The organism is Pseudomonas sp. 2995-1 (assembly GCF_002742505.1).
Lineage (GTDB): Bacteria > Pseudomonadota > Gammaproteobacteria > Pseudomonadales > Pseudomonadaceae > Aquipseudomonas > Aquipseudomonas sivasensis.
Genome location: NZ_LJSA01000432.1, coordinates 287,154 through 331,509 on the forward strand (window position 1 = coordinate 287,154; position 44,356 = coordinate 331,509).

Below are 44,356 nucleotides of genomic sequence, written 5' to 3' on the forward strand. Positions count from 1 at the left end.
GGCACGGCCAAGAGGTGTGGCTCGAAGCCAGCTATATGCCCGTGCTGGACAGCGACAACCACGTACAGAGTGTGATCAAAGTCGCGTCCGATATTTCCGCGCGGGTCCACCATGAACATGAAAACCAGAGCCTGATCGACGCCATCAGCCGCTCCATGGCGATGATCGAGTTCACCCCTCAAGGCCAGATTCTCAAGGCCAATAACAACTTTCTGAAGACCGTGCAGTACTCACTGGATGAAATCGTCGGCCAGCACCACAGCCTGTTTTGCCATCGCAGCGAAGTGGAGTCGCCGGCGTACAAAGCGTTCTGGGCGTCCCTCAATCGCGGCGAATACCACTCGCACCGCTTCGAGCGCAAAAACAAATACGGCAAAACCCTGTTTTTGGAAGCGTCCTACAACCCGATTTTCGACACCAACGGGCGCCTGTACAAAGTGGTGAAATTCGCCAGCGACATCACCGACCAAGTGACCACCCTGCGCACCGCCGCCGATTCGGCTCACGCCACCTCGGTACAAAACGACGCCTGCGCGCGCAAAGGATCGGAGGTGGTGCAGCAAACCGTGCAGATCATCGAAGAGATTTCTCACAATTTGAACCAGGCGGCACAGAGCATCGACGCGGTGAGCAAGCAGTCGGACATCATTGGCGCCATTGTGCAGACCATCCGCAGCATTGCCGAGCAAACCAATATGCTGGCGCTCAACGCCGCGATTGAAGCGGCACGAGCCGGTGAGCACGGGCGCGGGTTTGCAGTGGTGGCCGACGAAGTGCGCAGCCTCGCCGCACGTACCAGCCACGCCACGGTGGAGATTGTGGAGGTGGTGCGCAAGAATCACGATCTGTCGTTGAGCGCAGTGTCGAGCATGCAGTCGAGCTTGAGCCGTACGGGGTTGGGGGTGGAACTGGCGAACGAGGCGGGGCAGGTGATCCTGGAGATTCAGGAAGGGTCACGGCATGTGGTGGATGCGATCGGGCAATTCAATTCGACCCTTCAACTGCAATAGCCGACCTATCCATTTCCAATTTGGAAAGCCAATCCCTGTGGGAGGGCGCAAGCACTCCCACAGGTTGATCCGAAGTGTGGCTTAGATTGCCGCCAGGGTTTCTTTCACCGAGTGCGCAGGATCAGTGGCTTTCGCCGCTACTTGCTGCTCTTGTTGCTGCTTCAACCGGTCGGCCACTTGCTTGGAAATCGCGTCCTGTTTTTCCAGGGACATGTTCTGTACATCCGCCTCAGTCAAACCCTGCTCCTTGAGCAACTGCTCACGAATGCGTTCGGCCGGAGTTTTGCTCATGTACTCCGTGAATTCCGAGCGCGCGCCAGAGGTGGATGTGGTGGCAGGCGTCTCGGTCGAGGAGGTGGTTGCCGTGGTGGAGGCTTGCAACTGCACGCGGGTCTTGGCGAAGGCTTCGTCGATACGGTCGGTGGCTTTGTCCAGATCCTTCTGCGCGACCGGTACGGTCACACTTTGCTGCGCGGCTTGAACGGCGCCGCTGTACAGCGCACTGGCGGCAGCGTTGGCTGGATCCATATCGGGGCGTTTGAGCTGTTGGACGGTCGATACGGCTTGGGTGTTGTTGTTAACCAGCATGATCGGGCACCTGGAGGAAATGTACGGTGCTACAGCTGGAGCAAATAGCGTGCCGGGCGCAAAAGCCCAGGTTTTGCTGGGGGCGGCTCGGCTGTTGCGGCAAGTGCTGGCCCATCGACGGCCAGCCATTGCCGCCTGCAACTCAGTAGGTGATGGGAATCTCGAATGTCTGAAACGCATCATCCACCGGTTGATAGCCCAGCACACGCGTGGTTTCGCTCAAGTCCAGACGCTTGAAACGGTTATTGGAAATGCCGTGGGCGATCAAGTGCTTTACGTCTTTAGTTTCAACCGAACGTTGCAGCAATTGCACCGCATCCCGTGGGCTGAGCCAAGCGCTGAGGTCGCGGGCGTTGTTCAGATCGTGGCTTTCGGGGAATTCAAAGGCGCCAATGCGCAGTGCGATGGTCGACAGTGGCGTTTTCGCCGCGTAGTAGCCGCACAGCGCCTCGCCATAGCATTTGCTCACGCCATACAGATTGGCGGGCAGCACTGGCATGCCAGGCGTGATCTGCCGATCCACCGGGTAGCCTTCGATGGTCTGGGCGCTGCTGGCGAAAACCAGACGCTTTACCCCGGCGGCCACGGCAGCTTCGAACAGGTAGGTGGTGGCGAGGATGTTGTTTGGCAGCAGTTCGTCGAACGAGGCGCTGGCATGGGGGATGCCCGACAGGTGCACGATCACGTCGATGCCATCGAGCAGCGCGACGAGCGCGGATTTATCGCTCAAGTCGGCGTGTACGAAGCGATGGTCGCCCAGTTCAAAATCCGGCGTGACGCGGTCTGTAAGCGTGAAGCGGTAGCGGTCTTTCGAGGCTTCGAAAAACGTCTTGCCGATTCTGCCGCAGGCGCCGGTGAGCAGTATGTTGAGTCCTTTCACGTGCATGTCCTTAGTTGTGGCCGTCGAGGGCGAAGGTCTGGAAGCCCGGATGCTGGCTGAGGCGTTCGTAATACGCTGCGATGGCGGGGTAGGGCGGATGTTCCATGGGCGTCATGCGCCAGCGGTGCACCGAAAGGCCGATAAGGACGTCGGCGAGGGTGAATTCGTCGCCGGTGACGTAAGCGTTGGTTTTGGTCAGCTGTTGTTCCAGCAGGCCCATCTTGTCATTCCAGCCCTGTACGCCGGCTGCGATTCGTTGCGGGTCCTGATGCTCAGGACTCTGACGCACCAGCGCTTGGAACGCGTAACCCCAGGAAGGGTTGAGCTCGGTGGCTTGCCAGTCCATCCACTGCTCCACCCTGGCCCGTGGCGCGGGTTCGGCGGGCAAGAGGTCGTGGCGTTGGTAGAGGCTGACCAGGTAGCGGCAGATGGTGTTGGATTCCCACAGCACGCCGTGGTCGTCGATGAGCACAGGTATTTGCGCGTTAGGGTTCAGGGCCAGGAATTCGGGGGATTGGGTGGGGGTGTAGCCGATGCCCCAATCTTCGCGTACGTATTCGATGCCCAGTTCGTGGCATGTCCACAGGACTTTGCGTACGTTGATGGAAGAGGTGCGGCCCAAGATTTTCAGTGAGTGTCCCATGGTGCTTCCCTGGCAGTGGAGAAGGGACAATCTAGCAGGGGCCGGGGAGGTTAAGCGAGCGCGGTCAAATTGAGGGAACCGGCAGGCTAGCTCCCTCGATGGATCACGTTCGGCTTGAGGGTCAGGTGCTTTCCCGCACCTGCAACTCAAAGCCCATGTCCACTACCGGCTTGGCGACCTTGTTGCCCGCCATGATCGTGAGCAGATGCTCCGCCGCACGGCGGCCAATGGCTTCGCGTGGCGTGCTGATGCTGCTCAGGCGCGGCACCATAAAGGACGACGCGGGCAAGTCGTTGAAACCCAGCACCGCCACGCGCTCTGGCACCTTTATGCCATGGCGCAGGGCTTCCAGCAGCGCGCCTTGGGCCAGGTCGTCGTTGCCGAAGAAGATCGCATCCACGTCCGGATGGGCGGCCAGCAACTGTAGGAACAACTCACCGCCCAGGCCCACGGAAGAAGGACGCGGTGTCAGCAGCTCCAGCGCCGGGTCGTACATTCCGGCCTGTTGCAGGGCGCGGCGGAAACCCTCGCCACGCAGCAAGGTACGTTGGTCCAATTGCGCGCCGATATAGGCCAGGCGCTTGCGGCCACGGGACAGTAAATGCGCCGCGGCTGTTTCACCGGCGGCCAATTGCGAGAAGCCCACGCAATTCACGCCAGCGTTAGGGTCCAGGTCCATCATGTAAACGCAAGGCACATTGCTGGCCTCGACCATTCGTCGGGCGCTTTCGGTGCGATCGAAGCCCGTCAGCAGCAAGCCCCGTGGCTGATAGGACATGTAGTTGCGCAGCAGGTTTTCTTCTTCATCGCGGGAGTAGTGAGAGTTGCCGATCAGCACTTCAAAGCCTTTAGGCCGTAGCACCTGATGGATGGCTTCGAGGGTTTCGATAAATAGCAGGTTGGACAACGACGGTACCAACACCACCACCGAATGGCTCTGAGCCGAGGCCAGGGCGCGGGCGGCGGGGTTGACCACGTAGTTGAGCTCGGCAGCTGCCTGTTGGACTTTTTCTACCAGTTCGATGGCCACAGTGCTGATGCCGCGCAGGGCGCGTGAAGCGGTGATCGGACTGACGCCAGCCAGGCGGGCAACTTCGTTGAGGGTCGGGCGACCCGTGGTGCGCGTATTTTTATCGTTCTTAGAGGTCATCAGGCGGCTTGCCAAACAAAAATCGAGGCACTAAGGTAGCGCTGTCTCCAAATGGCTGCAAATTATTGAACTTTGGGTTGCCTGATCCGGTTCAAATGATTGGAGCGGATGCACGCGTCACTCCATAAAAATGACAAGACGGCGCGGGAAAAGCCTGTTTTTGCACGTGCCTTACAGCGTGCGAAGGTAGCGCTATCTGCGTCTTGAGGTGTTTCATGAGTCAACCTGTTACCGCCCTGGTCATCATGGGTGTTGCCGGCTGTGGCAAGACCAGTGTCAGCGAGGCCTTGTGCCGGCTGAACGGCGCTACCGCCATTGAAGGCGACAGCTTTCACCCTGCCGCGAATATCGAAAAGATGAGCGCCGGCCACCCCCTCAACGACGACGACCGCGCCGGCTGGCTCGACATCCTGTGCGATGAACTGCGCCGCTCGCTTAAAGCGGGTGAACATCCGGTGCTCACCTGTTCGGCTCTCAAGAAGAAATACCGTGACCACCTGCGCGAAGCCGCGCCAGGTCTGGGTTTCGTATTCCTGGAACTGACCCGTGAAGTCGCCTCGGACCGCGTGTCCCATCGCCCCGGCCATTTCATGCCGGCAAGCCTGATCGACAGCCAGTTCGCCACCCTTGAATCGCCCAAAGGCGAGCCACTGACCCTGGCCCTCAACGCCAGTGAAGACAGTGTCGAGGCGTTGGCCGAGCAGACCAACGCTTGGTGGCTGCAACACGGCTTTGAACGAACTCATTAATTTTTTGCCGGAAAAGATAGCGCTATCCCCGGCAAGAAATTCAACACCCGCTTTAATAACAACAACAAACAGGAGAGACCCCCCATGTTTGGCATGTCCCACGAGTCGTACCTGCTGCTAGACGCAGTCGTCACTATCATCGGGTTGATCGTTCTGATCACCAAGTTCAAGGTCCACCCGTTCATTGCACTGATCATCGCGGCCGGCTTCCTCGGCCTGACCTCGGGCATGCCCGTGGACAAGATCATCAAAGCCTTCCAAGACGGTTTCGGCGGGGTGCTCGGCTTTGTCGGCATCATCCTCGCGCTGGGCACCATGCTCGGCAAGATGATGGCCGAATCCGGCGGTGCCGATCAGATCGCCCAGACCCTGATCCGCGCCTTCGGCAAAGAGAAGGTCCAGTGGGCCATGATGTTCGCCGCGTTCCTGGTGGGCATCCCGCTGTTCTTCGAGATCGGCTTTGTGCTGCTGATCCCGCTGGTGTTTATCGTCGCGCGCCGCACCGGTGTGTCGCTGATCAAGATCGGTATCCCGCTGCTCGCAGGCCTCTCGGCAGTGCACGGCCTGGTGCCACCGCACCCGGGCCCGCTGCTGGCTATCGGCGTGTTTGGCGCGGACATCGGCAAGACCATCCTGTACGGCCTGATCGTCGCACTGCCGACCGCCATCATCGCCGGCCCGATCTTCGGTACGTTCATCGCCAAGTACATCCCCGGTAATCCCTCCCAGGAACTGGTGGATCAACTGGCCCGCGAGACCGATAACAAGTCGCTGCCAAGCTTCGGCATCACATTGGTCACCGTGCTGCTGCCGGTGTTTCTGATGTTGCTCAAAACCTTCGCCGACATCGCCTTTGCCGAAGGCAACGTGGTGCGCAACTGGATGGACATGATCGGTCACCCGATCACCGCCTTGCTGCTGGCGCTCCTGCTGTCCCTGTACACCTTTGGCAGTCGCCAGGGCATTCACTCCAAGCAAATCCTCAAGCTGCTCGACGCCAGCCTTGCGCCGACGGCCGCGATCATCCTGATCATCGGTGCCGGTGGTGGCTTCAAGCAGATGCTGGTGACCAGCGGCGTGGGTGACGTGATTGGCCATATGGCGGTGAATGCGCAGATCAACCCGATCCTGCTGGCCTGGCTGGTGGCGGCGGTGATTCGTATTGCGACCGGTTCGGCAACCGTGGCGACCATTACCGGCGCGGGCATCGTAGTGCCGGTGGTGGGGATGATCCCTGGGGTTAACCGTGAGCTGTTGGTGCTGGCGACGGGGGCGGGTTCGTTGATCCTGTCTCACGTCAACGATGCGGGGTTCTGGCTGGTGAAGCAGTACTTCAACATGACCGTGGCCGAGACCTTCAAGACCTGGACGGCGATGGAAACCATTCTGTCTGTGGTGGCGTTGATCTTCATCATGCTGCTGTCGTTGGTGGTCTAACAGACACACCAGCAGCAAGGGTGAAAACCCAATGCAAATGTGGGAGGGGGCTTGCCCCCGATGGCGGTGGGTCAGTCACCAGATGCAGTGATTGAACCTCTGCTATCGGGGGCAAGCCCCCTCCCACATGTTGACCACATTTGTTCAGGTGGATCGGGTCAGGCTTTAGCGACCAGCCCATCCGCCCGGAACATCCCGCGAATCCCGCGCACCGCCTGGCGAATCCGGTCCTGGTTTTCGATCAGCGCAAAGCGCACATGATCATCCCCATACTCGCCAAATCCAATCCCCGGCGACACGCAGACCTTGGCTTCCAGCAGCAGCTTCTTGGCAAACTCCAGCGAACCCATGGCGGCATACGCCTCCGGGATCTTCGCCCAGACGTACATCGACGCCTTGGGATTCTCCACCATCCAGCCCAACTCATGCAGGCCCTTGACCAGCACATTGCGGCGCTGGCGGTACTGCTCGGCGATGTCCTTCACGCACTGCTGATCGCCTTCCAACGCAGCAATCGCGGCGACTTGCAGCGGGGTGAAGGTACCGTAATCGTGGTAACTCTTGATCCGTGCCAGGGCGTTGACCAGTTCCGGGTTGCCCACCATGAAACCGATGCGCCAGCCAGCCATGTTGTAGCTCTTGGACAGGGTGAAAAACTCCACCGCAATGTCCTTGGCCCCCGGCACTTGCATGATCGATGGGGCTTTCCAGCCGTCGTAGACGATGTCGGCGTAGGCCAGGTCATGCACCACCAGCACGTCGTACTGCTTGGCCAGGGCGATCACCCGTTCGAAGAAATCCAGCTCCACGCACTGCGCAGTCGGGTTGGACGGGAAGCCGAGGATCATCATCTTCGGCTTCGGGATCGACCCACGAATCGCCCGTTCCAGCTCGGCGAAGAAGTCCACGCCCGGAATCAGCGGCACCGAACGCACCTGGGCGCCGGCAATCACGGCACCGTAGATATGAATCGGGTAGCTCGGGTTGGGCACCAGCACCGTGTCGCCCTGGTCCAGGGTGGCCAGCATTAAATGCGCCAGGCCTTCCTTGGAACCGATGGTGACGATGGCTTCCGTCTCGGGGTCGATGTCCACCTCGTAGCGGTCTTTGTACCAGCGCGAAATCGCCCGGCGCAGACGCGGAATGCCTTTGGAGGTGGAGTAGCCGTGGGTGTCTTCACGCTGGGCGACGGTGACCATTTTCTCCACGATATGGGGAGGCGTGGCGCCGTCGGGGTTACCCATGCTCAAGTCGATGATGTCTTCGCCGCGCCGACGCGCAGCCATCTTCAGCTCGGCAGTGATATTGAAAACGTAAGGGGGGAGTCGATCTATGCGCGCAAAGCGGCGCGGCGAACCTTGGTCGGCCATTGTTGCCTCGAAGTACGTAAGCGCCCGGAACCGTCCGAGCGACGTCGGCCACTGCGGTGGCCTGCGGAGCAGACAATACGGTCGATGATGGCCAGTTGTCCATATGCGTAGGAAAATTTTCTGCATGGAGTACGGCACGGATATGCCCCTATACTCGATGCGGGTTTGTTCCCTCATAAGAAGGAGACTGTTCGTATGGATCAGCAGACAAAACAACCGTTAGAGCCACGCATGGAAGCAGGCAAGGCCTTGGTGATTGCTGGGGTACAAGGGCGTTATTCCAAGGCGACGGTGGGCGATATTCCCAAGTTGTGGGAGTTGTTCGACAGCTGTATCAAGGACATCAAGAAGCGCATCGGCGGTGTGACCTATGGCGTTTGCCATAACCCCAATCACGGCGAATTCGATTACATGGCGGGGGTGGAAGTCCCGAGCAAAAGCGACGTCCCGAGCAACTTCGAAGCCATTGAAATTCCACCGCTCAACTATGCGGTGTTCCCGCATTACGGACCGGTGCAGGCATTGGAACAGACGTACGAGCGCATCATGTTCGAGTGGTTGCCACATTCGGGCTACAAAGTGGCAGGGCCGGATTTTGAACGCTATAGCGCTGATTTTGACGTGAGGAAAGGTACGGGGACGGTGGAGATCTGGTTGCCTGTCGTAGCCAATACCTGATGGCGCATGACTGAGCTGCCGGGGCAGCTCAGTCGCGTGTGTCAACGGCTGAGCAGCCGCCCGATGAAGGACGCGTTGCCGCCGAGCGTGCCACTGCTTTGCAGGCGCTCTTCCTCCAAAACGCGCTCGAGTTTGTCGATACAGGAAGGCTGCGGCCTTGATTGCGTGTCGTTCCAGGCTATTGCGACGCCTTGATCGCCAAAGTCGGCGTCCAATTGGCCGGTCACGGTGTGTCTGAGCAGCTTGACCAGATTTCCGCTGTCATTACGCGCCAACGCGACAATCTTCCCATCGTTCTGGACCGTTACACTGGCATAGTTGCCATGGTTGGTTTCGGTTTCCAACGGCTGTCCTGCGTTGAACGACATGTCCAGTTGACCGTTGGCAAGCAGGCTGGCAACGAAGTTCATTTGATGTGGGAGTTTGTGGCTGTCGCCGACCACCGCAATGCCGCCGACAACGGCAATGCGCCCCTCTGGGCCGCTCGCCAGCACAGTAACCTGTTGGTGGTGATTGCCCGAAAGCGGCAAATGGACAAGTCCGTTGTTGCCAAATCCTGTGTTCAGTTCCCCTTTGTTCGTATACCCGCTGAGGTGGGCTTTGCCATTGCTGGTACCCGCCAGTACAAAACCCTGCGCTGTCGTCAAGACCGCACTCAGGAGAACACCATGGACTTCAAGTGGCCCGTTGTTTCCGAAGTTGATAAATCGGCCACTTTCGTCGAGCTGGTAAACGAAACTTTTGGTGCCGTCATTGAATACAACGATGATGTTGCCATCACCCTGCACCGCAAGACCGGCCTTGCTGGTTTCACCGAGATTGATCGCTTGATTCAGCACAACTTGACCGTTAGTGCCAAACGACTTATCTACGTCGCCGTTATCGACCCGGAATCGTGTGACAAACGCCGCTTCACCGTCAGTATTTGCCGCTAGCAGCAGGGGTTTGTTATCCGGCTGAATCAGCATGTCGACAAGGACGTCGCGGTCTTCAGCCGGCGTGAGCCAGAACCCGAAGTTGATATCCTCCTCTCCGGTCGGTGTGTGTTTGGTGAGACCGATGAAGTGATTGTTCTGGTAAGTAAACAGGCCCGCTGTAAGGGTCGAGCCATTACTGAGGGCGCGGGAAATCCCCACCGTATTTCTGTAGATCACAGTGCCGTTCTTGGGGGTTGCGTTACCAAACGAAAGATCCGCGCTTCCTGCGGTGTTTACTGCAGTACTGCTCGATGAAGTCTTCATGGAATGTCTCCGCACTGGACGTAAAACGTTTCCACTCCTGCTCGTCATATTCCGTGAGCGACAACCTTGGCGTTACAGTAAAAGGCATCGAGGTGCGTGCGTATAGCTGTGAGATCTGACAGTAGGCAACGGGGGCTAAAGCCTGCGCCGACTGCCGTATCACTTTCGCTAGGTAAGGTGTGTCAAAGACGCTCCACCCAACATCAGACTCAACCTGCGTTCATACCCCACCCGCGCCTTGTACGCCTCGCCGATATCCAACCAGCCCGCTTGCAGATATAACCCCATCGCCGCCACATTGGCGCTGTCCACCGACAGTTCCAGTGCCTCGATTTGTGGCCATTCCTGGCGCGCTGCCGCTGGCAATGCCTGCAAACACGCCTTGCCGAACCCTCGCCCTTGCTGGCGCCGATCCACCTGGAACGCATGCAGCGTGGCGCTGTGTGCATCGGCCCAATGGGGCAGGCAAGGCGGGCGTTTGAGCAAGAGGAAGGCCACCGGAATGTCATCGGCCAGCAGGGCGAACCCTTTGACGCCTGGGCTCGGTTTGGCCAGCAGCGAATTGAGCGCGCAATACATATCGCCGCAAAACGGCAGTTGTTCGGGATGAACTTCGATGGCGCTGGCTTGCTGTCGTTGCACAGCAGTGAGCGCCTCGTAGGCGACAAGGCGGGTTTGCATCGGAACGTCCGAACGGCTGCAAGGAAGCGCGCAGTCTAGCGGGTTTGAGGGCGACACAGTGCTTAGTGATAAGCAGGCGGGCCCAGAGCGAGGCGCGCCAATTCACCACATACTCTGAGCCTGATCACTCATCCAGCATCTGCGCCAGCATCCAGCTGCCCGCCGGTCCCGGTGGATACTGCCGCGACCACAGCGCATCCACCGCTACCAGTCGCGGCCAACCGCGCACTGGGAGTTCCACCAGCCCAGTGTTGCCAAAGCGTTCCACCAGCCAACGCGGCAGCTCGGCCCAACCGAAACCGAGCTGGGCCATTTCCATCAGCATCAGAAAACTCGGCGCCGACCAAACGCGGCCGCTGGGGCGGGTTTCATTCGGGTTGATGATGCTCGCCAGCCGAAGTTCGCGGTGTTGCTGCAAGCACTGCGCGTCGACGTTCGGCAGCGTGGCCAACGGATGCTCGGGCGCGACGAACAGCGCGATTTCCGTGCGTTCAGCCACGGGCGCGCGGCTGAGGTCGGGTGGGTAATGCGCCTGGGCTTCGACAAACGCGATCTGCGCACGACCGCTCTGCACCAGCGCGATCAAGTCTTCGCACTCGGCGATCAGCCATTCCAGTTCAAGGTCCGGGTAACGCTGCTCGAAGGCCTTGAGCGCGAGTTCGAAGCGCTCAGATTGATAGGTATCGGACATGGCAATCGTGACTTTCGGCTCCAATCCCATGGCCAACTGACTCGCGGCCAGCGACAGGCGACTGCTGGCTTCCAGGACTTGCTCGGCGCGTTGCAGCAACACCAGGCCGGCGGGCGTGAGCGTCGGCTTGCGGCTGCTGCGATCAAACAGCACCACATCCAAATCAATCTCCAGGCTGGCTACCGCCGCGCTGACGGTGGACTGGCTCTTGCCCAGTTTGCGCGCCGCCGCCGAAAACGAGCCTTGGGTGGCCGCCTGCACAAACGCCTGCAGCACTTCATTAGAGGCCATGACTATCGCCTTGATCGATGGTTATTGGTTATGAAGTATCGATTCAAAGGGTAATGATGGCAACCGTCGTCACTCTCGGAGACGGGTCATGAACCCTACCAAATCCATCACTGAACGCGTTTGCCAGGCTGTTGGTTTCGAAGCCCTGGCGTTGTTGATCTGCACCCCTTTGTTGGCGTGGATCATGGACAAGCCGGCCCTGGAAATGGGCATGGTCACCCTGGCGATCAGCCTGATGGCGCTGACCTGGAACGTGATCTTTAACGGCCTGTTCGACCGACTCAAGGCACGCCTGCAACTGGCCAACAATGGCTGGACCCGTGTGTTGCACGCGCTCATGTTTGAAGGTGGCTTGGTTTTGGTGTGCGTACCGCTGATTGCGGCGTGGCTGAATATCAGCCTGATGCAGGCATTTATCCTCGACATAGGTGTATTGCTGTTCTTCCTGCCGTACACCTATGTGTATCACTGGGGCTATGACGTACTGCGCGACAAGCTCCTACAGAAACATGCCGCCCGACGCCTCGATGCGCTGGCCGGTGATCCAGTGGCTGCCGTCGGCCAGCAGGCTGGCAATCGCTCCACCGATATCGTCCGGTAAGCCGGCGCGGCCCAGGGCGGTGTTGCTCGCGACCATGGCATTGAGGTTGGCGTTGTCGCGTACAGCGCCGCCGCCGAAGTCAGTTTCGATCGCGCCAGGGGCCAGGATGTTGACGCTGATCCCGCGCCCACCCAGCTCTTTGGCCTAGTAGCGGGTCAGCACTTCCATGGCGCCTTTCATCGCCGCGTAGGCGGCATAGCCCGGCAGGCTGAAACGCGCCAGGCCGCTGGAGACGTTGAGGATGCGGCCGCCGTCGCGGATCAACGGCAACAGCTTCTGCGTCAGGAAAAACGGACCCTTGAATTGGATCGCCACCAGTTGGTCGAACTGGGCTTCGGTGGTCTCGGCAAAACTGGCGTGAATGCCGATCCCGGCGTTGTTGATCAGAAAGTCGATGTGATCCTGTGCGAAAACATCCTTAAGCACGCCGGCCACGTCGCCGACAAAACCTTCGAATGTTGCGCTTTGGCTCACATCCAATTGCAGCATGGCAGCGCGGCCACCCAATTGTTCGATCTCGGCCACCAATGCCTGCGCCTCGTCGGCCTTGCTGTGATAGGTGCCGATGATGTCTACGCCTTGCGCCGCCAGGTGCAACGCAGCGTTTTTACCCAAACCACGGCTGGCGCCGGTGATCAATGCGATTTTGCGGGTCATGGTGCAGTCCTCTTCAGATGTGAACGTGGGACTGAGTGTATTTGTCCGCTGCTAACGTGATAAACAGGGCTACACCGGAATCACTGGCCGGATAAGGCGAACAATCCTATGAACAAACTTGAGTTGCTGCGCACCTTCGTGCGGGTCACCGAACTGTCGAGTTTTACCCAGGCGGGCGAGAGTCTGGGGCTGCCGCGTTCCACGGTGTCCGAGCATGTGCAGGCGCTGGAAGAACTGCTCGGCGCGCGTCTGTTGCAGCGCACCACACGCAAAGTGCAGGCGACCCAGGACGGGCGCGTGTTGTACGAGCGCAGCAAGGACCTGCTTGCGCATATGGAGGAACTCGAAGGGCTGTTTCGCCAGGACGAAGCGCAACTGAGCGGGCGCATCCGCGTCGACATGCCCAACGTGATGGCGCGGGAACTGATCCTGCCGCGCTTGTCGCAGTTCATGGACGCGCACCCGTTGATCGAGTTGGAGATCAGTTGCACCGACCGCCAGGTCGACCTGCTCGCCGAAGGCTTCGACTGCGTACTGCGCGTCGGCGCCCAGCCGGACCACAGCGTGGTCGCACGCGTGCTGTGCCGCATGCCGATGATCAACTGCGCGAGCGCGGGTTACGTGCAACGTTACGGCGTGCCCGCGACCTTGGCCGATCTGGCGCAGCATCAATTGGTGCATTACGTGCGGCCGTTGGGTTCACGCTCGGCCGGTTTCGAGTATCAGCAAGGCAACAAGGTGCAGCGCATCCCCATGGCCGGGCGAGTGACGGTCAACAGCACGGATGCGTATCGCGTTGCGTGCCTGGGCGGTTTTGGCATTACTCAGGTGCCGGCCTTGGGTATTCGTGACTTGCTCGCCAGTGGCGAGTTGGTTGCCCTGCTCCCGGACTACCCGGCGCCGCCGCTGGATGTGTCCTTGCTCTACGCGGGCCAGCGGCATTTGCCGTTGCGGGTGCGCGTGTTCATGGACTGGCTGGCGGCCACCCTGCAAGCCCATCTTTAACGGCGCGCCGACAGTTGCTGCGGCGCCAGGAACGCGTCGTGAAAGTAATCCCGGAACGCCTGCATCGCCGGGGTAAATGCCCGCTCGCGGTGCCAGGCCAGTCCGACGCTCATGGGCGTGACCGGGTCGGTGACGGTCAGGGTTTCGATGCGCTTGCCTTCCAGTGACCACGGGCGGTGCACCAAGTCCGACAGAATCGCCACGCCGCTGCCATTGGCGACCATGCTGCGTACTGCCTCCACCGAACTGGTGCGCAGTCGCACCTTAGGCGTTTGCCCGGCCTGTTCCCAATAGCGCATGGCGCTGTGTTCGGCTTCATCGACGGTCAGCAGGATGTAGGGCTCCTGCGCGACATCCGCCAGGCTCACGGCGCCGCGCTCGCACAATGGGTGATGGCTGGGCAGCCACAGGCGACGTTCCGAGTTGAACAGAATCTCGGAAACGATCGCCGGGTGAGTCAGGTTGGCGGTGAGCACCACGGCCATGTCGAACTGGCCGTCGAGCAGACCTTGTTCGATCGCCTGGCGCTCCTGCTCGAAGACCTCGATGGTCACGTCCGGATGCCAATGCTCCATGCGCTGCAAGTGATGGGGCAGGAAGTAACCAAGTACGGTGTAACTGGCCGCTACCCGCAGCACGCCGCTGGCGCGGTAGTCGGGCAATGGACTGTTCAGCGCATCGTCCACGCTGCGCACAATCACATAGGCGCGGTTGAGAAAGTGCCGCCCGGCATCGGTCAAGTTCATGCCTTGGGCCGAGCGCACAAACAGTTGCACGCCGAGCATCGCCTCCAACTCCTTGATCGCCGTGGTCACCGCCGACTGCGAGATGTTCAGGTGGATCGCTGCCTGGGAAATCTGGCCGATCTCAGCGGTGGCGACGAAGTAGCGGATTTGGCGCAAGGTCAGCGACATGAGCGATATCTGTTTTTCAGAAGATAGGGCATCTGATAATAGATCTTCCCAAGGGGTCAAGGCGCAGCCTACTTTTCCAACATCATTTCTGGCGGAGCGACCCCGATGCAGGCAGTGGATTTCAATTCGGACATGGGCGAAGGTTTCGGCCCCTGGACCATCGGTGATGGCGTCGACGCGGAGCTGATGGCCTACATCAGCTCGGCCAATATCGCCACCGGCTTCCACGCCGGCGACCCCGGCACCATGCGCCGCACCGTCGAACGCGCCAAGCAACTGGGCGTGGCCATCGGCGCCCATCCCGGCTTTCGTGATCTGGTCGGCTTTGGCCGTCGGCATATCAACGCACCGGCTCAGGAGCTGGTGGACGATATGCTCTACCAACTCGGTGCCCTGCGGGAAATCGCCCGCGCCCAAGGCGTGACGCTGCAACATATCAAGCCTCACGGCGCGCTCTACATGCACCTGGCCCGTGACGAAGAAGCGGCCCGGCTGCTGGTGCAAAACCTGCAACTCATCGAACCGACGCTGTTGCTGTACTGCATGCCCAACTCGGTGATCTGGCGGGTGGCCAAGGAGTTGGGGCAACCGGTGGTCCGGGAATTCTATGCCGATCGTGAGTACGATCTGACGGGCTCCATCGTGTTTACTCGCACTGTTCGCGCGCTTGATCCTGCAACGGTGGCGGCACGTGTCCTGCGGGCTTGTCAGACGGGGTTGGTGCGCACCGTAGAAGGCGAAGATCTGTTTATCGAATTCGATTCCATCTGCCTGCACAGCGACACTCCCGGCGCCCTGGAACTGGTGGAAGCCACCCGCGAGGCCTTGGACCAGGCGGGTATCACGGTCAAAACACCCTAATAAGATCGATCCCTTACTTTTTTGCCTGCCTTTCCATAACCATTCCAAGAGGAAGCGACATGGCTGAAACGACCCCCATCCGCTACAGCTTCGGCGGTGACGAACACCTGTTTGCCGAGGTCAGCGACAGCATGTCGTTGGAGGCCTTTTTCAAGGGCATGGCGGTGACTCGAGCGGTGGAGCGCCTGGCGCTGGAAGGCGTGCTGGATGTGTGCCTGGCCAATGCCTCGTTCCAGATCCGCTTCGACCCCGACCGCATCGCGCCCCATGTGTTGCTCGACGCCGTGCAAAGCGCCGAAGCCCAGGCCGTGGCCGAACGCACCTTGCGCACGCGCATCATCGAAATCCCGGTGCTGTACAACGACCCCTGGACCCATGAAACCCTGATGCGTTTTCGCGATCGCCATCAAGACCCCAGCGGCACCGACCTGGAGTACGCCGCGCGCATCAATGGTCTGGCGGATGTGGACGCGTTTATCGCCGCTCACAGCGGCGCGCCGTGGTTTGTGTCGATTGTCGGGTTTGTCGCGGGTCTGCCGTTCATGTTCCAGATGGTCGAGCGCGAGCGGCAGTTGCAGGTGCCCAAATACCTGCGCCCGCGCACCGACACGCCCAAACTCACCCTCGGCCATGGTGGCTGCTTTGGGTGTATCTACTCGGTGCGCGGCGCTGGCGGTTACCAAATGTTCGGCGTGACCCCGGCACCGATCTACGATCCGGCGCAGCAGTTGGCCTACCTCAAGGAGCACATGGTGTTCTTTCGCCCCGGTGACATCGTGCAGTTCAAACCCATAGAACGTGATGCCTACGACCTGGCCGTCGCCGAGGTGGACGCAGGCCGTTTCGACCTGCGCATCCGCCCGGTGGAATTTTCCCTCGACGCCTTTCTGGCCGACCCGGTGGGCTATCCGAAAACCCTGCAGGAGGCGCTGGCATGATCAAAGTCCTCAAACCCGGCCTCGCCACCTCTGTGCAGGACCTTGGCCGCGAAGGTTATTACCACTTGGGCATTCCGCCGTCGGGGGCGCTGGACCAATACGCGCTGAGCGCGGCCAACCATCTGGTGGGCAATCCGGTCGGTGCGGCGGGCCTGGAATGCACCTTGATCGGGCCTGAATTGGAATTCCAACAGGATGCGTTAGTGGCACTCAGCGGCGCGCTCATGTCGCCGCGCCTTGACGGTGAAGTGGTGCATCAGGACACCGCGTTCCAGGTGCGTGCCGGGCAGGTGCTGCGTTTCGAATTTCCCAAGGCCGGCGCACGGACTTACCTGGCGGTGGCCGGCGGCATTGATGTGCCCGTGGTGCTCGGCAGTCGCTCCACTTACACCCTGGGCGCGCTTGGTGGGTTTAAAGGTCGGCGCTTGCAGGAGGGTGATGAATTGCCCATCGGTGAGCTCTGCGGGCAGGGCCGGGCGGGCAACAGTTTGCCGATGGCCTTGCGCCGGTCGGTAGGGGGCGATATCACCCTGCGTGTGGTGCCTGGCCTGTATTACGAGCGCCTGACCGGTGCCGCCAAAAGCAGTTTTTTCGCCGAACCGTGGACCGTGGGTTCCGAAGCGGACCGTATCGGCTATCGCTTCAAGGGCGGTAGCGCGTTGAGCTTTGAACCACGGGAACAGCCGTTTGGGGCGGGCTCGGATCCGTCGAATATTGTCGACAGTTGCTACCCCATCGGTTCGATCCAGGTACCGGCGGGGCTGGAGCCGATTGTGTTGCATCGAGATGCGGTGTCGGGCGGAGGCTACGCGATGATCGGCACGGTGATCAGTGCCGATCTGGATTTGATCGGGCAGATGCAGCCCAACCAGCGCGCGGGTTTTGTGGCGGTGACGCTGGAGGAGGCCCTTGAGGCGCGGCGGGTGTACAAGAAGCGGCTCAAGGCCATGACGGGACTCTTCAACAACTGACACAACACACATCCAACTGTGGTAGGGAGCAAACCCCCTCCCACAGTTTCAATCTATGTTGTGTCAGAAAAGTTGGGTGAACAGCCAGTAGAGGCTGCCAGACAGAAGAATCGCCGCCGGCAACGTCAGCACCCACGCCATCAGCAAATTGCGGATCGTCCGCATCTGCAACCCAGCACCATTGGCCACCATGGTCCCCGCCACACCGGATGACAGCACATGGGTTGTCGACACCGGCAACCCATACATATCTGCGGCCCCGATGGTCAGCATCGCCACTGTTTCCGCCGCCCCGCCTTGGGCGTAGGTCATGTGGGTCTTGCCGATTTTCTCGCCCACCGTGACCACGATGCGCTTCCAGCCGACCATGGTGCCCAGGCCAAGCGCAATGGCCACCGCGATCTTCACCCAAAGCGGAATAAAGCGCGTGGCGTTGTCGATCTGTTGCTTGAACAGCTGCAGTTTGTCTTGGGTGTCGGCGTCGAAATTGCCGACCTTGCCCTTGTCCATCAGGCGAATGGTTTCGCTGGTCAGGTACATGTCGTTACGCACGTTGCCGACCGCCTCGGCGGGGACTTTGGCCAGGGAACCGTAGCCTTTGACTTCTTCGCCGATATGCCCGGTGAGCGCAGCGAGGGCCGGCACCAGGTCCGGTGTGGCTTGCTTGGTGCGCACGTAGGTCGACAGGACGGGGCGCGGGTCGCCGGGCAATGCCTGCGCCGTGGTTTTCATCAGGGCGGCCTGGGTCACTTCGGCCACCGCCGCGAACTGCAAAGACTGCTCGGCGGGCATGGTGCGGTTCAACGCATAGGCCATGGGCAACGTGCCGACCAGAATCAGCATGATCAGGCCCATGCCTTTCTGCCCATCGTTGGAGCCGTGGGCGAACGACACGCCGGTGCAGGTGGCGATCAACATGCCGCGAATCCACCACGGCGGCGGGGTGTTGCCTTTGGGCGCCTTGTACAGCGATCGGTTCTTCACAAAGGCGCGCATGGCCAGCAGCAACAAGGCTGCAAACGCAAAGCCGATCAAGGGGGACAGTAGCAACGCATAACCAATCTTGGTCGCCTGGGCCCAATCTACCCCGCTGGTACCGTCACGTCCGTGCATCAAGGCATTCGCCACGCCGACGCCGATGATTGAGCCGATCAGCGTATGGGAGGACGATGCCGGTAAACCCAGCCACCAGGTGCCGAGGTTCCACAGGATCGCAGCGATCAGCAGGGCGAAGATCATCGCGAAACCGGCCGATGAGCCCACCTGCAAAATCAGCTCCACCGGCAGCAGGGCGATGATGCCAAACGCCACCGCGCCGCTGGAGAGCAGCACGCCGAGGAAGTTGAAAAAGCCTGACCACACCACCGCGAAATGCGGTGGCAGCGAGTTGGTGTAGATCACCGTCGCGACGGCGTTGGCGGTGTCGTGGAAACCGTTGACGAACTCGAAGCCCAGAGCGATCAACAACGCGACGCCCAGCAGCAGGAACGGAGTCCAGGTGGTGACCACCGTGCCCAGTTCGTGCATGTCATGCATCAGGCTGTAGGCGGTGAACAACAGTCCCATGGCGAGGACGGCGAAGAAAATGATCACGGTCACCAGGCCAGGTTTCTTGTCCAGGCGCGGTTTTGAATCGACGGAAGATGAGTGCGTGGAGGCAGTCAGGGAAGGGGTGGCCATGCCGGAGCATCCAGGTGATGAAGGATGTCGTTCATAGTCATTGCAGAATGTTACAACGGTGCTGCCGCAGGTCAGTGTTTGGTCAATCAGGCACGCCATTAGTCTGTCTTGCAGCGCACACAGCCGCGAAACTCATAGGCACCACCGATCCCTGTGGGAGATGTCGAGCTTCAGCGAGGCTTCGATAGCGGCGGCAGGGCTGGCAGAGGTGTTGGCTGACACACTCTCATCGGGAGCAAGCCCCCTCCCACAGCGGATCTCATTTCAATTTGAAAATCTGCGAAACGCCCAACGCCCGGCAATCAAGGTAAAGGTCGCGACCAGCGCCACCAAAATCCAGAAGCCTTCCGGGTCTTGTGAAAGCGGCACGCCGCCGACGTTCATGCCAAAAAAACCGGCGATAATGTTGATCGGCAGTGCCAGCACCGTCACCACCGTAAGGGTGAACAGTGTGCGGCTGCTTTGCTCGTTGAGGTTGGCGGCGATCTCTTCCTGCAACAGTTTGATGCGTTCGCCCAGAGCCGTCAGGTCGTTGATGATCAGCGCAAACTCTTCGGTGGATTTGCGCAACTCCTTCACGTCTTCCTTTTGCAGCCATTGCGGCGGTCGGTTGAGCAGGCGCAGCAACGAGCCCGGCTCCAACGCCAGCAAGCGTTGCAGGCGCACCAGCACCCGGCGCGCGGCACCCAGTTCGGCGCGGTTGGTGGACAGGCGCGAGGACAGTAATTGGTCTTCGATATGGTCGACGCTGATGCTGGTCTTGCGCACGATCTGCGTCAGCACTTCGCCCTGGTCGCGCAGCAAATGCACCAACAGTTCCAGTGGCGAGCGAAAGTGTTCTCCGGCCTTTACCGACGAGCGCAACTTGTCCACCGAGTGCAACGGTTGCAGCCGCGCGCTGATCAACAGGCGGCTGCGAGCGCATACCCACAGCGTGGAAATATCCGACGAGACCATGCTGCTGAAGTTGAACACCACGTCGTTGACCACCGCCAGCAAGGCCGAGTCGACGTGTTCGATGCGGGTGGAGCGCGAGCCCTCGTGAAGGGCCTCGAAAAACTCTTCAGGCAGCTCCAGGTGCGCCTGCATCCAGCGCTCGCAGGCGGCGTGGGCGAGGTTCAGGTGCAGCCACAAGAACTCCTCCGGGTCCTGCGGTTGCTTCAATGCCGCCAGGGCGGTAGCCGAGTCAATCTGCTCCCCCTTAACACCTGGGCGAAAACGAAAACCGTAAAGCAAGCCAAACAGATCGGAGTCCTGATGGCTGTGATCGATGCTGTGATTCATGGAGGCTCGCAGAGAAAAGGCCTGTAGGACATTTCACAGGTCGCGTGGCGAATAATTACAGGGTTATTTGACATTTTTATGACAGTCGTTGGTTTATTTCGCATTCGTGACATTTTATTGACCATTTGTCCGAATCCCTTCAAGAAGGCTCTATTCCGGCCGATTCAGCTCATTAACAACCGTTAGGGATGTGCGGTGTCTTTGTCGACAGGGAGGTCAAGGCGTGCACACGCCACTTACCTGTATCGAGGCTTTCCCCGATGAATGTTTTGCGAACCTCCTTGAGAGCACAAATCCTGTCGCTGCTCGGTGGCAGCTTGCTGGCGATATTGTTGATCGCCCTGGCCTGTTTCAACTTCCTCTCCAACGGGGTGCAGAGTTATCGCAGTTTGATTGACGGGCCGTTGCTCACTTCGCAATTGATCGACGAAGCCAACCTGCAGTTCAAGGTGCAGGTGCAGGAATGGAAAAACGTGCTGCTGCGCGGCAAGCAGCCTCAGGATATGGAGAAATATTGGGGCCAGTTCCAGGACCGGCAGCGCGATGTGCAAAGTATCCTCGCTCGCCTGGTCACCCAGACCAGCAGCGACGCGCCGTTGAGCCGACGCATCGAAACCCTGCGCCTGGAGCACCAGCAACTGGGCGTTGCCTATCAGAAGGGCCGTGATGCCTATATGGCGGCGGGTGGTGATGCAACCGTCGGCGATACGGCAGTCAAAGGCGTAGACCGCGCCGCCAGTGAGCAGATGAGCGCTCTGGTCAGCGACCTGCGTGCCCAAGGCAGCCAGCAATCTCAGGCCATCAGTGCCTACGCCGAGCGCACCGTGCTGGTGGGGCTGGCGATTATGTTGCTGTCTGGTGTGCTGATCGGCCTGTTCAGCCTGTGGCTGATCAACCGCAACCTGATCCTGCCGATTCGTGGCTTGATCGACTACGTCACGCAACTCAGCCACGGCCGCTTTGCCGAGCGCGTAGCCAGCCGTCGCCAGGATGAACTGGGCCACCTGGCCGCCGCCGCGAATACGCTGCGCGACTTCCTCGCTGAAACCTTCACCCGCTTGCAGCGCAGCGCCACCGACTTGGTCAGCGCCAGCGGCGAGTTGAACTCGATTGCCGGCCTGATGGCTACCGGCACCCAAGAACAATTCAACCGTACCGACCAAGTGGCCACGGCCATGACCGAAATGTCGGCCACCGCCCAGGAAGTCGCACGCCACGCTGCCAGTGCCTCGCGCGCGGCCGACGAGGCAGATCACTCGGCCCGCGAAGGCGGTGAAGTGATGAAGGTCACCATCGCTACCATCGGCCAGATGCGCACGGAAATCCTCAACACCGGCACCATCATCCGACGCCTGGAAGCTGACAGCGTACGTATCGGCAAAGTGTTGGAAGTGATTCGCGGCATCGCCGAGCAAACCAACCTGCTGGCGCTCAACGCCGCTATCGAGGCGGCGCGGGCGGGCGAGGCGGGGCGTGGTTTTGCAGTCGTCGCCGATGAAGTCCGCAGCCTGGCGCAACGCACGGCCGCGTCGATCATCGAGATCAACCAGATTATTCAGGCGGTGCAGACCGGCGCGATCGATGCGGCCGAGGCGATCGTCAGCGGCCAGTCGTGCAGCGATGACAGCGTGGAAAAAGTCAGCCAGGCCGGCGCCATGCTCGACCACATCACTCAGGCGGTGGAAGCGATCCGCGACATGAACCGCCAGATCGCCACGGCGGCCGAGGAGCAGACGTCGGTCGCCGAGGACATCTCGCGCAATATCACCCAGATCACCACGGTGGCCACGGCCAACCTCGACAACGTGCAACGCACCGAAGCCGCGAGCCACAATCTGCGCGGTTTGTCCGGTGAGTTGAATGAGGTGACGGCGCGCCTGGGCGCCTGATCAGCCGGTTGGCAGGCTGAAGCTAAACATCGTGCCGTGCTCCGCGGTGGTGGACACTTTGAGTTCACCGCCATGAGCTTCGGCAATCTGCTTGACGATATACAACCCCAGGCCCAGGCCGGCCTGGGGCGTGTTCGTCGCTGGGCGTGAGTAAGGCTCAAAGAGCCGGGGCAAGGCTTGCGCGCTTATCTGGCCGGCGTTTTTCACTGACAGGTGGAAATGGTCGTCCTCAACCTGCGCGCGCACCTCCACCGGGCCGTCATGGCTGCCATGGTGAATGGCATTGGCCACCAGATTAGACAGCAACTGCGCCAAGCGGTCGCGGTCGCCACTGACCCCTTGCAGATCACCGATATCCGCACGAATCTCGCGCTGCGGGTGCACGCTCTGCACTTCCGATACCACATGCTGCAACGCCGCCTGTAACCCCTGGCAGTCGCCGATGTTGAGTGGGATGCCGCTGCCCATGCGGCCCCTGGCGAAATCCAGCACGTCTTCCACTAACTGCGCGGCGCGTCGGCCGCTGGTGAGAATGTGCCGCACGAGGGTATCGGTGGCGGGGTCCGGGTATTTACGCAGCAGTCGTTCGGCACCGAAGTTAATTGCAAACAACGGGTTGCGCAGGTCATGGCCGAGCACGGCGATAAATTGCTCGCGCAGTTCGGCGGTACTGCGTTCTTCCTGCAATTGCGCTTGTGTTTGCTGCGCGGCTTCTTCGGCTTCGATCTGCAATGACAACACCCGCGCAAACGATTCCATGGTCGATCGGATCGTGCTGCTGCGCAGCATGGCGGGATTGGGGTCCAAGGCGCAGATCGTGCCGAAGAAGCGCCCGTCGGTGCGGAATACCGGCACCGAAATGTAGCTTTCGAAGTGGTACAGGCGCGGTGTGTGGTGGTCGTGGTAGACCGGGTCTTCGCTGGCCTTGTCGATCACCACGGAGATATGGGAACCGCGAATCTCGTGGCAAATGGTGGTGGTCAGGTCCAACTCGCCTCCGACGCCGAGGCCGAATCCCAGGCGGTCGAGTACGGCGCAGGCGGTCCAGGTTTCGTCGGTCACCCGCGCAACGGCGGCAAAGCGCAGGCCAGTCATGTCGCTGATCACTTGGAGCATTGCGGGAACGGCACTGATTCGGCCAATGGTGGCAATGTCGACGGCTTTTTGCTCCATGACGTGTTCTCGGTGTGCTGTGCGATGGCGTAATGCCCTGGCTGATGCGGGGAAGTCTAACGACCTTGAATTGAGTCGGGGGAATTTGATTCATTGCGACGGCGCTTTTTCCAGGCATTACTGACGAGCGCCCATAAAAAAACCGCGCCACCCGAAGGTGGCGCGGTTTTGAGGATTCAACTCAGGTGTCTTGCTTGTTTTCCAGCACGGCACCGGTCTTGGCGTCGAGCTTGACTTCAAACTTCTTGCCAGCGGTGTCGGTCAGGTCTACTTCGTAGACATATTGATCGGCTACACCGTGTTTGTTGTCCAGTTCGGTGTCGGTAATTGTCGCGCCAGGGTGAGTGGCTACGGCCGCGGCGTTGAGCTTGTCAAAATGCATCACTGCGCCGGATTTGACCAGGCCTTCAATATGATCCGGACGAACATCCGCTTGGGCCAGGCCGGCAGTCAGCGTCAGGGCAGTTGCGGCGAACAAAGTGGTCAAAGTTTTCATGGTGTATGTCCTTCTTTGGTGAGCTGTTTAAGTGGCGCCAGATTAACTGGCGCAACTTAATTCATCCTTAATGGCGCACTGACACCAACGATGCCTCAGTACTTATAGTCGTTGAGCAAATCCTGCACGCTGGACGACGGCCAGCGCTTGTAGAACTTCAGCAGCTCGGCGGCGCGGTTGGTGAAGATGCCGTCGACGCCGGCTTTCATCACTTTCTCGAAATCCACTGGCTCATCCACGGTGTAGACATGCACCAGCAGACCTTTGTCGTGGGTCAGCTTGTTCATTTCAGGCTTCACCAGGTCCGAATAGCTCTGGTCGCCGTGGTCGGTCAGCTCGGCGGATGGGCCGGTGCCGATGGCGCCGAGGCTCTTGGCTTCGTCGACCCATTTTTCGAACTCGGCGGCGTCTTTCGGTTCTTGCTTGGCGTAGTAGGCGGCCTTGGTTGGCTCGCCGGATTCGGCGAAGGTCTGCTTGGATTTCGGCTCGATGCTGCCTTCACCCACCCACAACAGCAGGATCTTCGGGGTGTTCGGCATTTCTTTCTGCAGCTCTTTGAGGCTGGCGGTCTCGAAGGTTTGCAGCACTACGCGGCCCTTGCCCTGGCCGACGCCGGTGTTGCTCTTGCCCAGCTTGGAGCCGGCGGAGCTCAACCAGCCTTTATCCAACAGCTTGTTTTTGAGATCGGCTTCGATGCCCGGGAACTGCTTGGGCTCCTTGGTCTCGATGTACAGGCCGGGTTTGTGCTGCGGATTGCCTTCGGCGATCTTGATGATGTCGTCCAGGCTCAGGATCTTCAGACCGACGAAGCCTGGACGCGCGCGGTCCGGGTAGGCGGCGTTGAACCAACTGCCGGCATCGAGGCTTTGCAGTTCCTTCCAAGTGAATTCGTTGGCCGGCGCGTCTTTACGCTCGGGAAACTTGGTGGCCACATCGGTGGTGCGCTGCAGGTTGTTGTCGTGCAGGGCGAACAACACGCCGTCCTTGCTGCGCTGCAGGTCCAGTTCCAGGTAGTCGGCACCCAGGTCGCGCGCAACTTTGTAGGCGGCGGCGGTGGATTCCGGAGCGTCGTAGGAGGCGCCTCGGTGAGCGATCACGGCAGGGTGGGGAATGCCTTCGTTGGTTGCCAATTCAGCCGGGCTGATCGGGTCGGCAGCCTGCGCCTGGCCAAGGCCGAGCATCAGGGCCAGCAGCAGGGCGCTCTTGGTAAACGTGACAGGCATATGCGAAGTCCTTTCGTGGAGGTAGCTTTTAGAAGGCCTCCTTTTTAACAATTGATTGCGAAAGGCGCTATCACCAAACCGACATTAACGTGCGCACCCGTCAATTTTCTCGGTTTTTTTGCCAGGCATTGCAGTACTCTTGACCGCAGCCGCCCCGCTAGAGGGCAGTACTTTCCGCCACGCGTGTAAACCATCTTTCCAGTCCCTGTGGGACTTTTCAGTGAGGTTTACCATGCGCATCACTTCCGAGCTCATCTGCCAGGCCGCCGACCAACTCCACGGATTTGTGGGCCTTAATCGCAAGACTGGCCAGTACATCGTACGTTTCAGCGAAGACTCCTTCGGCATGGACGTGGCCGATGACGGGATCATTCCTACCGCCGAATTTGTCTGGCTGCCCGCCCCCGAGCAGACCATGACCCTATCGCGTGAACGCATTCAGTTGCTGCTGGACCAAAACATCGATGACCGCATCAACATCACTGAGCCGCTGCGCGTGTATATGCGTCGGGTTGAGATTCCACAGATCAGTGCGTTGCGCAGTCTTGTGAGCTAGTTCGCTTCAAAACCGTAGGCCCGCTCCACCTTGCACACCCGTGTCTGAAATGCCGAGTACCAGGTGGCGCGGCCCTGCTCACGCACGTTCCGGTGCTCGGCCTGCTGCTTCCACGCCAGGATTGCTGCCTCGCTGCTCCAGTACGACACGGTAATCCCCAGGCCATCTTCCCGCGCCGATTCCACGCCCAGAAAACCAGGTTGCTGCCGTGCCAGTTCCAGCATGTGTGCGGCGGCCTCGCCGTAGCCGTGATCGCCCTCGGTGCGCAGTGAGCTGAAAATCACTGCGTAGTAGGGCGGGGTGGGTGTCTTGGCGATCATGCCGATTGCTCCTGGCACGCCTTGAGCAGGGCGATCGCCAGGGGCGGCGCGATGCCCTTGAGCGCCGCGCGTTCGGGCTGGAACAGGGTGGCGACGAAGAACGGATGGCCGAGCAATTCCACTGCTCGCAGGTCCCCTGCGCAGTCGTGGCCGGTGGCGATCAGGTCGCCCTCCAGCAACGCGCTGGCGAATTCGGGGTTCACTCCGTAACGGCAACGATAACCTTCTTCAAGATCAAGGGTCCCGTAGGCCTCGGCGATACGCGTGTAGGGCATTAAACGTACGGTGTCGGTCGCCTCCACCAGCGCGCAGGTCAAGGGTGTGATCACGGCGCGTTTTGCGTCAGGAGCCACTTCACCGTGTTCGGCGTCGACCCAACCCAGCGCGTTACGTGCATATTCCAGCAATGCATGTTGAAAACCACCGCAGGTGCCGAGCAATGGTCGGCGCTGCTCGCGGGCAAAGCGGATCGCCCGCAGTGCGCCATCGGTATCCCGGTAAGGGGTGGCGGGTACACACCAGAAACCGTCGAAGTCGTGCAGGGATTCCGGCAGGGTGTCGGTGTCGAGCCAGTGCACATCAACAGTCATGCCCAGCGTATCGGCTGCCCGTTGCAGGGCCACGGGAATCGCTTGGTGCGCGGTGACATGAGGGTTGTAATCGCCAATCAGCGCGAGGCGTAAGGGGGGGGCTTTCATCGTGTGCGTTCCATGGCTTGTTGTGGGCTGAGGCGCACTATAGATTGGCGTTTACGCAATCAATATTGGCGTTTGCCCATATGCTCAATGCACCGACGCACTATTCAATTGACTACCCTGACCTTTCGCTGATCCTTGCACTTGTGCGCGGCGGCTCCCTGGCGCGGGCGGCAGCGTTGTTGCGGGTGGATGTGTCCACGGTGTTTCGCGCGATACGACGCTTGGAGGCGGCACTGGGCCAGACACTGTTTGAAAAAAGCCGCGCCGGCTACCTGCCCACCAGCCTGGCCAACAACTTGGCGCAGCAGGCTGAACGCGCCGAACTGGCCCTCGAAGCGGCGCGTATCGGGGTGGAGCAGGGGGGCGAGGTGATCAGCGGCACAGTGCGCCTGACCTGTACTGACTTGGTGCTGCAAGGTCTGTTGCTGCCAGCATTGGCGCAGTTCATGCCGGACTACCCTGCGCTGATCCTGGAACTGAGCACCTCCAATGATTTCGCCAACCTCAGCCGCCGCGATGCAGATATCGCCCTACGCCTGACCAAGACTCCGCCTGAGCATCTCGTAGGACGTTGCCTCGGCACCGTGTCGTACCAAGTCTACGCAAGCGCCGACTATGCCCGCCGTCATGCAGGCCGTGAACTGGCCGACCTGACCTGGATCGCGCCGGATGACTTCCTGCCCGATCATCCCACCGTCGCCTGGCGCCGCGAACACTTGCCGGGAATTCGGCCCAGCTATCGCTGCAACAGCATGTTGTCGGTGACCGAATTGGTGCGGGCGGGAATGGGTGTGGCGGCGTTGCCGGACTTTCTGCTTGATGAGGGTCTGCAACCACTGGGCCCTGCATTGGCAGGGTATGACACGGCGCTGTGGTTGCTCACACGTCCCGATTGCCGGGCATTGCGCTCTGTGGTCACGTTGTTTGATGAGTTGGGACAGCATGTACGATTGCCGGATCGTTAGGTTTTTCGTACGAAGTGCTCATGCATTTCGCACGTCAGGCTTTCGATATGCTCGGTCAGTTGCTTGGTCATTTCCGTCAGTCGGGTGTTTTGCTCCAGCAATTCCAGCAGCTGTTTGGTGGTCTGAGCGGCCTGGGCCTGGCGTTCGGTATTGGCAGTGGCCAAGGCTTCGCGATGCTGTGCGTCGGCGTCTGACTGCGCCTTGTCTCGCGCAGCCTGGCGAGTCTGGGCCAACAGGATCAGCGGCGCGGCATAGGCCGATTGCAGGCTGAACGCCAGGTTGAGCAGGATGAACGGGTACACGTCGAAGTGAGTGATGCCGGTCGCATTCAGAACCACCCACAGCACCACAATCGCGGTTTGCGCGCCGAGGAAGGTCGGGGTGCCGAAGAAACGGGCGAAGGCTTCGGCCTTCAGCGCGAAGGTATCGTTACCGAAAGTCGGCGCCAGGTGAGCGTGGGGGCGGTGGAAACGCATGTGGTCAATAGGTGCGGTTTCAGGCTTCTCTGGGGTCATGGCGGGCTCGGGTCATCACGGTTAAGACGTTGGTTCACTATAGTCCTGGCGACCTGTCTTACACATGAATAACCCAAATCCTACTTAGTGGCGGACACGGTCATTGGCAAACGCACTCACCGCCTGTAATGCCTCGTTAGTGCCTTGGCGTATTTGCAGGATCACGGTGCCGGCGCGGTTGGCCAAGTCCACGCCCTGGGCTGCACGGTCGCGGGTACCGTCCATACTGTCGATGGCTTGGCGCGTTTCGTTCTGGATCATTGCGATCATGCTGGAAATTTCCGCCGTCGAACGGCTTGTGCGTGCGGCCAGTTGCCGAACTTCATCGGCCACCACGGCAAACCCACGCCCTTGCTCACCCGCGCGCGCCGCCTCGATGGCCGCGTTGAGCGCCAACAGGTTGGTCTGGTCGGCGATGCCGCCAATGGTGTTGACGATGGCGGTGATCTGCTGCGAACGCTCACCCAGCTTGGCGATCAGTTGCGAAGAACCGTCGATGTCTGAGGCAATTTCGCGCATGCCGTTGGCACTTTGCTGAATCACTTCGGCGCCTTTTTCCGCGATGTCCTGGGTGTTCAGGGAAATGTGATACGCCTGAGACGCGCTCGCCGCATCGGCGGCATGTTGCTCCACCTTGGCGGTCACGTCCGAGGCGAATTTCACCACTTTGCACAGGCGCCCGCTGGCGTCATATACCGGGTTGTAGTTGGCTTCAAGCCACACCGTCCGGCCGTTCTTATCCACGCGCTCGAATTGGCCGCTGAACAGCTCACCTTGGTTGAGGCGCTTCCAGAACTCGGTGTAGGCCGAACTGTTGGCCAGCTCCGCAGAACAGAACAGGCGATGATGCTTGCCCTGGATTTGCGCGAGGCTATAGCCCATGCGCTGCAGGAAGTTAGCGTTGGCCGTGATGATGGTGCCGTCGAGGTTGAACTCGATCACCGCCATGGCCCGGTCGATCGCCTCCAATTTGGCGCTGGCTTCGCTCTCGGCTTGCAGGCGCGGGGTCACGTCCAAGGCGAACTTAACCACCTTTATCACGTGCCCTGCCTCATCACGGACTGGGTTGTAGCTGGCTTCCAGCCACACCGATTCCCCATTGCTCGCCTGGCGTTCGAACGTTCCGGACTGAAATTGGCCATTGCGCAGGTTCGACCACAACTGGTGATACTCGGTGCTGCGGGCGAACGCCGGTGTGCAGAACATTCGATGGGGCTTGCCCACAACTTGCTCTGCGCGATAGCCCATGGTGTTAAGGAAATTGTCATTGGCCCGCAGTACATTGCCTTGCGGATCGAATTCGATCACCGCCATGGAGCGCTCGATGGCATCCAGCATGCTGGCGTGGTGGGAAACCGTGTTTTGTAGGGCGTTGATGGTTTTTTTATGGGTGTTGAATAGCATGGTGGCGGCTCGGGCAGGCAGCGTCTGAGTTTTCCATGTATAGGCGCCTGCCCCGTACGGCACTCGGCCTACGGTTGACGTGCTCATTGTCGGCTTCCTGCTGCCGACAGAGGGAGGTGGAACAAGGGATTCAGAGTGATCAGATTGCCAAGAAGTTCGCCCCAAGGGCAGGACCTTTTTTGGGTAGGCGACAGATGGTGGCTCTGTGCTATCTCGGCGGGTGCGCTGGAGGCTGCATCAGGCCGAATAGGCGACTCTTTCGTCGCTGACATTCACCCGGTTGCGACCGTTATCTTTCGCTGCATATAGTGCTCGGTCTGCCGCATTCAGCCACATAGCGGCGCTGGTGAAGGAGGGCTGGAAGTCCGCCAAGCCAATGCTCAGGCTCACGCGCAGCTCAGGGATGTGTGGGGCGCGGTAGTTGCTGAAGGTTTCGCGCATGCGCTCCATAACCTGTGCGGCTTCTTCTTGGTTCATTCGCGGAAGAATCACACAGAACTCGTCGCCCCCGTAACGTCCAGCCAAGTCGTTTTCCCGCAAGTGGCGCCTTAATTCCAAGCTCAACTGGCGCAGCACGGCGTCGCCGGCGATATGCCCATGAGTGTCGTTAATCTGTTTGAAGTGATCGATATCGATCAGCGCAATGGTGCCGTGGGTTTGTTGTTGCTGGCACTTGTGGAACTTGAGGTGCAGCAAGTCTTTCCAGGACCCGTGATTGAGTAATCCCGTGAGGCTGTCGATGCGGCTCAAGGCACGGAGGGCGCGTTTGTGGTCCGAGAGTTTGATCGCCAATTGATAGCAGATCATGCCGATGGCCATGGGGTAGAAGGTCAGCATCGGCAGGCACGCGTAGACCTGGACCACGCTGATGCCAGGGTTGAAGTGCAGGCCAAACAGCAAAACAGCGACGCCGGCGCCGAGCAGTTGCGCCAGTGCTCCGCGTAACAGCAGGTATCTGCCGCCGGCGGCGACGTTGTTCATAGACACCATGGACAGCAAGGTCACGGTGGTTAACGGCGCGAACTGCAACGTCGCGACCCAAAAGCCGCTGAATAACGCGTCGTACACCAGATTGCGTCGCTCGGCGTCATAGGGGACTTTGGCGCGGGTCGCCAGTTGATACGCGAGGTGCGGCCAGACAAAACCATTGGCCAACAGCGCTGCCCAGACCCACCCCGGCATCGCCAACGGATACAGGGCGGCTATTACACTGATGCTGCACATGGCAGAGCCGATGATTCTGGGCCTGTAGATGCGCCTGGCAAACGAGAGTCCTTTGCCTTGTCTGTTTTCCATAAAGTCCTGATTGAGCTGCTTTTCTACCTATATGAAGGCGCACGTTCGCTGGATGAACCGTTGATCGGATAAGGCCGATGAATATTGTCAGTTATTCCCGTGGGAATAATCAGTGTCCTTCCAGGCCATTTACGCAAAACAGAGGGCGAAAGCGTCAAATACGACCTTAAGTGTCGCTTACACAACAGGCATTACTGGGCGGGTGTGGGCCTGACTTCGTAGCCGGCCAGGAACAGGTCAATGGCGGACTCGATCACGCTGGCCTGGTTGGCGGCGTCCAAGGTTGGTTGGCCGAGGGTAATCTGCGGCCAGAATGCGAAGGCTTTGAGCAGACTCTGGATCTGATGGGCGGCAAATGCCGGGTCGGTGCAGGAGAGACGGCCGTCTTCCTGGGCGGCGCGCACCCACTGGGTAAAGCCTTCTTCGCGCTGGCTCAGGCGGGTAACCATGTCTTGCGCACGTTCCGGCGAATGAATGGTAGCCGCGATGGCGACTCTGGCGAGATCGAGGAAGTTGGCGTCCGACATCATCTTCATCTTTGCCTCCAGCAATCCGCGCAATTGCTCACGCAGCGGCCGGTCGCTGGCATAGCAGACGTCGAGCTGAGCGACGCTGCTGGCCCAGAGCTGGTGGAGAATCTCGGCGAACAACTCTTCCTTGCTGGGAAAGTGGTTGTACACCGTGCGCTTAGAAACGCCGGCGGTGGCGGCGATCTTGTCCATGCTGGTGACCTCGAAACCGTTATCGCGAAACTCAGCGATGGCAGCAGCCACGATGGCTTGGCGTTTGCGGTCGGTGAGGCGTTGAGGGGCAGTCATGGAGGGCGCTCAGCTCTTGAAGGAAAATTACACTCGGTAGTTTACTTGCTCTCTGTTTTGTTGCAATCTTGAAACTACACTGTGCAGTGTAATTTATGAGCGGACCGTAGGAGTCACTCTGCAATGGCCACCATCTCACCCCGCGTCGACCGCACGTCTGCAGCGCTCAAGCCAGCAGAGCAGGGCAAGGCGCACTTCAGCAACGACGCCCCTGTGCAACATGGCGGGCTTGGCAAAACGCTGCGTATTTTTTGGAACATGGTGTTTAACAAGCCGCGCACCACGCGACCGGTGGGGGCGATTCCGGTAGAGCCTCTAACGCGCGAGCAACTGTTGGCGGCGCCTGATCACAGCGTATTTCGCTTGGGGCATTCCACCGTATTGCTGAAAATGCGCGGTAAGTTCTGGGTGACCGACCCGGTGTTCGCCGAGCGTGCTTCCCCATTCAGTTGGGCCGGCCCCAAACGCTTCCATCAGCCGCCGATCAGCCTTGAAGAGCTGCCTGATCTCGAAGCGGTGATTCTTTCCCACAACCATTACGACCATCTGGACCGCAAGGCTGTCGTCCAATTGGCCAACAAAACCCGTCATTTTCTAGCACCGCTTGGCGTGGGTGACATTTTGATCAAGTGGGGTGTCGACGCCAGCAAGGTTCGCCAACTGGACTGGTGGCAGGGCACCGAGGTAGACGGCATCCGTTTTGTGGCCACGCCGGCTCAGCACTTTTCCGGGCGTGGCCTGTTTGATGCCAATCAGACCCTATGGTGTTCGTGGGTGATGATCGACGGTGCGCGGAGGATTTTCTTCAGCGGTGACACGGGTTACTTCGATGGCTTCAAGCGCATCGGCGAGCAATACGGCCCGTTCGATCTGACGCTGATGGAAACCGGTGCTTACAACGTTGATTGGCCCCATGTGCACATGCAGCCGGAGCAAACCCTACAAGCGCACATCGACCTCAAGGGCCGCTGGTTGCTGCCGATCCACAACGGTACCTTCGACCTGGCGTTTCATGCCTGGCATGAACCGTTTGACCGCATCATGGCGCTGGCTTGGGAGCGTAATGTGTCGATCACTACGCCACCCATGGGCCAGGCGTTCAGCTTGAATCAGCCTGAGCGTGGGTATGCATGGTGGCTGGAAGTTGAAACTCAAAAAGATGCACAAGAGCAGCTTTTGAGCTGATGGAAGAGGTGTGGGAAAAAGGAGTTTTCATGTTGTTTCAGGGCTGCGACACACGCCAGTGAAGGATGCGATGATCCCCGGAAAATCACGGTTCAGGGGGTAGTTTTGGTGGAAAAAAAATGCAGTAAACATCCGCGAACAGAGGCGGTTTGCCAGTTAGGGCAGCCGCTGGCTGCACTCATGGATATAGCCGGTCGGGCAACGTCGTGCCACGCTCCGTCCTCTGAGCAGCCCCCTCCCCGCAACATCGCTTTTTGTGGCGATCCACACGTTCAAGTCCATCCCAGGGATGGCGTCCTGATCCCCGGATATAACGCGCCGGCCCTGCCGATAAAACCCGTGCGTGACCCCTCATTGACGCTGATTGCCTTGAGCGGCATCGAACCCGAGGGACCGGTGATGGTGGAGGTGCCTCTGGTGCAGAACAACAGCACTTTTACTGCCCTCAGCATGCTGGCTGGCCGGCGCGTAGGTTTTGCCGACCGATATGAGCGCAACGGTGATCAAGAACCCCTCAAGCATCGGGCGGTGTTCCTGCGAGCGTTGGAGCAATTACGACAGGCCGGGGCGCTCCTTGTACCGGTGTCTGCACAACAGGTCGATGGCTCGCTGCAATTCGACCTCCACACGCGTAATGAAATCGACGACCTTATGACTGAGCATCGGCTGGATGCGCTGGTCTCGGACAGTCAGAGTGCCGCGTTCCATCAGGCTTGTTGGAGTGGATACCCAAGGCTGGGTGAGCCTTTGGGAGCCGGGGCTACGTTGTGGTTCTACGGTGCACGATGGTCGAAGGATTCACTGGCAGTCCTCGTGCAGGGGTATCGCAGTGTTCGTGGCCATTCAGATGCACGGTAGGGGCTGACTGTGGCGTCGGGCAATCCAACTCGTTGATCTCCCTACGTAGCGTGCGCCGGCATGAGACCTGGTTAAAGGTGCCGGCTGGTCCGCTGACTTGGATAGGCTTTACGCACCATTCGGTTGGGCATTGGGAGAGTCTATTGATGCGGTGGTTGAGCCCATCAGCCGAGACATGATGCCCTGTGCCACGGGTTCAGGTGGCGTGATATTAAGGCGGCGCGCACTCATTCCCCAGCCCGGCGCAAAGCCTGGGAAAAATACCAGCCCTTCAGCCTCCAGCCGAAACGCCAGCGCCAGGCGCGTTGCATCATCGCTGTCACCCTGGCTTTCAAACCGTTGAATAGCCTCCACCGGCACACCGACATGACGGGCCAGGTCTTCCCGACTCCAGCCCAGCATCGCGCGGGCTTGTGCGCTGTGTTTGGCGGTGAATTGGTGCAGGACGATCTGCTGTTCTACGAAAGAGCTCATTGCCAGAGAGGACATGGGGTTTCTCCAGGGTTCGACGGGGGAGGACAAACTATACTGTGTTTTTGTACAGTTGTTTTGACCGCTCATCAACTGGATTTTTCCGATGGCTTTTTACCACTGACTATTCCAACCCCGGCGCCTCCCGAATAATCAGGTGATCCAGGTTCTCGATATCCGCGCTGAACACCCCGAACGTTTGCTCGGGATTCTTCTTGCTGGGCACATGCTTGAGCTCTGGCGTCACCCCGTAGAAGAAGCAATACAGCGCACGCTCGCTGTCCACTGCCGCCTTGATCTGTTCTAGGAACGCTGTGCGCTTGCGGTAGTTTTCGATGAGTTTTTTGCTCAGATAAACGTTGACCGAGTAGGGCTTCTTGTCGAGCCACACCTTCTTTTCGAAGTCGATGCGAAAGCTGCTGGTGTAGTCCTTGATCGCCTTGATCTTGCCCCAATAGATCAGGCCCTTGCTGTCTTGCAGGTATTCGATCTTCTTGAAAAACGTCCAGTAGGTCGCGGTGTGATCGCCTATTTTCAGCGGCATGCGCTTGAGCGTGTCCTTGTCGTCGATGTTGGACACGTAACATTCCACCGGGTGGGCGAATACGCTGGTTTTATTCGGGGTGGTGTCGCTGGAACTGACGGACGTGCTGGTTCGGTTTGAAGGTGTTTTCGCAGGTGACGCTGGGATTTGAGCTTCGGCACCGGTCACCGGAGTGTTGCGCGGGTACGTTCGTCGGGTCAGTACAAATTCCGACGGGAAATGGTCTTCGCGCTCGTCTTCAGTTTCCCCCGCAGCGCCCCTGTGCGTGCTGGCATAGCGGCAGCCCTCGATATGCTGGGTGCTGGTTTTGTTCTTGAAGTGCGGCGTGCGCACATAGTTGACGTTTTTTGCATTGAATGTGCTCAACGCATTGCCCGTATCGAACGTCCCTCGGCACGCATCGTTGGGGCAGAGGAAATGGTCAGTGTTGGAGTCGTATACGGCAGTTTCGTCGAAATTCAGGTCACGCACGTCGTAGATCGACAGCTTTTCATCGAGACTCAAACTGTAGGCCGTGTCGAATTTCATGAGGCTCGGGTCCGTGAGAAGTTTCGCTATTAATAGCGGGATCCCATGTAAATATCAGCAAGAACCTGCAACCCGCCGCCCACTCAGGAAACACAAGGTGCCACCCACAGCTGTCAGTGCGCCCAAGGCATAGAACATGCTGGTGGGCGCCGCATTGATCAGCAAGTACCCACAAATCACCGGGCTCAACGCTCCGCCAAAGGCGGCCAGGTTCTGTGCACCGTAGTAACTGCCGCGCAGGGTGTCGGGGGCGATGGTGTCGATGAACAGGAACTCCGAGGGGTAGATGATCATCTCGCCCAAGGTGAATACAAACATCGCCAGGCACCAGGTGACCAAGCTGTCCGCCAGGCTGAAACCGATCAACCCGGCAATGAACAGCAACGTCCCCAGCACGATCCAGTAGCGCAGCTGTTCACGCTTGAGAAATCGGCCTATCTGGTACTGCATCAAAATCACCGTAATGGCATTGCATGCCAGCACCGCCGAGAGAATCTTCAGAGCCTGCGCAGGCTTGTAGGCCACCAGCAGAAATTGCGACAGATACAGGGTGTAGCGCCCGTGGACAATGGTGCTTAACAGGCTGCCACCGGTGAACAGAATCAAGGTACGGTCGCTGCGCAATGTGCGCAGGGTGCTGAGAAAGCTCAGCGGTTTGTTGCTTTCGTCCCGTTGAGTCGGTGGGATGCCGATCATCAGGAACACACTGCAGAAGGCAATTGCGCTGGCGATCAGGAACGGCGCCAACTGCATGTGCCCCGCAATTACTACACCCACCATGGGGCCCGTGGCGTAGCCGACGTTGGTGAGGGTGTAGCGCAGGGAAAACACCTTGGCACGCTCACCCACTGGCAGATTTTCGCTGATGATCGCTTTGGAGCCAATCAGGAACAGCGCCGACGCGGCTTCGGTGATTACCAGGGTCAGTGTCGTCAGGTAGAGGTTGCTGGCAAAGGTCAGCAACAGAAAACCGATGGCGCTGGAGAGCATGGCCAGGATCAGCAGCTTGCGCTTTTCCAGGCGGTCGATGATGTAGCCGCCGTACAGGCCCAGCAGCGTGGCGATAAACACGGCGATCCCCATCAGCAGACCGATGTCCTGCTGGTTGAGGCCCAGGCGCGTGCTCAGCAGCAGGGCCAGCAACGGGCTGGTCATGGCGCGGCTGACCACGATGGTCACCGAGCAAATCATCAGGCGGCGGATTACCAGGGAGTAGGTGGCCACGGTGGGGCGGATGTCCTTGTTATCTTTTTTGAACAACAAAAATCCAGTGTGGGAGGGTGCTTGCCGCCGATAGCGGTGTACAGCCAAGCATCAGGTGACAGAACCACCGCCATCGGGGATAAGCCCCCTCCCACATTTTTTAGACCGAGTTATTGGCCAGCGTTAATGGTGATCTTCTCGACCGCCCCTTGCTCCAGATCCCACTTCTTCAAAATCTTGCCGTAGGTCCCATCATCAATCATGCCCTGCAGCGCCTCACTGATCGCGGTCACCAGTTCAGTGTTGCTTTTCTCAATCCCCAGCCCGGTGAACTGCTTGGAAATCGCCAGCCCAACCGGCTTGTACTTACCTTTATCCAACGACATCAGATAAGGAATCGTCTCGCTGCCCTGCATTGCGGCATCCAAACGGTTCTGCTGCAACTGCGCCCGCGCATCCGCCGAGCCTTCGGTGCCGATCACCACGATTGCCGGTTTACCCGCCGCTTCGCAGTTTTCCTTGCTCCACGCGGCAATTTCCGACGGCCAAGTAGTCCGGCGACTGGTGCCGACTTTTTTACCGCACAGGTCAGTCAGTTCCTTGATCTCTTCACGCTTGGCCAGGGTGTACAGCTGCGGGCCACTCGTGAAGTAGTCGACAAAGGTTACGGATTTCTGGCGTTCGGCGGTGTCCGACATGCCCGACAGCACGATGTCCACGCGCTTGGTGGTCAGGCCGCTGAGCATTTGCTCGAAGCCGGTTTCCTGCCACTTGATCTTCACGCCCAGGCGCTCGGCCAGAGCGTTGCCCAGGTCGAAGTCAAAGCCGGTGAGTTTATTGGTGGCCGGGTCCTTGAAATCCATCGGCGGGTAGTTCGGCACGATAGCCGCGCTGATCTCACCCTTGTCCTTGATGGCCGCCGGCAAGGCCGCGAATACACAGGTGGAGGCCATCAGGCCTGCGAGCATCGTTGGGATAAACAATTTTTTCATGGGGGCGTTCTCGTTAGTTTTTTAGTTAAGTGCGAACGGCAGAAATAAAGCTTTGGGTACGCGGGTTTTGTGGGCTTATTAGTATTTCTTCGGGGCTGCCGGCTTCCACAATCTGGCCGGCGTCCATAAACACCATGCGGTTGGACACTTCACGGGCGAAGCCCAATTCATGGGTGACCACGATCATGGTCATGCCGGTGGTGGCCAAATCGCGCATCACCGACAGCACTTCTCCTACCAGCTCCGGGTCGAGGGCTGACGTGGGTTCGTCGAACAACATCAGCTTGGGACGCATCGCCAGCGCACGGGCAATCGCCACGCGTTGCTGCTGGCCGCCGGACAATTCCACCGGATAGGCATTGCGTTTGTCCGCCAGGCCCACGCGGGCCAGCAGTTCCAATGCATCTTCGATGGCTTCCTTGGGCGAGCGCTTGAGCACCTGGCACGGGCCTTCGATGATGTTTTGCAACACGGTCATATGCGGGAACAAATTGAAGCGCTGGAACACCATGCCGGTGGCAAGGCGCTGTCGGGCGATCTGCGATTCGTTCATCTCATGCAGCTTGTTGCCGACGACCCGGTATCCCACCAGTTCGCCGTCGACCCACAGGCCGCCCTTATCGATTTTTTCCAGTTGGTTGACGCAGCGCAGCAGCGTGCTTTTGCCCGACCCGGACGGGCCGATGATGCACATCACTTCGCCTTGCTCGACTTCGATATTGATGTCGCGCAGCGCGTGATACTGGTCGTAATACTTGTTCAGGTTGACGGCCTTGACGATGCTTCTCATGGGGCAAATCTCCTCAACCCAAACTTACGAACGCTTGCCGGCGCCGCGAGCGAAACGACGCTCCAGGCGGCTCTGGCCAAATGAAAGAACAGTCACCACCGCCAAGTACCAGATACCGGCAACGATCAGCAGCTCCATGACCCGGGCGTTGGCGTAGTAGATGTTTTGCGCGTTGTGCAGCAGCTCCGAGTACTGGATGACGCTGGCCAGGCTGGTCATTTTCACCATGCTGATGAACTCGTTGCCTACAGGCGGAATGATCACGCGCATGGCCTGCGGCAGAATGATCCTACGCAGCGCTTGCAAGCTCGGCATGCCGATGGACTTGGCGGCTTCGTACTGGCCCGTGTCCACTGACAGCAAACCGGCGCGCACCACTTCGGCGGTATAGGCACCCTGGTTGATGCTGAGGCCGAGCAGGGCGGCCACGAACGGCGTCATCAGGTCAACGGTGTCGATGCTGAACAGGCCGGGAATCGCGATTACCGGGAAAATCAGCGCCAGGTTGAACCACAGCAACAGCTGCAAAATCAGCGGTGTACCGCGGAACAGCCAGGTGTAGGTGATGGCCACATAGCGCAGGATCGGGTTGGCCGACATGCGCATGATTGCCGTGATCACGCCGATCACCACACCCAGCGCCATCGCCAGAATCGACATGACGATGGTATTCACCAGGCCCCATAGAATGGCCTCAGACGTGAGGAACTGACCGATGTAGGACCATTCGATCTGGCCATTGGCGAAGGCGCGCAACAGTGCGGCCAACACAATCACGATCAACGTGGCAAAAAACATCCGTCCGTAATAGCGGCGCGGCACGTGTTCGTACTGGGTTATGTCGAACTGGTTCTCGGACAGCTTGCGCTCTATTTCCAAGCGCTCGGCCGGGGTTTGGTTCATGGTGATTCTCCAAAACTGATGACGCTACTACTGATGTACTCGGTCCAAATGTGGGAGCGGGCTTGCTCGCGAAAGCGTCAGCCCCCGCACCACACCTCTGACAGGCTTAAATCCGAAAGCCCTGATAGCTCTCAGCCCACTGCTGCTGAGCCGCCAATGCAATCTTCAAACGTCCAATCTGCTCTCGAACCCGCTCCGGTGCCGTCCCAACCCAGCCACTGCGTGCCGCAATCGCCGCTTCCAGGGTCAAGCAATCCCGCACCTCAGGCAGCAGCCGAGCATCCACCTCGGCCAACATCGCCGGTGAGGCTTCCCACAACTCAATCTCATGCTTCTCACAGGCTTGTACCAACGCGCCGGTAATCTCATGGGCCTCCTTGAACGGCACACCACGGGTGGCTAGCCAATCCGCCACCTCGGTCGCCAAGGTAAAACCCATCGGTGCCTGGCGCCGCAGTTCGTCCACCTGGACTTTCATGGTCGCCACCATCCCGGCCATGGCTGGAAGTACCAGCAGCAACGTGTCCACGCTGTCCAACACGCTGTGTTTGTCTTCACTCAAATCGCGGTTGTACGACAGCGGCAAGGATTTGAGCGTCGACATCAACCCGGTCAGGTTGCCAATCAAACGCCCAGCTTTGCCCCTGGCCAGTTCGGCAATGTCCGGGTTCTTTTTCTGCGGCATGATCGAGCTGCCGGTAGCGTAGGCATCGTCCAACACCACCCAGCGAAACTGGCGCGACGACCACAGGCAAAACTCCTCCGACAGCCGCGAAATATTCACCCCGAGCATGCCCGCCACAAACAGGAACTCCGCCACATGGTCACGGCTGGCCACAGCGTCGATCGAGTTTTCACACGGCCCGGTGTAGCCCATTTCCTTGGCCGAATGCTCCGGCCTCCGCGCAATCGCCGAGCCCGCCATGGCTGCGGCGCCCAATGGCGACAACGCCGTACGCGCATCCCAATCCACCAGACGCTGCACATCGCGCAACATCGACTGCGCGTGAGCCAGTAAGTGGTGGGCGAACACGATGGGTTGGGCCTGCTGCAAATGGGTAAAGCCGGGGCAGATGCTCTCGACATGCTGCTCGGCCTGTTCCACCAACGCCTGCTGCAAACCCAACACCTCGGTGGTGATGGTTCGCGCATGGTCCCGTAGGAAAAGGCGCAAATCGTTGGCGGTTTGATCATTACGCGAACGTCCGGCGCGCAGCTTGCCGCCCAAGGCGCCCAGGCGTTCGGTCAAGACGCGTTCGATAAAGGTATGTACGTCCTCGTCATCCAGGGTTGGATGCAGGCGGCCGGCGGCGAAGTCATCGCCGATTTGGTCGAGTGCTTCGAGGGTGCGCAGGGTCTCTGACTCATCCAGCAAACCGGCGCGCTGCAATTCACGGGCATGGGCACGGGAGCCCGCCAGGTCGTAGGGCGTCAGGCGAAAATAGCGCTCAGGGCAACGTGACAACGCGGCCAACGCAGCAGACGGACCGGTCTTGAAACGAGCGCCCCAAAGGCGGTCGGTGGACTGAGACATGGGTATTCCTCACGCTTGTTTTTAGAAGAGTCGGAGGCAGTAAAAAAAGGTTTTCAACTAAACTGAATCAGCGTCTGACGCGCCGTATTCAAGGTTGCCAAGGGCGGATGTTTATGTTCATTATCGCCGCCTGGCTATGTTCAAGGATTGGGTTGAAGCCTGTTGAATATGGTACTTGAGGTCAACGCGTATTATGGAAACTCCACTTTCCACTTCTGGAAACCTGCCACCCAAACCGGGCACAAGACCACCGCTGCAACTGAGCGGACTGGACTTCAAATTGCTGCGGGTATTCATGGCCGTGGTCGAAGCCGGCGGCTTCAGTGCTGCGCAAAACGAGCTGAACGTGGGGCTGGCGGCCATCAGTAAACAGATCTCTGACCTCGAGATTCGTATCGGCATGCGCCTGTGTACACGGGGCCGAGAAGGCTTCGGGCTGACCGAAGAAGGGAAGTTAGTGTATCAAGCGTCCATCGAGTTATTTACCTCGGTGGACAGTTTCAGAGACAAGCTTAGTTCGGCGCAAAACGAGCTTATTGGTGACCTTAGTGTCGGGATTATTGATAACACCGTGTCGGATGTTAATTCCCCGCTTATTACCGCATTGGGAAAATTACATAGCGAATCACCAAAAATAAGATTGCGCCTACAGGCTTCACAGTTGGACGAAGTTGAACGCGGCGTGGTGGAAGGCCGGTTAATCGTCGGTATCGTTCCCGTGTACCAGCGCCGTGAAGAGTTCGATTACTTCCCGCTGTACGAAGAAAAGGCCCAGGCCTACTGCGCCGTAGGACATCCGCTTTTTACTGCGAGCGACATTACGCCGGAGGTGCTGCGCCAATATGAAGTGGTCAACCATCGTTATGCGATCCATCGCGACAAGACTAACTTCGTCAATTACGACAGCCAGTCCGCCTCCGCCTCGCAAGTCGAAGCCGTCGCGATCCTGATCCTTACTGGCCGTTTCCTCGGTTTCTTGCCCGAACACTACGCCAAGCCCATGGTAAGAGAAGGGCGCCTTCGCGCACTGTGCCCGGAGCAAGTTCACTTGAGCACCGCCTTCAACCTCATCCTGCGCCACAACGCTCCGCGCAGCCCGATGGTAAAAGCCTTTGCGGCGGCGTTGGGCGTAGACCTCAAAGCCGCTGTCTGATCAACCTGTGGTGAGCGGGCTTGCCCCGCGCTGAGCTACGCAGCAGTCCCAATAAAAACGCCGCATGCTGTCAGACAGAATGCGGCGTTTGGTTTTAGGGCCGCTACGCGCCCCAGCGCGGGGCAAGCCCGCTCACCACAATGGTCAGCGCAGCGCTTTCGCCCGCTTCTTCTTCGCATGAAAATGCCGAAACGTCCCACGCAGCCCGATGGTAAAAGCCTTTGCGACGGCGTTGGGCGTAGACCTCAAAACCTATGTCTGATCAACCTGTGGTGAGCGGGCTTGCCCCGCGCTGGGCTGCGCAGCAGTCCCAATAAAAACGCCGCATGCTGTCAGACAGCATGCGGCGTTTGGTTTTAGGGCCGCTACGCGCCCCAGCGCGGGGCAAGCCCGCTCACCACAATGGTCAGCGCAGCGCTTTCGCCCGCTTCTTCTTCGCATGAAAATGCCGAAACGTCCCACGCAGCCCGATGGTAAAAGCCTTTGCGACGGCGTTGGGCGTAGACCTCAAAACCTATGTCTGATCAACCTGTGGTGAGCGGGCTTGCCCCGCGCTGGGCTGCGCAGCAGTCCCAATAAAAACGCCGCATGCTGTCAGACAGCATGCGGCGTTTGGTTTTAGGGCCGCTACGCGCCCCAGCGCGGGGCAAGCCCGCTCACCACAATGGTCAGCGCAGCGCTTTCGCCCGATTCTTCTTCGCATGAAATGCCGAAACGTCCCACGCAGCCCGATGGTAAAAGCCTTTGCGACGGCGTTTGGTTTTAGGGCCGCTACGCGCCCCAGCGAGGGGCGAGCCCGCTCACCACAATATGGTCAGCGCAGCGCTTTCGCCCGCTTCTTCTTCGCATGAAAATGCCGAAAATGCGCATCCTGCGCCGCCGCCAACAACTCCCGGTCCCCGCGCGTATCGCCCCAGGCCCGGAGCCGATACTCCCCCAGGTCTCCGTACACCGCCTCAAGCCGCAGCACCTTGTTCTCACACCGGCAGTTATTCCCGGTGAGCTTGCCGGTCAACACCCCGTCGACTACCTCAAGCTCGGTGCCAATCAACTTGATCCCAAGTCGATTGGCAAATGGCTGCAACACTAACGCAGGCGAAGCCGAACACAACGTCACCTCCGCGCCGGAGCCCAACTCCTGCTCCACCGACAACACCCCGGCCGGGCGCATCAACCGCGCCCAATTGCGCTGGCAATACTCCTCGGCCTTCTGTTGCACCCACGTCTTCTCCACCCCTGTCATAAAGGTGCGGATCAACTGCGCTTTCAACTCATCCCGGCTGATCTGCCGAACCAAAAAGCGCAGCCCAGGCACCGCCAGCTTGACCATCCGGCCATAGAACTCGCCGGTACCAAAGGCAAACTTGAGGAAGGGCACGAAACTGTCGTGGTGGGTCAGGGTGCCGTCGAAGTCAAAGACGGAAAGTACTTTGGCGTCAGCGGGGCCGGCTTCGAGCATGTCTGGGTTCACGGGTTGGCCTCGGTCCTATCTAGTATTTTTTGAGCGTGCATCAGGTGTGACAGCAGGAGTTTACTCCCGTGCCAATCTTCCGACCTTGGCGTAAAGCCCCTCGGTGAAAGCCTCCCGGTCACTCGACCGATGACAACGCTGATGGCAATTGGGGCACAAGGCTACAGCATTGGTGATGCGATCCGAACCCTTCTGGGCCAGGTGCTTGACGTGATGTACTTCAAGAAATGGCAAGCCGTCGACCTCAAACGGCGCGTTAGAGCCGCAGCCTTCGCAGATGCCCTTGGCCTCTTTCAGTACCCAGGCGCGTACCTTTGGGTCGCGAACAAAAGCGGTGCTGACGGTCGAGACCTGCTGCGGCTGGGCAATGCCGTCCGGTCGCTGAGTGAAAGGTTGCTGCTGCAGTTTGGACGCACGGCGGATAAGCGTTTGCTCGTCTGCTGTTTGGGCGGCGTCTTCGGATTCGAATACACCCTGCGCGGCAAGTGCTTGGCGGATGCGTTGCTCCACGCCTGTGCCCACGTTCTTCGCAGGCTTATAGCCTTCGATGCGGTCCCAGCCCATACGCACAAGCACGGTGGAGATGTTTTGCATGCGGAATTCGATGGAGCCCTTTGCACGGCCTGCCACTGGGCCTTCGCGCAGGAGGCGGTTTTCGAGGGCTTTGTTGAACGGTTGGCCGCTCTTTTCCCAGGCCAGCATCTTCAAGTACGCCTCGACCGCAGCTGCCAACTCCGCGTCGCTCCAGTCCGTTTTGTCTTTCGTAGTATCCATACAGCCGCCGAGGGTAGAAAACCCTCGGACGATACTGAGTAGCCATTATCGCGTCTACGAAATTTCCTATTAGCCAGAAGGATTTGGCGGTCAGCTACTTTGGTAAATTCGCTGCTTTGTAAGGAGAGTCTTTAGTGGGTTCGCATAAAAAAGCCCCGAACAAGTCAGGGCTTTTTGGTGTTGCTGTGCTAAGGAATCAATCCCAGCTCAGCGCGCCGCCAGTCTGATACTCGATCACACGGGTTTCGAAGAAGTTTTTCTCTTTCTTCAAGTCCAT

General features: G+C 59.4%; 45 protein-coding genes and 1 pseudogene (1 of these 46 running past the window's edge). 15 read left to right on the forward strand and 31 right to left on the reverse strand.

Going from position 1 to position 44,356, the window contains the following annotated elements:
• Positions 1-1,010, forward strand: the 3' portion of a protein-coding gene (locus AOA61_RS23210) for a PAS domain-containing methyl-accepting chemotaxis protein (RefSeq protein ID WP_032891023.1). 310 nt of this gene lie to the left of the window's left edge; the window shows 1,010 of its 1,320 coding nt (coding positions 311-1,320); its start codon lies beyond the left edge, outside the window; the stop codon is at positions 1,008-1,010.
• Between the two features lie 81 nt (positions 1,011-1,091).
• Here the strand turns inward: AOA61_RS23210 and AOA61_RS23215 are convergent, their stop codons facing one another.
• The 4 genes from AOA61_RS23215 to AOA61_RS23230 form a co-directional block, all read right to left on the reverse strand.
• Positions 1,092-1,598 (reverse strand): hypothetical protein, encoded by a 507-nt coding sequence (locus AOA61_RS23215; RefSeq protein WP_095185729.1) that lies wholly within the window; start codon positions 1,596-1,598, stop codon positions 1,092-1,094.
• Positions 1,599-1,740: 142 nt separating this feature from the next.
• The gene (locus AOA61_RS23220) at positions 1,741-2,478 is read right to left on the reverse strand and encodes an NAD(P)-dependent oxidoreductase (RefSeq protein ID WP_095185728.1); all 738 of its coding nucleotides are present in this window, start codon (positions 2,476-2,478) and stop codon (positions 1,741-1,743) included.
• Positions 2,479-2,488: 10 nt separating this feature from the next.
• Complete coding sequence (locus tag AOA61_RS23225; RefSeq protein WP_032891026.1) at positions 2,489-3,121, reverse strand: glutathione S-transferase family protein; 633 nt, start codon at positions 3,119-3,121, stop codon at positions 2,489-2,491.
• Positions 3,122-3,242: 121 nt separating this feature from the next.
• Entirely contained in the window at positions 3,243-4,274 is a 1,032-nt protein-coding gene (locus AOA61_RS23230; RefSeq protein WP_164440467.1) for a LacI family DNA-binding transcriptional regulator, read from the reverse strand.
• A 212-nt stretch (positions 4,275-4,486) separates the two neighbouring features.
• Here AOA61_RS23230 and AOA61_RS23235 point away from each other — a divergent pair, with 212 nt between their 5' ends.
• Together AOA61_RS23235 and AOA61_RS23240 are read left to right on the forward strand one after the other, a co-directional pair.
• A complete protein-coding gene (locus AOA61_RS23235) occupies positions 4,487-5,020 on the forward strand; it encodes a gluconokinase (protein ID WP_032891028.1) in 534 nt (177 codons plus the stop codon).
• An 84-nt stretch (positions 5,021-5,104) separates the two neighbouring features.
• The gene (locus AOA61_RS23240; protein ID WP_032891030.1) at positions 5,105-6,457 is read left to right on the forward strand and encodes a GntP family permease; all 1,353 of its coding nucleotides are present in this window, start codon (positions 5,105-5,107) and stop codon (positions 6,455-6,457) included.
• A 158-nt stretch (positions 6,458-6,615) separates the two neighbouring features.
• On the opposite strand, the gene alaC is transcribed toward AOA61_RS23240, so the two are convergent.
• Complete coding sequence (gene alaC / locus AOA61_RS23245) at positions 6,616-7,827, reverse strand: alanine transaminase (RefSeq protein ID WP_032891031.1); 1,212 nt, start codon at positions 7,825-7,827, stop codon at positions 6,616-6,618.
• Positions 7,828-8,022: 195 nt separating this feature from the next.
• Between alaC and AOA61_RS23250 the strand changes: the two genes are divergently transcribed.
• Entirely contained in the window at positions 8,023-8,505 is a 483-nt protein-coding gene (locus tag AOA61_RS23250) for a GyrI-like domain-containing protein (RefSeq protein ID WP_099602792.1), read from the forward strand.
• A gap of 41 nt (positions 8,506-8,546) precedes the next feature.
• Here AOA61_RS23250 and AOA61_RS23255 read toward each other — a convergent pair whose 3' ends face one another.
• The 3 genes from AOA61_RS23255 to AOA61_RS23265 form a co-directional block, all read right to left on the reverse strand.
• On the reverse strand, positions 8,547-9,746 hold the full coding sequence (locus AOA61_RS23255) for a hypothetical protein (protein WP_143521240.1): 1,200 nt from the start codon (positions 9,744-9,746) through the stop codon (positions 8,547-8,549).
• 168 nt (positions 9,747-9,914) lie between these two features.
• A complete protein-coding gene (locus AOA61_RS23260; protein WP_099602794.1) occupies positions 9,915-10,427 on the reverse strand; it encodes an N-acetyltransferase in 513 nt (170 codons plus the stop codon).
• A gap of 124 nt (positions 10,428-10,551) precedes the next feature.
• On the reverse strand, positions 10,552-11,409 hold the full coding sequence (locus AOA61_RS23265; RefSeq protein ID WP_099602795.1) for a LysR family transcriptional regulator: 858 nt from the start codon (positions 11,407-11,409) through the stop codon (positions 10,552-10,554).
• Positions 11,410-11,497: 88 nt separating this feature from the next.
• On the opposite strand from AOA61_RS23265, the gene AOA61_RS23270 reads away from it, so the two are divergent.
• On the forward strand, positions 11,498-12,010 hold the full coding sequence (locus tag AOA61_RS23270) for a multidrug/biocide efflux PACE transporter (protein ID WP_099602796.1): 513 nt from the start codon (positions 11,498-11,500) through the stop codon (positions 12,008-12,010).
• Here AOA61_RS23270 and AOA61_RS23275 read toward each other — a convergent pair.
• A pseudogene (locus AOA61_RS23275) lies at positions 11,909-12,667 on the reverse strand (SDR family NAD(P)-dependent oxidoreductase). The gene AOA61_RS23270 and the pseudogene AOA61_RS23275 sit on opposite strands and share 102 nt — an antisense overlap.
• Before the next feature lie 108 nt (positions 12,668-12,775).
• Between AOA61_RS23275 and AOA61_RS23280 the strand changes: the two are divergent.
• A complete protein-coding gene (locus AOA61_RS23280) occupies positions 12,776-13,672 on the forward strand; it encodes a LysR family transcriptional regulator (RefSeq protein ID WP_032891043.1) in 897 nt (298 codons plus the stop codon).
• Here AOA61_RS23280 and AOA61_RS23285 read toward each other — a convergent pair.
• Complete coding sequence (locus AOA61_RS23285) at positions 13,669-14,586, reverse strand: LysR family transcriptional regulator (protein WP_032891044.1); 918 nt, start codon at positions 14,584-14,586, stop codon at positions 13,669-13,671. The two genes, AOA61_RS23280 and AOA61_RS23285, sit on opposite strands and share 4 nt — an antisense overlap.
• Before the next feature lie 105 nt (positions 14,587-14,691).
• Here AOA61_RS23285 and AOA61_RS23290 point away from each other — a divergent pair, with 105 nt between their 5' ends.
• The 3 genes from AOA61_RS23290 to AOA61_RS23300 are packed head-to-tail and all read left to right on the forward strand — an operon-like array spanning position 14,692 to position 17,356.
• The gene (locus AOA61_RS23290) at positions 14,692-15,447 is read left to right on the forward strand and encodes a 5-oxoprolinase subunit PxpA (protein ID WP_095185721.1); all 756 of its coding nucleotides are present in this window, start codon (positions 14,692-14,694) and stop codon (positions 15,445-15,447) included.
• A 59-nt stretch (positions 15,448-15,506) separates the two neighbouring features.
• Entirely contained in the window at positions 15,507-16,385 is an 879-nt protein-coding gene (locus tag AOA61_RS23295; RefSeq protein WP_099602797.1) for an allophanate hydrolase subunit 1, read from the forward strand.
• The gene (locus AOA61_RS23300) at positions 16,382-17,356 is read left to right on the forward strand and encodes a biotin-dependent carboxyltransferase family protein (protein ID WP_095185720.1); all 975 of its coding nucleotides are present in this window, start codon (positions 16,382-16,384) and stop codon (positions 17,354-17,356) included. The genes AOA61_RS23295 and AOA61_RS23300 overlap by 4 nt, the downstream gene beginning before the upstream one ends.
• Positions 17,357-17,419: 63 nt before the next feature.
• Here the strand turns inward: AOA61_RS23300 and AOA61_RS23305 are convergent, their stop codons facing one another.
• Both AOA61_RS23305 and AOA61_RS23310 read right to left on the reverse strand, forming a co-directional pair.
• Positions 17,420-19,036, reverse strand: coding sequence for an inorganic phosphate transporter (locus tag AOA61_RS23305; RefSeq protein WP_032891052.1), 1,617 nt, complete (start codon positions 19,034-19,036; stop codon positions 17,420-17,422).
• A gap of 264 nt (positions 19,037-19,300) precedes the next feature.
• Positions 19,301-20,320, reverse strand: coding sequence for a transporter (locus AOA61_RS23310; protein ID WP_032891053.1), 1,020 nt, complete (start codon positions 20,318-20,320; stop codon positions 19,301-19,303).
• A gap of 260 nt (positions 20,321-20,580) precedes the next feature.
• Here AOA61_RS23310 and AOA61_RS23315 point away from each other — a divergent pair, with 260 nt between their 5' ends.
• Entirely contained in the window at positions 20,581-22,209 is a 1,629-nt protein-coding gene (locus AOA61_RS23315; RefSeq protein ID WP_099602798.1) for a methyl-accepting chemotaxis protein, read from the forward strand.
• On the opposite strand, the gene AOA61_RS23320 is transcribed toward AOA61_RS23315, so the two are convergent.
• From AOA61_RS23320 to AOA61_RS23330, 3 genes are all read right to left on the reverse strand, one after another.
• The gene (locus AOA61_RS23320) at positions 22,210-23,382 is read right to left on the reverse strand and encodes a GAF domain-containing sensor histidine kinase (protein ID WP_099602799.1); all 1,173 of its coding nucleotides are present in this window, start codon (positions 23,380-23,382) and stop codon (positions 22,210-22,212) included. It abuts the gene before it with no gap.
• Positions 23,383-23,563: 181 nt separating this feature from the next.
• Positions 23,564-23,878 carry a PepSY domain-containing protein gene (locus tag AOA61_RS23325; RefSeq protein ID WP_095185717.1) on the reverse strand — a complete coding sequence of 105 codons (315 nt, stop codon included), beginning with the start codon at positions 23,876-23,878 and terminating at the stop codon, positions 23,564-23,566.
• Positions 23,879-23,973: 95 nt separating this feature from the next.
• A complete protein-coding gene (locus AOA61_RS23330) occupies positions 23,974-25,101 on the reverse strand; it encodes a glycerophosphodiester phosphodiesterase family protein (RefSeq protein ID WP_032891060.1) in 1,128 nt (375 codons plus the stop codon).
• Between the two features lie 232 nt (positions 25,102-25,333).
• Between AOA61_RS23330 and AOA61_RS23335 the strand changes: the two genes are divergently transcribed.
• Entirely contained in the window at positions 25,334-25,657 is a 324-nt protein-coding gene (locus AOA61_RS23335; protein ID WP_032891062.1) for a DUF2025 family protein, read from the forward strand.
• Here AOA61_RS23335 and AOA61_RS23340 read toward each other — a convergent pair.
• Together AOA61_RS23340 and AOA61_RS23345 are read right to left on the reverse strand one after the other, a co-directional pair.
• Complete coding sequence (locus AOA61_RS23340) at positions 25,654-25,977, reverse strand: antibiotic biosynthesis monooxygenase (RefSeq protein WP_032891064.1); 324 nt, start codon at positions 25,975-25,977, stop codon at positions 25,654-25,656. The two genes, AOA61_RS23335 and AOA61_RS23340, sit on opposite strands and share 4 nt — an antisense overlap.
• Positions 25,974-26,675 carry a CTP synthase gene (locus AOA61_RS23345; protein WP_099602800.1) on the reverse strand — a complete coding sequence of 234 codons (702 nt, stop codon included), beginning with the start codon at positions 26,673-26,675 and terminating at the stop codon, positions 25,974-25,976. The genes AOA61_RS23340 and AOA61_RS23345 overlap by 4 nt, the downstream gene beginning before the upstream one ends.
• 80 nt (positions 26,676-26,755) lie before the next feature.
• On the opposite strand from AOA61_RS23345, the gene AOA61_RS23350 reads away from it, so the two are divergent.
• Positions 26,756-27,640 carry a LysR family transcriptional regulator gene (locus AOA61_RS23350; protein WP_099602801.1) on the forward strand — a complete coding sequence of 295 codons (885 nt, stop codon included), beginning with the start codon at positions 26,756-26,758 and terminating at the stop codon, positions 27,638-27,640.
• On the opposite strand, the gene AOA61_RS23355 is transcribed toward AOA61_RS23350, so the two are convergent.
• From AOA61_RS23355 to AOA61_RS23370, 4 genes are all read right to left on the reverse strand, one after another.
• Positions 27,637-28,155, reverse strand: a complete 519-nt coding sequence (locus AOA61_RS23355; protein WP_032891067.1) for a DUF1003 domain-containing protein — start codon at positions 28,153-28,155, stop codon at positions 27,637-27,639. The genes AOA61_RS23350 and AOA61_RS23355 overlap by 4 nt on opposite strands.
• Positions 28,156-28,239: 84 nt before the next feature.
• Positions 28,240-29,559 (reverse strand): PAS domain-containing methyl-accepting chemotaxis protein, encoded by a 1,320-nt coding sequence (locus AOA61_RS23360; RefSeq protein ID WP_099602802.1) that lies wholly within the window; start codon positions 29,557-29,559, stop codon positions 28,240-28,242.
• A gap of 237 nt (positions 29,560-29,796) precedes the next feature.
• A complete protein-coding gene (locus tag AOA61_RS23365; protein ID WP_032891069.1) occupies positions 29,797-30,855 on the reverse strand; it encodes a diguanylate cyclase in 1,059 nt (352 codons plus the stop codon).
• A gap of 191 nt (positions 30,856-31,046) precedes the next feature.
• Positions 31,047-31,673 (reverse strand): TetR/AcrR family transcriptional regulator, encoded by a 627-nt coding sequence (locus tag AOA61_RS23370; protein ID WP_032891070.1) that lies wholly within the window; start codon positions 31,671-31,673, stop codon positions 31,047-31,049.
• Positions 31,674-31,796: 123 nt separating this feature from the next.
• Here AOA61_RS23370 and AOA61_RS23375 point away from each other — a divergent pair, with 123 nt between their 5' ends.
• Both AOA61_RS23375 and AOA61_RS23380 read left to right on the forward strand, forming a co-directional pair.
• On the forward strand, positions 31,797-32,858 hold the full coding sequence (locus AOA61_RS23375) for an MBL fold metallo-hydrolase (protein WP_032891071.1): 1,062 nt from the start codon (positions 31,797-31,799) through the stop codon (positions 32,856-32,858).
• A gap of 339 nt (positions 32,859-33,197) precedes the next feature.
• Complete coding sequence (locus tag AOA61_RS23380) at positions 33,198-33,716, forward strand: hypothetical protein (protein WP_099602813.1); 519 nt, start codon at positions 33,198-33,200, stop codon at positions 33,714-33,716.
• 108 nt (positions 33,717-33,824) lie between these two features.
• Here the strand turns inward: AOA61_RS23380 and AOA61_RS23385 are convergent, their stop codons facing one another.
• The 7 genes from AOA61_RS23385 to argH form a co-directional block, all read right to left on the reverse strand.
• Positions 33,825-34,205 carry a helix-turn-helix transcriptional regulator gene (locus tag AOA61_RS23385; protein WP_099602803.1) on the reverse strand — a complete coding sequence of 127 codons (381 nt, stop codon included), beginning with the start codon at positions 34,203-34,205 and terminating at the stop codon, positions 33,825-33,827.
• A gap of 106 nt (positions 34,206-34,311) precedes the next feature.
• On the reverse strand, positions 34,312-35,259 hold the full coding sequence (locus AOA61_RS23390; protein WP_099602804.1) for a hypothetical protein: 948 nt from the start codon (positions 35,257-35,259) through the stop codon (positions 34,312-34,314).
• A 54-nt stretch (positions 35,260-35,313) separates the two neighbouring features.
• Entirely contained in the window at positions 35,314-36,483 is a 1,170-nt protein-coding gene (locus tag AOA61_RS23395) for an MFS transporter (protein ID WP_099602814.1), read from the reverse strand.
• Positions 36,484-36,632: 149 nt separating this feature from the next.
• Entirely contained in the window at positions 36,633-37,454 is an 822-nt protein-coding gene (locus AOA61_RS23400) for an ABC transporter substrate-binding protein (RefSeq protein ID WP_032891075.1), read from the reverse strand.
• Between the two features lie 25 nt (positions 37,455-37,479).
• A complete protein-coding gene (locus AOA61_RS23405; protein ID WP_010208290.1) occupies positions 37,480-38,244 on the reverse strand; it encodes an amino acid ABC transporter ATP-binding protein in 765 nt (254 codons plus the stop codon).
• Positions 38,245-38,268: 24 nt separating this feature from the next.
• Positions 38,269-39,147 (reverse strand): amino acid ABC transporter permease, encoded by an 879-nt coding sequence (locus tag AOA61_RS23410; RefSeq protein ID WP_025859372.1) that lies wholly within the window; start codon positions 39,145-39,147, stop codon positions 38,269-38,271.
• Between the two features lie 106 nt (positions 39,148-39,253).
• Entirely contained in the window at positions 39,254-40,681 is a 1,428-nt protein-coding gene (gene argH / locus AOA61_RS23415; RefSeq protein ID WP_099602805.1) for an argininosuccinate lyase, read from the reverse strand.
• Positions 40,682-40,874: 193 nt separating this feature from the next.
• Between argH and AOA61_RS23420 the strand changes: the two genes are divergently transcribed.
• Positions 40,875-41,834, forward strand: coding sequence for a LysR family transcriptional regulator (locus AOA61_RS23420; protein WP_099602806.1), 960 nt, complete (start codon positions 40,875-40,877; stop codon positions 41,832-41,834).
• Positions 41,835-42,648: 814 nt separating this feature from the next.
• On the opposite strand, the gene AOA61_RS23440 is transcribed toward AOA61_RS23420, so the two are convergent.
• From AOA61_RS23440 to AOA61_RS32385, 3 genes are all read right to left on the reverse strand, one after another.
• Positions 42,649-43,293: an HAD-IB family hydrolase gene (locus AOA61_RS23440; protein ID WP_032891078.1), complete on the reverse strand. Its 645-nt coding sequence runs from the start codon at positions 43,291-43,293 to the stop codon at positions 42,649-42,651.
• A 72-nt stretch (positions 43,294-43,365) separates the two neighbouring features.
• Positions 43,366-44,079, reverse strand: a complete 714-nt coding sequence (locus AOA61_RS23445; protein ID WP_099602807.1) for an HNH endonuclease signature motif containing protein — start codon at positions 44,077-44,079, stop codon at positions 43,366-43,368.
• Positions 44,080-44,275: 196 nt separating this feature from the next.
• The coding region (locus tag AOA61_RS32385; protein WP_223820096.1) for a hypothetical protein at positions 44,276-44,356 on the reverse strand (81 nt) is incomplete at its 5' end.

Coding starts and splice junctions, on each gene's coding strand:
- AOA61_RS23330 (WP_032891060.1), bottom strand. CDS start 25,101: ATGCCTGTCACGTTTACCAAGAGCGCCCTGCTGCTGGCCCTGATGCTC.
- AOA61_RS23440 (WP_032891078.1), bottom strand. CDS start 43,293: ATGCTCGAAGCCGGCCCCGCTGACGCCAAAGTACTTTCCGTCTTTGAC.
- argH (WP_099602805.1), bottom strand. CDS start 40,681: ATGTCTCAGTCCACCGACCGCCTTTGGGGCGCTCGTTTCAAGACCGGT.
- AOA61_RS23350 (WP_099602801.1), top strand. CDS start 26,756: ATGCTCAATGCACCGACGCACTATTCAATTGACTACCCTGACCTTTCG.
- AOA61_RS23295 (WP_099602797.1), top strand. CDS start 15,507: ATGGCTGAAACGACCCCCATCCGCTACAGCTTCGGCGGTGACGAACAC.
- AOA61_RS23345 (WP_099602800.1), bottom strand. CDS start 26,675: ATGAAAGCCCCCCCCTTACGCCTCGCGCTGATTGGCGATTACAACCCT.
- AOA61_RS23385 (WP_099602803.1), bottom strand. CDS start 34,205: ATGTCCTCTCTGGCAATGAGCTCTTTCGTAGAACAGCAGATCGTCCTG.
- AOA61_RS23280 (WP_032891043.1), top strand. CDS start 12,776: ATGAACAAACTTGAGTTGCTGCGCACCTTCGTGCGGGTCACCGAACTG.
- AOA61_RS23365 (WP_032891069.1), bottom strand. CDS start 30,855: ATGGAAAACAGACAAGGCAAAGGACTCTCGTTTGCCAGGCGCATCTAC.
- AOA61_RS23360 (WP_099602802.1), bottom strand. CDS start 29,559: ATGCTATTCAACACCCATAAAAAAACCATCAACGCCCTACAAAACACG.
- AOA61_RS23445 (WP_099602807.1), bottom strand. CDS start 44,079: ATGGATACTACGAAAGACAAAACGGACTGGAGCGACGCGGAGTTGGCA.
- AOA61_RS23285 (WP_032891044.1), bottom strand. CDS start 14,586: ATGTCGCTGACCTTGCGCCAAATCCGCTACTTCGTCGCCACCGCTGAG.
- AOA61_RS23325 (WP_095185717.1), bottom strand. CDS start 23,878: ATGAAAACTTTGACCACTTTGTTCGCCGCAACTGCCCTGACGCTGACT.
- AOA61_RS23265 (WP_099602795.1), bottom strand. CDS start 11,409: ATGGCCTCTAATGAAGTGCTGCAGGCGTTTGTGCAGGCGGCCACCCAA.
- AOA61_RS23370 (WP_032891070.1), bottom strand. CDS start 31,673: ATGACTGCCCCTCAACGCCTCACCGACCGCAAACGCCAAGCCATCGTG.
- AOA61_RS23420 (WP_099602806.1), top strand. CDS start 40,875: ATGGAAACTCCACTTTCCACTTCTGGAAACCTGCCACCCAAACCGGGC.
- AOA61_RS23300 (WP_095185720.1), top strand. CDS start 16,382: ATGATCAAAGTCCTCAAACCCGGCCTCGCCACCTCTGTGCAGGACCTT.
- AOA61_RS23355 (WP_032891067.1), bottom strand. CDS start 28,155: ATGACCCCAGAGAAGCCTGAAACCGCACCTATTGACCACATGCGTTTC.
- AOA61_RS23335 (WP_032891062.1), top strand. CDS start 25,334: ATGCGCATCACTTCCGAGCTCATCTGCCAGGCCGCCGACCAACTCCAC.
- AOA61_RS23310 (WP_032891053.1), bottom strand. CDS start 20,320: ATGAATCACAGCATCGATCACAGCCATCAGGACTCCGATCTGTTTGGC.
- AOA61_RS23375 (WP_032891071.1), top strand. CDS start 31,797: ATGGCCACCATCTCACCCCGCGTCGACCGCACGTCTGCAGCGCTCAAG.
- AOA61_RS23255 (WP_143521240.1), bottom strand. CDS start 9,746: ATGAAGACTTCATCGAGCAGTACTGCAGTAAACACCGCAGGAAGCGCG.
- AOA61_RS23320 (WP_099602799.1), bottom strand. CDS start 23,382: ATGGAGCAAAAAGCCGTCGACATTGCCACCATTGGCCGAATCAGTGCC.
- AOA61_RS23260 (WP_099602794.1), bottom strand. CDS start 10,427: ATGCAAACCCGCCTTGTCGCCTACGAGGCGCTCACTGCTGTGCAACGA.
- AOA61_RS23400 (WP_032891075.1), bottom strand. CDS start 37,454: ATGAAAAAATTGTTTATCCCAACGATGCTCGCAGGCCTGATGGCCTCC.
- AOA61_RS23270 (WP_099602796.1), top strand. CDS start 11,498: ATGAACCCTACCAAATCCATCACTGAACGCGTTTGCCAGGCTGTTGGT.
- AOA61_RS23225 (WP_032891026.1), bottom strand. CDS start 3,121: ATGGGACACTCACTGAAAATCTTGGGCCGCACCTCTTCCATCAACGTA.
- alaC (WP_032891031.1), bottom strand. CDS start 7,827: ATGGCCGACCAAGGTTCGCCGCGCCGCTTTGCGCGCATAGATCGACTC.
- AOA61_RS23305 (WP_032891052.1), bottom strand. CDS start 19,036: ATGGCCACCCCTTCCCTGACTGCCTCCACGCACTCATCTTCCGTCGAT.
- AOA61_RS23315 (WP_099602798.1), top strand. CDS start 20,581: ATGAATGTTTTGCGAACCTCCTTGAGAGCACAAATCCTGTCGCTGCTC.
- AOA61_RS23390 (WP_099602804.1), bottom strand. CDS start 35,259: ATGAAATTCGACACGGCCTACAGTTTGAGTCTCGATGAAAAGCTGTCG.
- AOA61_RS23250 (WP_099602792.1), top strand. CDS start 8,023: ATGGATCAGCAGACAAAACAACCGTTAGAGCCACGCATGGAAGCAGGC.
- AOA61_RS23240 (WP_032891030.1), top strand. CDS start 5,105: ATGTTTGGCATGTCCCACGAGTCGTACCTGCTGCTAGACGCAGTCGTC.
- AOA61_RS23410 (WP_025859372.1), bottom strand. CDS start 39,147: ATGAACCAAACCCCGGCCGAGCGCTTGGAAATAGAGCGCAAGCTGTCC.
- AOA61_RS23405 (WP_010208290.1), bottom strand. CDS start 38,244: ATGAGAAGCATCGTCAAGGCCGTCAACCTGAACAAGTATTACGACCAG.
- AOA61_RS23215 (WP_095185729.1), bottom strand. CDS start 1,598: ATGCTGGTTAACAACAACACCCAAGCCGTATCGACCGTCCAACAGCTC.
- AOA61_RS23290 (WP_095185721.1), top strand. CDS start 14,692: ATGCAGGCAGTGGATTTCAATTCGGACATGGGCGAAGGTTTCGGCCCC.
- AOA61_RS23235 (WP_032891028.1), top strand. CDS start 4,487: ATGAGTCAACCTGTTACCGCCCTGGTCATCATGGGTGTTGCCGGCTGT.
- AOA61_RS23340 (WP_032891064.1), bottom strand. CDS start 25,977: ATGATCGCCAAGACACCCACCCCGCCCTACTACGCAGTGATTTTCAGC.